General features: G+C 66.8%; 53 protein-coding genes and 9 pseudogenes. 22 read left to right on the forward strand and 40 right to left on the reverse strand.

The features are described 5' to 3' along the window. Positions 1-182: 182 nt before the first annotated feature. Positions 183-419 (forward strand): hypothetical protein, encoded by a 237-nt coding sequence (locus AB0C30_RS57365; RefSeq protein ID WP_357961408.1) that lies wholly within the window; start codon positions 183-185, stop codon positions 417-419. 96 nt (positions 420-515) lie between these two features. Here the strand turns inward: AB0C30_RS57365 and AB0C30_RS57370 are convergent, their stop codons facing one another. Then, a complete protein-coding gene (locus AB0C30_RS57370; protein WP_357961411.1) occupies positions 516-1472 on the reverse strand; it encodes a tyrosine-type recombinase/integrase in 957 nt (318 codons plus the stop codon). A 203-nt stretch (positions 1473-1675) separates the two neighbouring features. After that, positions 1676-2167, reverse strand: a complete 492-nt coding sequence (locus AB0C30_RS57375) for a MarR family transcriptional regulator (protein WP_357961413.1) — start codon at positions 2165-2167, stop codon at positions 1676-1678. 129 nt (positions 2168-2296) lie between these two features. On the opposite strand from AB0C30_RS57375, the gene AB0C30_RS57380 reads away from it, so the two are divergent. Then, a complete protein-coding gene (locus AB0C30_RS57380) occupies positions 2297-2869 on the forward strand; it encodes an NADPH-dependent F420 reductase (RefSeq protein ID WP_357961416.1) in 573 nt (190 codons plus the stop codon). Here the strand turns inward: AB0C30_RS57380 and AB0C30_RS57385 are convergent. After that, positions 2850-2984, reverse strand: a complete 135-nt coding sequence (locus AB0C30_RS57385; RefSeq protein WP_357961418.1) for a hypothetical protein — start codon at positions 2982-2984, stop codon at positions 2850-2852. The two genes, AB0C30_RS57380 and AB0C30_RS57385, sit on opposite strands and share 20 nt — an antisense overlap. 36 nt (positions 2985-3020) lie before the next feature. On the opposite strand from AB0C30_RS57385, the gene AB0C30_RS57390 reads away from it, so the two are divergent. Both AB0C30_RS57390 and AB0C30_RS57395 read left to right on the forward strand, forming a co-directional pair. Beyond that, the gene (locus AB0C30_RS57390) at positions 3021-3758 is read left to right on the forward strand and encodes an SDR family NAD(P)-dependent oxidoreductase (RefSeq protein WP_357961421.1); all 738 of its coding nucleotides are present in this window, start codon (positions 3021-3023) and stop codon (positions 3756-3758) included. Positions 3759-3788: 30 nt separating this feature from the next. Beyond that, positions 3789-5045, forward strand: coding sequence for an MFS transporter (locus tag AB0C30_RS57395; protein ID WP_357961424.1), 1257 nt, complete (start codon positions 3789-3791; stop codon positions 5043-5045). Positions 5046-5107: 62 nt separating this feature from the next. Here AB0C30_RS57395 and AB0C30_RS57400 read toward each other — a convergent pair whose 3' ends face one another. The 5 genes from AB0C30_RS57400 to AB0C30_RS57420 all read right to left on the reverse strand — a co-directional run bounded on the left by AB0C30_RS57400 (position 5108) and on the right by AB0C30_RS57420 (position 9185). Then, on the reverse strand, positions 5108-5503 hold the full coding sequence (locus AB0C30_RS57400; RefSeq protein WP_357961427.1) for a Tn3 family transposase: 396 nt from the start codon (positions 5501-5503) through the stop codon (positions 5108-5110). Further along, positions 5500-6750 carry an MFS transporter gene (locus AB0C30_RS57405; protein ID WP_357961429.1) on the reverse strand — a complete coding sequence of 417 codons (1251 nt, stop codon included), beginning with the start codon at positions 6748-6750 and terminating at the stop codon, positions 5500-5502. Before AB0C30_RS57405 ends, AB0C30_RS57400 begins: the two co-directional genes overlap by 4 nt. After that, on the reverse strand, positions 6633-6938 hold the full coding sequence (locus AB0C30_RS57410) for a hypothetical protein (protein WP_357961432.1): 306 nt from the start codon (positions 6936-6938) through the stop codon (positions 6633-6635). Before AB0C30_RS57410 ends, AB0C30_RS57405 begins: the two co-directional genes overlap by 118 nt. Before the next feature lie 116 nt (positions 6939-7054). Continuing rightward, entirely contained in the window at positions 7055-7735 is a 681-nt protein-coding gene (locus AB0C30_RS57415) for a TetR/AcrR family transcriptional regulator (protein WP_357961435.1), read from the reverse strand. Between the two features lie 205 nt (positions 7736-7940). Further along, positions 7941-9185, reverse strand: a complete 1245-nt coding sequence (locus tag AB0C30_RS57420; RefSeq protein ID WP_357961438.1) for an MFS transporter — start codon at positions 9183-9185, stop codon at positions 7941-7943. An 81-nt stretch (positions 9186-9266) separates the two neighbouring features. Between AB0C30_RS57420 and AB0C30_RS57425 the strand changes: the two genes are divergently transcribed. Then, a complete protein-coding gene (locus AB0C30_RS57425) occupies positions 9267-9812 on the forward strand; it encodes a CGNR zinc finger domain-containing protein (protein ID WP_357961441.1) in 546 nt (181 codons plus the stop codon). A gap of 145 nt (positions 9813-9957) precedes the next feature. Further along, positions 9958-10878, forward strand: coding sequence for a tyrosine-type recombinase/integrase (locus tag AB0C30_RS57430; protein ID WP_357961444.1), 921 nt, complete (start codon positions 9958-9960; stop codon positions 10876-10878). Between the two features lie 53 nt (positions 10879-10931). Here AB0C30_RS57430 and AB0C30_RS57435 read toward each other — a convergent pair. The 5 genes and pseudogenes from AB0C30_RS57435 to AB0C30_RS57455 all read right to left on the reverse strand — a co-directional run. Beyond that, positions 10932-11108 (reverse strand): annotated as a pseudogene (locus tag AB0C30_RS57435) (integrase core domain-containing protein); the annotation flags it as partial. 294 nt (positions 11109-11402) lie between these two features. Next, positions 11403-12266 (reverse strand): annotated as a pseudogene (locus AB0C30_RS57440) (IS1380 family transposase); the annotation flags it as partial. A gap of 123 nt (positions 12267-12389) precedes the next feature. Then, a complete protein-coding gene (locus AB0C30_RS57445; RefSeq protein ID WP_357961447.1) occupies positions 12390-14150 on the reverse strand; it encodes a reverse transcriptase domain-containing protein in 1761 nt (586 codons plus the stop codon). A 532-nt stretch (positions 14151-14682) separates the two neighbouring features. Further along, a pseudogene (locus AB0C30_RS57450) lies at positions 14683-15192 on the reverse strand (transposase); the annotation flags it as partial. 87 nt (positions 15193-15279) lie between these two features. After that, positions 15280-15459 carry a hypothetical protein gene (locus AB0C30_RS57455; RefSeq protein WP_357961450.1) on the reverse strand — a complete coding sequence of 60 codons (180 nt, stop codon included), beginning with the start codon at positions 15457-15459 and terminating at the stop codon, positions 15280-15282. Positions 15460-15652: 193 nt separating this feature from the next. Here AB0C30_RS57455 and AB0C30_RS57460 point away from each other — a divergent pair, with 193 nt between their 5' ends. Beyond that, on the forward strand, positions 15653-15967 hold the full coding sequence (locus AB0C30_RS57460; RefSeq protein WP_357961453.1) for a hypothetical protein: 315 nt from the start codon (positions 15653-15655) through the stop codon (positions 15965-15967). A 114-nt stretch (positions 15968-16081) separates the two neighbouring features. Here AB0C30_RS57460 and AB0C30_RS57465 read toward each other — a convergent pair whose 3' ends face one another. The 10 genes from AB0C30_RS57465 to AB0C30_RS57510 form a co-directional block, all read right to left on the reverse strand. Then, on the reverse strand, positions 16082-16249 hold the full coding sequence (locus AB0C30_RS57465; protein ID WP_357961456.1) for a hypothetical protein: 168 nt from the start codon (positions 16247-16249) through the stop codon (positions 16082-16084). A gap of 282 nt (positions 16250-16531) precedes the next feature. Continuing rightward, the gene (locus tag AB0C30_RS57470; protein ID WP_357961459.1) at positions 16532-17092 is read right to left on the reverse strand and encodes an ATP-binding protein; all 561 of its coding nucleotides are present in this window, start codon (positions 17090-17092) and stop codon (positions 16532-16534) included. Further along, positions 17089-17283 carry a DUF5999 family protein gene (locus AB0C30_RS57475; RefSeq protein ID WP_357961462.1) on the reverse strand — a complete coding sequence of 65 codons (195 nt, stop codon included), beginning with the start codon at positions 17281-17283 and terminating at the stop codon, positions 17089-17091. The genes AB0C30_RS57470 and AB0C30_RS57475 overlap by 4 nt, the downstream gene beginning before the upstream one ends. 102 nt (positions 17284-17385) lie before the next feature. Then, on the reverse strand, positions 17386-17601 hold the full coding sequence (locus tag AB0C30_RS57480; RefSeq protein WP_357961465.1) for a hypothetical protein: 216 nt from the start codon (positions 17599-17601) through the stop codon (positions 17386-17388). A gap of 346 nt (positions 17602-17947) precedes the next feature. After that, positions 17948-19096, reverse strand: coding sequence for an ABC transporter substrate-binding protein (locus AB0C30_RS57485; RefSeq protein WP_357961468.1), 1149 nt, complete (start codon positions 19094-19096; stop codon positions 17948-17950). A 26-nt stretch (positions 19097-19122) separates the two neighbouring features. After that, on the reverse strand, positions 19123-19974 hold the full coding sequence (locus AB0C30_RS57490; RefSeq protein ID WP_357961471.1) for an ABC transporter permease: 852 nt from the start codon (positions 19972-19974) through the stop codon (positions 19123-19125). Further along, positions 19949-20788, reverse strand: a complete 840-nt coding sequence (locus AB0C30_RS57495; protein ID WP_357961474.1) for an ABC transporter ATP-binding protein — start codon at positions 20786-20788, stop codon at positions 19949-19951. The genes AB0C30_RS57490 and AB0C30_RS57495 overlap by 26 nt, the downstream gene beginning before the upstream one ends. Beyond that, the gene (locus AB0C30_RS57500) at positions 20785-22449 is read right to left on the reverse strand and encodes a hydantoinase B/oxoprolinase family protein (protein ID WP_357961477.1); all 1665 of its coding nucleotides are present in this window, start codon (positions 22447-22449) and stop codon (positions 20785-20787) included. The genes AB0C30_RS57495 and AB0C30_RS57500 overlap by 4 nt, the downstream gene beginning before the upstream one ends. Then, positions 22446-24509, reverse strand: a complete 2064-nt coding sequence (locus AB0C30_RS57505) for a hydantoinase/oxoprolinase family protein (protein WP_357961479.1) — start codon at positions 24507-24509, stop codon at positions 22446-22448. Before AB0C30_RS57505 ends, AB0C30_RS57500 begins: the two co-directional genes overlap by 4 nt. Before the next feature lie 3 nt (positions 24510-24512). Continuing rightward, on the reverse strand, positions 24513-24830 hold the full coding sequence (locus tag AB0C30_RS57510) for a cupin domain-containing protein (RefSeq protein ID WP_357961481.1): 318 nt from the start codon (positions 24828-24830) through the stop codon (positions 24513-24515). A gap of 313 nt (positions 24831-25143) precedes the next feature. On the opposite strand from AB0C30_RS57510, the gene AB0C30_RS57515 reads away from it, so the two are divergent. Then, positions 25144-26259 carry an ROK family transcriptional regulator gene (locus AB0C30_RS57515; RefSeq protein ID WP_357961484.1) on the forward strand — a complete coding sequence of 372 codons (1116 nt, stop codon included), beginning with the start codon at positions 25144-25146 and terminating at the stop codon, positions 26257-26259. A gap of 508 nt (positions 26260-26767) precedes the next feature. Here AB0C30_RS57515 and AB0C30_RS57520 read toward each other — a convergent pair. Further along, complete coding sequence (locus AB0C30_RS57520) at positions 26768-27541, reverse strand: GntR family transcriptional regulator (protein WP_357961487.1); 774 nt, start codon at positions 27539-27541, stop codon at positions 26768-26770. 122 nt (positions 27542-27663) lie between these two features. On the opposite strand from AB0C30_RS57520, the gene deoC reads away from it, so the two are divergent. From deoC to AB0C30_RS57545, 5 genes and pseudogenes are all read left to right on the forward strand, one after another. Continuing rightward, a complete protein-coding gene (deoC, locus tag AB0C30_RS57525; protein ID WP_357961490.1) occupies positions 27664-28422 on the forward strand; it encodes a deoxyribose-phosphate aldolase in 759 nt (252 codons plus the stop codon). A gap of 564 nt (positions 28423-28986) precedes the next feature. Next, positions 28987-29181: pseudogene (locus AB0C30_RS57530) on the forward strand (hypothetical protein); the annotation flags it as partial. Between the two features lie 115 nt (positions 29182-29296). After that, positions 29297-29674: pseudogene (locus AB0C30_RS57535) on the forward strand (transposase); the annotation flags it as partial. Positions 29675-30162: 488 nt separating this feature from the next. Continuing rightward, on the forward strand, positions 30163-30360 hold the full coding sequence (locus AB0C30_RS57540) for a hypothetical protein (protein ID WP_357961553.1): 198 nt from the start codon (positions 30163-30165) through the stop codon (positions 30358-30360). 142 nt (positions 30361-30502) lie between these two features. After that, on the forward strand, positions 30503-30793 hold the full coding sequence (locus AB0C30_RS57545) for a hypothetical protein (RefSeq protein WP_357961493.1): 291 nt from the start codon (positions 30503-30505) through the stop codon (positions 30791-30793). Between the two features lie 347 nt (positions 30794-31140). On the opposite strand, the gene AB0C30_RS57550 is transcribed toward AB0C30_RS57545, so the two are convergent. The 6 genes from AB0C30_RS57550 to AB0C30_RS57575 all read right to left on the reverse strand — a co-directional run bounded on the left by AB0C30_RS57550 (position 31141) and on the right by AB0C30_RS57575 (position 36929). Then, a complete protein-coding gene (locus AB0C30_RS57550) occupies positions 31141-31593 on the reverse strand; it encodes an amidohydrolase family protein (protein ID WP_357961496.1) in 453 nt (150 codons plus the stop codon). Positions 31594-31661: 68 nt separating this feature from the next. Next, positions 31662-32591: an ROK family protein gene (locus AB0C30_RS57555; protein ID WP_357961499.1), complete on the reverse strand. Its 930-nt coding sequence runs from the start codon at positions 32589-32591 to the stop codon at positions 31662-31664. Positions 32592-32847: 256 nt separating this feature from the next. Then, the gene (locus tag AB0C30_RS57560) at positions 32848-33684 is read right to left on the reverse strand and encodes a carbohydrate ABC transporter permease (RefSeq protein ID WP_357961502.1); all 837 of its coding nucleotides are present in this window, start codon (positions 33682-33684) and stop codon (positions 32848-32850) included. Further along, positions 33681-34631 carry a sugar ABC transporter permease gene (locus AB0C30_RS57565; RefSeq protein WP_357961505.1) on the reverse strand — a complete coding sequence of 317 codons (951 nt, stop codon included), beginning with the start codon at positions 34629-34631 and terminating at the stop codon, positions 33681-33683. The genes AB0C30_RS57560 and AB0C30_RS57565 overlap by 4 nt, the downstream gene beginning before the upstream one ends. A 1-nt stretch (position 34632) precedes the next feature. Further along, positions 34633-35892 carry an extracellular solute-binding protein gene (locus AB0C30_RS57570; protein WP_357961508.1) on the reverse strand — a complete coding sequence of 420 codons (1260 nt, stop codon included), beginning with the start codon at positions 35890-35892 and terminating at the stop codon, positions 34633-34635. Continuing rightward, positions 35889-36929, reverse strand: a complete 1041-nt coding sequence (locus AB0C30_RS57575) for a nitrilase family protein (RefSeq protein WP_357961511.1) — start codon at positions 36927-36929, stop codon at positions 35889-35891. Before AB0C30_RS57575 ends, AB0C30_RS57570 begins: the two co-directional genes overlap by 4 nt. 97 nt (positions 36930-37026) lie before the next feature. Here AB0C30_RS57575 and AB0C30_RS57580 point away from each other — a divergent pair, with 97 nt between their 5' ends. Continuing rightward, positions 37027-37929, forward strand: a complete 903-nt coding sequence (locus tag AB0C30_RS57580) for a LysR substrate-binding domain-containing protein (RefSeq protein WP_357961514.1) — start codon at positions 37027-37029, stop codon at positions 37927-37929. 93 nt (positions 37930-38022) lie between these two features. Continuing rightward, positions 38023-38178, forward strand: a pseudogene (locus AB0C30_RS57585) (IS701 family transposase); the annotation flags it as partial. 633 nt (positions 38179-38811) lie between these two features. Here the strand turns inward: AB0C30_RS57585 and AB0C30_RS57590 are convergent. Then, positions 38812-39018 carry a hypothetical protein gene (locus tag AB0C30_RS57590; RefSeq protein WP_357961517.1) on the reverse strand — a complete coding sequence of 69 codons (207 nt, stop codon included), beginning with the start codon at positions 39016-39018 and terminating at the stop codon, positions 38812-38814. 406 nt (positions 39019-39424) lie between these two features. Here AB0C30_RS57590 and AB0C30_RS57595 point away from each other — a divergent pair, with 406 nt between their 5' ends. The 3 genes from AB0C30_RS57595 (at position 39425) to AB0C30_RS57605 (ending at position 41647) form a co-directional block, all read left to right on the forward strand. Further along, a complete protein-coding gene (locus AB0C30_RS57595) occupies positions 39425-40003 on the forward strand; it encodes an RNA polymerase sigma factor (protein ID WP_357961520.1) in 579 nt (192 codons plus the stop codon). Continuing rightward, positions 39996-41096, forward strand: a complete 1101-nt coding sequence (locus AB0C30_RS57600; RefSeq protein ID WP_357961522.1) for a CU044_5270 family protein — start codon at positions 39996-39998, stop codon at positions 41094-41096. The genes AB0C30_RS57595 and AB0C30_RS57600 overlap by 8 nt, the downstream gene beginning before the upstream one ends. A gap of 305 nt (positions 41097-41401) precedes the next feature. Beyond that, positions 41402-41647 (forward strand): hypothetical protein, encoded by a 246-nt coding sequence (locus AB0C30_RS57605; protein ID WP_357961525.1) that lies wholly within the window; start codon positions 41402-41404, stop codon positions 41645-41647. Positions 41648-41649: 2 nt separating this feature from the next. Here AB0C30_RS57605 and AB0C30_RS57610 read toward each other — a convergent pair whose 3' ends face one another. From AB0C30_RS57610 to AB0C30_RS57650, 9 genes and pseudogenes are all read right to left on the reverse strand, one after another. Next, positions 41650-42696, reverse strand: coding sequence for a LacI family DNA-binding transcriptional regulator (locus tag AB0C30_RS57610; protein WP_357961528.1), 1047 nt, complete (start codon positions 42694-42696; stop codon positions 41650-41652). Between the two features lie 253 nt (positions 42697-42949). After that, on the reverse strand, positions 42950-43960 hold the full coding sequence (locus AB0C30_RS57615; protein ID WP_357961531.1) for an acryloyl-CoA reductase: 1011 nt from the start codon (positions 43958-43960) through the stop codon (positions 42950-42952). Between the two features lie 76 nt (positions 43961-44036). After that, positions 44037-45032, reverse strand: coding sequence for an ABC transporter permease (locus tag AB0C30_RS57620; protein WP_357961534.1), 996 nt, complete (start codon positions 45030-45032; stop codon positions 44037-44039). After that, positions 45029-46519, reverse strand: coding sequence for a sugar ABC transporter ATP-binding protein (locus AB0C30_RS57625; protein WP_357961537.1), 1491 nt, complete (start codon positions 46517-46519; stop codon positions 45029-45031). Before AB0C30_RS57625 ends, AB0C30_RS57620 begins: the two co-directional genes overlap by 4 nt. A gap of 142 nt (positions 46520-46661) precedes the next feature. Beyond that, positions 46662-47729: a substrate-binding domain-containing protein gene (locus AB0C30_RS57630; protein ID WP_357961539.1), complete on the reverse strand. Its 1068-nt coding sequence runs from the start codon at positions 47727-47729 to the stop codon at positions 46662-46664. Positions 47730-47832: 103 nt separating this feature from the next. Beyond that, the gene (locus AB0C30_RS57635) at positions 47833-48825 is read right to left on the reverse strand and encodes an ABC transporter permease (RefSeq protein ID WP_357961542.1); all 993 of its coding nucleotides are present in this window, start codon (positions 48823-48825) and stop codon (positions 47833-47835) included. Continuing rightward, a complete protein-coding gene (locus tag AB0C30_RS57640; protein ID WP_357961545.1) occupies positions 48822-49742 on the reverse strand; it encodes an alpha/beta hydrolase in 921 nt (306 codons plus the stop codon). Before AB0C30_RS57640 ends, AB0C30_RS57635 begins: the two co-directional genes overlap by 4 nt. A gap of 358 nt (positions 49743-50100) precedes the next feature. Then, positions 50101-50282: pseudogene (locus AB0C30_RS57645) on the reverse strand (IS5/IS1182 family transposase); the annotation flags it as partial. Positions 50283-50379: 97 nt separating this feature from the next. Beyond that, a pseudogene (locus AB0C30_RS57650) lies at positions 50380-50766 on the reverse strand (hypothetical protein); the annotation flags it as partial. A gap of 217 nt (positions 50767-50983) precedes the next feature. Here AB0C30_RS57650 and AB0C30_RS57655 point away from each other — a divergent pair. The 4 genes and pseudogenes from AB0C30_RS57655 to AB0C30_RS57670 all read left to right on the forward strand — a co-directional run. Continuing rightward, positions 50984-51277: pseudogene (locus AB0C30_RS57655) on the forward strand (integrase core domain-containing protein); the annotation flags it as partial. A 257-nt stretch (positions 51278-51534) separates the two neighbouring features. After that, on the forward strand, positions 51535-51885 hold the full coding sequence (locus tag AB0C30_RS57660; protein WP_357961548.1) for a DoxX family protein: 351 nt from the start codon (positions 51535-51537) through the stop codon (positions 51883-51885). 1046 nt (positions 51886-52931) lie between these two features. Beyond that, positions 52932-53597 carry a HAMP domain-containing sensor histidine kinase gene (locus AB0C30_RS57665; RefSeq protein WP_357961551.1) on the forward strand — a complete coding sequence of 222 codons (666 nt, stop codon included), beginning with the start codon at positions 52932-52934 and terminating at the stop codon, positions 53595-53597. Between the two features lie 271 nt (positions 53598-53868). Then, a partial coding sequence (locus AB0C30_RS57670) for a DUF5999 family protein (protein ID WP_357961556.1) occupies positions 53869-54027 on the forward strand: 159 nt, incomplete at its 3' end.

Below are 54027 nucleotides of genomic sequence, written 5' to 3' on the forward strand. Positions count from 1 at the left end.
CCTCGGCACGGGGCGACCAGAAGCACCAGGTCACAGGTCAGAAGGGGTGCGCCCCGCTCAGCCTCAGGACGCGGGAACACAGAGGTTATTTCCTAGTCCTGGGAAATTTCCAACGGATTTGCCTGACCTGCGACGATGTATGCCCAAGTGACTGCAGTCTCGATTCACTTACCGTGTGGGCCATGAGCGACAAGCCGGAGTTTGGGTACGGCGCGAGCGGTCGGCCGCTGTGGACCGCGCGGGATCGGGACGCTGAGGTCATCCGGACGGTGCTGCGCAAGGCGGAACGGCGGGAATTCAGCGAACGCCATGACGGGTTTGTCGAGGGCGGGGACGACGGGGCGCCGTTCCTTGTCGCGTGCGCCGTCGAGGCCGAGGTTCCGCGCCGGAGCTTACGCGGTATCGGGTCGATCTGGTGAAGGCTGGGTATCGAGTCGAGCCTGACCCCGACGATGATCAGGTGCCGCTGGTGCGGGACGGCTCGTGATGCGGTGGTCTACCGGGTGATGTGGGGGTCAGCGGGTACGGCGACGCTGGACGGGGTCGGCTTCGGCGGTGATGCGGGCGGAGGTCTCTTCACCGAGTCGCACGTAGCGGCCGAGGCTGGCCAGATGCTGGTGGCGGCTTTTGGCCTGCAGTTCGGGCGCTGTTCGGCCGGCTTGGGCGAGGTGCTGCAGCGCCCAGTGGCGGAGCTGGTGCAAGGTCCACCCTTGCCGGTGCGGGTCGAGCTTTGCGGAGGCGGTCTTGAACAGGTACTCGGCGCGCGGGTAGGACAGTCGGCCTCGCCCGGTGACGGGGCAGATGTCGGCGGCTGCCGGCGTTCGGCGTCCAGAGGTGGGGGCGCGCCGGTCGGTCAGGAAGACCGGTCCGGTCGTGCGGCCGGTCAGCAGGCGGGGCAGCAGCCGGGCCGTGGGGGTGGCCCAGTGTACGTACTCGATCGCGCCGCTCTTGGAGACGACGCGGGCGCGGCGGAACTCCAGGTCGAGGTCTTCGACGTTGAGGGTGAGGATTTCGTCGGCGCGGCCGGCCGTGTCGTACAGCACCCTCCACAGGACTCTTTCCCGCAAGGCGGGCGCGGGGTCGGTGAAGAGCGTCTCCAACCGGGTGCGCGGGATGGCGCGGTCGCCTCGGTGTGCCGTCCTGCGGCGTTCCAGCCGCCGGGCCGGGTTGGTGGCCAGCAGTTCCTGGCGCTGGGCCCAGGCGGTGAACGAGGTCAGCGCGGATAGGTGCCGGTTCCAGGTCGCGGCGGCCGCGGCGTTCCAGTGGTCCATCACCGCGGCGTAGTGCTCGGGCTGCAGGACGGCGACCGGATGGTGCGGGCCGGTGGCCGCGGTCAGCCGGGTGAGGGTCTCGGCGTAGCCGGCGCGGGTGGTGGCCGCAGCGAGGGAGTCGAGGAAACGCTCGACCGCAGCCGTGACCGTCACGCTGGCGGTCGCAAGGTCGGGCTGGCTGGGGAACGCCACGATGGACACGGAGCCGCCTCCCGAAAGGCGATGTGACACATAATGTAGCCGAGTCGCCTGCGCGGCGGCGGGCGCCGAGCTGGGCGAAGGTGACCCGGCGGCAGCCAGTGTGACAGATAATTCACATTCTGTGTCACGCTGCCGAGCGGTCCTGGGTGGGACGGGTGTTCCTGGGTGGGACTGCGCGAGAGAGCCGCGGGTCGGCGTGCCGATCAGGGGGCCCTTTTGCGGGAGGCGGTCGGCAGTACACGGGGACGCAGCCGGGTGCGCACACCGTCCATGATGTCGGCGAGTTGGGCGATCTCCTCGTCGGTCAGGAGGTCGATCAGGCCGTCGCGGACCGCCTCCACATGTCCGGGCGCGGTCTTCTCGAGGAGTCGCTGGCCGTCTTCGGTGATGACGACCATGGCCCTGCGTTCGTCGTTGGTGTCGGTTTCGCGGCGTAGCAGGCCGGCCTTCTCCAGTTGGGCCACTTGGTAGCTCAGGCCGCTGCGCGAGGTGATCATCAGGTCGGCGAGCTCGGTGATGCACCGGCGTTGGGGGGCGCACTCGTTGGCCCAGTGCAGGATCTCGTACTGGATCATGGTGAGGCCGGCGTCGTCTCGAAGTTGGCGTTCGACATGGCGCTGGATCAGGCCGGAGGTTTCCAGGAAGCCGGTCCAGGCGCGCATCTGCGTCTCGTTCAACCACCGCGGTTCGCTCATGTGAGGAGCCTATCGGAGTTGCGTCGAATTCGACGCATCCGTACGATCGACTCCGTTGCGCCGATGCGTCGAATTCGACGCATTTCGTGTCGTGCATCGACGCGCCTCACATCTCGGAAAGGGCCACTCATGAAGATCAGCATCATCGGCAAGGGCAACGTCGGCTCCGCGTTGGAGCGCCGTCTTGCCACGGCCGGGCACACGGTCACCACGGCGAACTCTTCCACCGCTCCGGACCAGGTCGCGGCGCAGGTCGCCGAGGCCGACGTCACCGTGCTGGCCGTGCCGTTCCCCGCCATCGCCCAGCTCGACGCCAAGATCAAGACCGCCCTGGCGGACAAGGTCGTGATCGATGTCACCAACCCGCTGGCGGCCGACTTCATGTCGCTGACCATCGGGCACACCACCTCGGCGGGTGAGCAGGTCGCCGCCACACTGCCCGGCGCCCGGGTGGTCAAGGCCTTCAATACCGTGTTCGCCGCCACCCTGGACACCCCCGGCCTGTTCTTGCCGGTGGCCTCCGACGATGAGGCCGCCAGGAAGACCGTGCTGGAGTTGGGCACGCAGCTCGGCTTCGACGCCGTGGACGCCGGCCCGCTGGCCAACGCCCGCTACCTGGAGCCGGCCGTGGAACTGCTGATTCAGCTCGCGTACGGGCTGGGGATGGGCGCAGGCATCGGCTTCACTCTGGCACGGGCATGACGATCCCGACGTGGACGGCGGGATTCCGCCCGGCGGTCATCAGCCCGTACGAGCGGATCTCGTCCCATGCCTTCGGCGAGGAGGCCACCCGGCAGACCTTTGATCCGCCGACCATCCGTACAACCGCGGCGTGCACCGGAAAGGGCGGGAGATGACCGATCACGACCTGTCCGGCAGGGTGGCCTTGCTCACCGGGGCATCAGGCGGCATCGGCCAGGCACTAGGCCAGCGCCTCATCGCCTCCGGCGTAAAGACCGCCTTCGTCTACGGTTCACACTCCAACCCGGCCCACGCGTTGGTCGCCCAGGCCCAGAACGCGATGGTCGACGCGGTCGCGCTCGCCGGCGACCTCGCCGACCCGCACGTCCCGGCCAGACTGCTGAATGAGGCCGCCGACGCGCTCGGCGGCCCCGTGGACATCCTGATCCCCAACGCAGGCCATGCGCTCCAGCAGGACTACACCACGCTCGAACTCCAGGCGTGGGACCGTACGCTCGCGGTCAACCTGCGCGCCCCCTTCCTGCTGGCCCAGCACGCCCTGCCGGGCATGGCCGCACGCGGGTACGGGCGCGTGCTGTTCATGTCCTCGGTCGCCGCCTTCACCGGCGGCATCATCGGCGCGGACTACGCCGCCTCCAAGGCCGGACTGCACGGCCTGACCCACTTCCTGGCCGCCCGCGTCGCCTCCCGCGGCGTGACGGTCAACGCCCTGGCGCCCGCTCTGATCGCCGACACCCGCATGCTGCCTGGCAACGCCGATCCCCGCGCACTGCCCGTCGGCCGGTTCGGCCAACCCCAGGAGGTCGCCGACCTAGCGCTGGCCGTCCTGCGCAACGGATATCTCACCAACCAAGTGCTGAGCCTGGACGGCGGCGCCTACCCGCGCTGACCTCTCCCTCTTTGCTGACAGGAGCCCCTCATGCCTGTGGCCCTGCTCGCCCTTGCGATCAGCGCATTCGGCATCGGAACCACCGAATTCATCATCAACGGCCTGCTGCCCGAGCTGGCCGCCGACTTCGACGTCAGCATTCCGGCCGCCGGGCTGCTGGTCTCGGGATACGCAGCCGGCGTGGTCATCGGCGCGCCCCTGCTCACCATGGCGGGAGCGCGCCTGCCCCGCAAGACCATGCTGCTCGCCCTGATGATCCTCTTCCTGGCCGGGAACATCCTCTCAGCGCTGGCACCCTCCTACGGCGTGCTGATGGCCGGGCGGATCGCCGCGGCCTTCTCCCACGGCGCCTTCTTCGGCGTCGGCGCCGTCGTCGCGGCCGACCTGGTGAAACCGGCCAAGCGCGCCAGCGCGCTGTCGGTGATGTTCTCCGGCCTGAGTATGGCGAACGTCCTCGGCGTGCCCGCTGGCACCGCGATCGGGCAGGCGTTCGGCTGGCGCGCCACCTTCTGGGCCGTCGTCGCCGTCGCGGTGGTCGGCCTTGCGGGGGTGGCGGCGCTGGTCCCCTCCCGCCCTCGCCCCCAAGAGCAGAGCCTCCTGCGCGAGCTGAGTGTCTTCCGGCAGGGCGGCGTGTGGCTCGCGCTGACCATGACCGTGTTCGGATTCGCGCCCGTCTTCACGGTGATCACCTTCATCGCGCCGATGATGACCGACGTGGGCGGTTTCTCCCCGGGAACGGTGCCCGTGGTCATGGGGCTGCTCGGAGTCGGCCTGGTCGCGGGTAACCTTCTCGGCGGCCGCCTGGCCGACCGGGCCGTGCTACCCGCGGTCTACATCTCCGTCGGCACCCTCACCGCCCTATCGGCGATCGTCGCCGTGGCGGCGGACAACCAACCGGCCTTCATCGCCGCGATCGTCCTGTTCGGGGTGGCGGCCTTCGCGACAATCCCGCCATTGCAGACGTGGATGCTCGACAGCGCCTCACAAGCGCCCGCCCTGGCCTCGGCGGCCAACATCGGTGCATTCAACCTGGCCAACACCCTCGGCTCCCTGCTCGCCGGACTCACTATCGAGACCGGGCACGGATACGCGGCACCGGCCTGGATCGGCATGGCGCTGGGCCTGGCCGGCCTGGCCGTGACCGGGCTGGTAAGCCTGCGCATCCGCCACCAAGCCCTGCGGGCAGATGCTGACCAGAAACACCAGAAGACGGCACAGCCGTTCGCCTCCTCTGGGCCGGCGAATCCCGCGACATCAGACACCAGCACCACCATCAGTGAGGCATAACCGCACGTCGATGGTGACGGCCCGCCCCTCACGCGTGCCATCACCATTGTTGTCCCTGCGGTTCAGGGCGCCAGTCCCAGCTCCCGCAGCTGGGCGGTCCTCAACGGCCGCCAGCCGCCGCCGTCCAGCTTGGCCAGCTCGGCCTCCACGTCGACGGTGATTACGCCGAAGAAGTTGACGTTCTCGCTGTGTGCTGGGGAGATGTGGGCCAGCAGCTCGTCGGGAATGTCCCGGCCGGCCGCCCGCAGCTGCCGCACGGCCAGCGAGTAGTACTCCGTCGTCCACGCGATGACAGAGTTGGTCAAAACGGTCAAACACCATGCCTGGTCCGTCTGGTCAGCCAAGGCCGGCTTGGTGATGGCGCCCTGCTGGGCGTAGTGCAGGTCCCGGCGCAGCGCGTGCAGGCTCTCGGGGCCTCTCCCCGAAGCGTGGACATTGATGTGTATGGCCTGTGTCATCGCGGCGTGGTGGAGGGGCGAGGAACGAACCAGGCGATTAGGGCTGATGCGGCCAGCAATCCGGCTCCGGTCAGGAATGCCGCCGCGTAGCCGCTGGTGAGCGCTGGAGCCGAATGGGGGTCCGTGGCGGTGCTGGTGACGGAGAGGGCGAGGACGTTCAGGAGTGAGATGCCCACGGCTCCGCCGATCTGTTGGGTGGCGTTGGTCAGCGCGCTGGCGATGCCGCTGTCTTCGGGCAAGACATCCTGCAAGGTGATGCTGACGATCGTGGTGAGTGCGGCGCCCACCCCTGTGCCGACCACGAGTTGGGCGATCAGCAGGACGGCAAAGCCGCTGTGGGGGTCGATGGTGGCCAGGCCGGCCATTCCCAGCGCGCCCACAGCCAGGCCACCGATCAGGATGGTTCTGGGCGTGACACGCGCGGGCAACCTGCCGATGCCCAGGGCACCGATCAGGATGCCAACGGCCATGGGGACGAAGGCCAGGCCGGCCTGCAGCGCGGAGTAGTGCTTGACGCTTTGCAGGTAGTAGGTGAGGAACAGGTAAGCGGCGTACAGAGCGCCACCGGCCATAAAGTTGATCACGTGTCCGTTGCCCCGGACCCGGTGGGCCACCACGCGCAGAGGCATCATCGGCTGTGGCGAGCGGTGCTCGATCCAGACGAACAGCACCAGCAACGCCATACCTGCCAGCCCGAAGCCCAGGGACACAGGATGGGTCCAGCCCCGCGCTTCCGCCTGTGAGACGGCGTAGATCAGCGCACCGATGCCCAGCGTGGCGGTCAGCGCGCCGGGCAGGTCATAGCGAATCGGTCCACTGGATCGACTGTCACGCAACACTCGCACGGCAGCGACCAGCAAGATCGCCACGATGGGGACGTTGATCAGCAAGCACCAGCGCCAGGAGGCGTACTCGGTGAGCACGCCGCCGAAGATCATGCCCGCCACTCCTCCGGTGCCGACGGCCGCGCCGAAGACGCCGAAGGCCTTGGCGCGTTCGCTCGTGTCGGTGAAGGAGGTGGTGAGCATGGCAAGTCCGGCGGGGGCGAAAAACGCTCCGGTCAGGCCCTGCGCGGCTCTGCCGGCCAGCAGCAGCAACGGGTCTTGGGCCAGCCCGGCGAGCGCCGAGGCTAGCGCGAAGCCCACCAGCCCCGCGACGAAGGCCTTCTTGCGGCCATGCAGGTCGGCCACCCGGCCGCCGAGCAGCAGGAAGCCGCCGAGGTCAGCGAATAGGCGGTGACCACCCATTGCCTGTCGCCGTCGGACATGCCGAGCGCGGCTTGGGCTGAGGGCAGTGCGATGTTGACGATGTTGGCGTCGAGCACGATCAGCAACTGGGCCGTGACGATCACCCAGAGCATCTTCCAGCGTCGGGGGTCGCTGCCGCCCGAAGAGCCGGGCTCGGTGGTGTTCCTATCGATCTGCTTGCGCTTCATTTGCCTCTCCCGTCCGTCATAGGCCGACACTTTACAACAGTCTGTCGAAAAGTCGTCAGCCTGATTGAGGGCGGCACAGGCAGGTGCGGTTCCTACGGGGCGTACACGGACGCTGCTCAGCGGCGGCGCTGAGCAGCGCCGTCCAGGAAGAGATCCAGTTTGCGCTCGAACCAGGCCTCCGGAGGTCCTGAGACCGCCGCGGCGAGCACAGGGCGCAGCCGCTGGTCGTAGTCGTCCAGCCAGGGCTCGATCAGCTCGCGGCGCCGTCGCTGCCGGCCGAGCGATGTCTGCGTTCCTGGCTCACCCTCCGCTGCGCCGATGAACGCCTGCACCACCAGTTCGGCGACCATGTCCATGATCAACGCTGCGTCCTGGCTGCTGAATCCGAACCCCAGCAAGGCGACACCGGTCCGGTTGTAGCGACGCACCAAGGCGGCGGAGGTCAGCCTCAAGGAGATGATCTCTTCGGCCAGTCCGGGGTGGGATGTGTACAGACGCCAGTGCGCCCATGCCGTTTCGGCCAGGAAAGCACGCCAGTCTTGCCCGGGCTCCGGCCACTCGACCGTGTCCACAGCCTGGTCCACTGCGGCCGCGGCCAGCTCATCCCGGCTGCGAAAGTATCCGTACAGCGTCGAGTGCGAGGTGCCAAGCCTCTTGGCCACCGCGGTCATGGTGAACTCCGCCAGACCGATCTCCAACGCCGCGGCCACGATCGCATCGCGGTCCGCGAACGGCGGCCGCCCCATCCGGGAGGAAACCGAGCCGTCCGTAGTCCGCCGCCTGTCGCGCCCGCCCATCGACACCCTCCTGGCATCCATTACTTCGCAACTGATGCTACGGAATGCCGGCACCGTGGTCGGGAGTATCTCCGGCGTCACCAGATCGCTCGATCTTCTCATCCGGTCGTCTCAAGCGGTCACCCGCAGAACGGCCGCAGGGGCGCCACGGCCTTCTCCGCCTGATCGCGTCACATGAGAGCAAGTCTCTAGGTCACGACTTGGTCTAGGCTGCGTCCGGTCGTATCGGTTCGGGCTGCGCCGAAGACAGCCCCGATCCAGGCGGTGTGGGGCGGTAGGCGATGGCGGCCACGAAGGCGCTTGCCAGTGCGATGGCCGAGGCGGCGACGAATGCGGCGATCCCGCTGTCGTCGAGCCCGGTCAGCTGGCCCGCGATGGCGGTGCCCAGGCCATAGCCGGTCCACATGAAGGTGTTCAGCCAAGCGAAGACCTCCGTGCGGTAGCGGGCGGGGGCATGCTCGGCGAGCAGGGTGGGCTGAACCGCGTCGCGCGGCCCCGTCAGCAGCCCGATCACAGCGATCAGGACGGCCAGGGCGAGGAATTCCGGTGCGAAAGCTCCGGCGAGCATGCTGGCGCCATCGGCCAGGGACAAGACGATGAGCAGGCGCTTGCCGGAGATGGGCCAGGTGCGAGATCCATAGCCGAGCGCGCCGACGAGCGCGCCGGCCGACAGCAGCCCCATCAACACTCCCGCCGAGGACGGCGAGCCGAACTTCGTGGCCGCGGCCACCGTGGCGATGCGCAGGCAGCCGAAAGAGAAGGTGCCGAAGGCGGCCAGGATCAGCAGGACCAGGGTAGGGCGGTGGCTGAGGGGCCCGGCCAGCCGACTCAGCCGGGTACCGGCCTTCGCGGCCGGTGTCACCGACGCCGCCTGGCGTACCCCGCGTGACACGAGCATGAGGCTGGTCCCGATCAGCAGGCAGGCGCCGGCGGCGGCCACCACACGATCCGTCGGCATCGCCAGCATCAACACCGGCACCAGCAGGGGACCGAGAATGAACATCACCTCGTTGACCGCATTGTCGGCCGCGTAGGCGGCCGGCAGCGAGTCGGGCGGGACGATCCGCGGCCAGCTGCCTCTGATCACGGCGCCGACGGGTGGTGTGGTGGCGCCCAGCAGCACCGCCGCGCCTACCATGGCGGCGGATCCGGCCTGGTAGGCGGACAAGAGCAGGCCATAGGCCACGGCGTGAGCGGCGAGGTAGGCCGCCAGCACCGGGCGCGCGCCATGACGGTCGGCCAGCCGGCCGCCCAGCGGCGCGCACAGGGCCAAGGCCAGGGCGTGCCCAATAAGGACGAAGCCGGCCGCAGCATAGGAGTCGAGCTGGTCGACGGCCGCCAGCAGTAACGCGAGGCTGAGCACCGGAGTGCTCAACTTGACGATCATCCCCACGGCGAGCAGGAAGGGGACGCCTGGCTGGATCAGCAGGCGGCGATAGGACGTGACCACAAGCACTCCGTTACCATCAATTTCAGTTACGCCTATAACATCGGAAAGGTTGTTACTGGTCAAGTGGAAATAGCCTGTAACGTGACGCGGCAAGCGCCGCTGATAGCCGAGCTGGTCAATGCGGCGACCACGCACCGGCCAGGTGGCGCCAGGACGCGGTGCCTGGAGGGAGAGGAGTTGGTGACGGTCGTCGCCGCCGCAACAGGCGAACGCGCCGGGATGGCGCTGCGGGCCGACCCGGACGCCGGTCTACGCCTGGCCGAGCTGGCCCGCGAACTGCGCGAGGTGCTGCTGGCGGAGCAGGCAGCGGACCAGGCCGCGCGCATCAACGCCCTGATCCGCAGGTACGGCGCGCAACCGTACCTGGTCGAGGACGTCGGCCAGCCGTTCCATCTGCACTTCCATGGATCGGGCGGCACCTACGTGGAAGCGATGGGCGGCGAGTTCGCCACCGCTCTCGCGCTGATCGTGGACGGCTACGGCCCCGACCGGTTCGGGCAATGCGAGGCCCACCAGTGCGATGCCGTCTATATCGACCTCACCCGCAACGGGTCACGCCGCTACTGCAGCACCGCCTGCACCGCCCGGGCCAAGACCGCCGCCTACCGCAGCCGCCGACATGCCTGAGCCATGAACTCGCCCGGATTGTCGAGCTTCCGGAATGTAGCAATTCCGGAAGGAGACTCCAAGGGTGACTTCCGGAAACACAACTAAAGAGATCTCGCAGAGCCCCGGATCAACTTCCGGAAACACAAACCGAAGACGAGCGGTCGTGCTTCCCGGCCTGTATGCGGCGATCCTCGCCGAGTACGCCACCGCGCTGGAGCGCTCACCGCTGGCCGACTCCAGCAAGACCAAGTACCACTCCCGGCTGCGCGGCTACCTGGCCTGGCTCGCCGACCAGGCCGACGCCGACGCACTGGACGGCGACCCGCTCACCGACCCCATCGCCGCCACCGGCGCCGTGCGCGACTTCCGCCGCTACCTGAAGAACGGCCGCCGCGCCCCCAACACCATCGACACCTACCTGTCGGCCATCGACGACTTCTACGCCCGCCGCGGCCTCGGCAAACCCCGAGCACGGCGCGAACGCGACTCCCGCCGCACCGCACCCCACGCCCTGGACGCCCGCCGCGCCCGCCGCTACGTGCGCCACGTTCAGCTCACCGCCGGCCCGCGCGACAAGGCCCTCGCGCTGCTGCCCTACTTCGCGGGCTTGCGCATCTCCGAAGTGGTCGGCCTCGACCTGGCCGACGTCCGTCTCTCAGCCCGCAAAGGCGAGCTGCGTATCCGAGGCAAGGGCCGCGACGGCGGCAAGATCCGCCACATGCCTGTCCACCCCGACCTGCGCCAGGTCCTCACCGACTGGCTTCAGACCCGCGCCGGCTGGAAGGGCGCCAGCAGCACCGCGGTGTTCCTCAACCACCGCGGCGGCCGCCTGAGCGACCGCGCCGCCCGCGACATCATTACCGGCCTCGGCGAGGCCTGCGGCATCAACGACGACCCCACCGACCCCTTCGGCCCGCACGTCCTGCGCCACACCTTCGCCACCCAACTCATCCGCGACGGCAAAGACCCCATCCTGGTCGCCGAACTCCTCGGCCACGGCTCTCTGGACACCACTCGCCGATACGCCCTGCCCACCGAGGCCGACAAGACCGCTGCCCTGGACGCTCTCATCACCGATCACTGAGCAGGGCTCGGGCTTCACCTTCGTCACGCAGAGTTACTTTGCCCCTGGTGACGTCAACCCGAGCGCTGGGCCGTGATGGGCGGCAGTCCGTCGTTGGCGCTGTGCCGCCGGCTGGTGTTATAGAAGTCGGCGATCCAGGTGGCGATCTTCAGGCGGGCCTCGGCCCGGGTGCGGAACCGGTGGCGGTGCACGTACTCGACCTTGAGGGTGCTGTTGAACGCCTCGGCCGCTGCGTTGTCGAGCGCTTATCCGGCTAATCAGGTCGGTGTTCGGCGTTGGCCGGTTAACGCTTTCAGCTCACGCGATTGGTGAGTCGGCGTATTTGCTCTTCGTGCTGACGGACACGAGCGGCGACGGCCTCTAGCCTCGATCTTTCGTGATCAAGGATTGGTCGGCTGAGCGGTCCGGCTGAGGGTTGATTACGGGTAGTGGTCAGCGCGCCGGCCCAGCTGTCGCGCCGGGTGGGCGGGGTTCCACGGGCCCGCGGGTGTCCTTTCCTGGTCGTAGGGTCGGTTGATTGCTGGTCAGGTGGGCGCGGGCAGGGCTTGCAGGCGGGTCAGGGCGGTGAGGATGTCGCGGGCCCAGGGCCAGCGGGCGGCCAGGCGCAGGCGCACGCGTCGGCTGCCGCGCACGAGTCGTCCGGCCACGGCGAACAAGCGCAGGCGCAGGCGTTTGGGCTCGTAGCTGCGGGCGGCGGTGCCGGGCAGCGCGAGCATCTGCATCCAGGCCAGCAGTTCGCAGGCCAGGGCGACGAGTTCGCACCAGATCTGGTTGCGGGCGAAGTGGTGCAGTGGCAGGTTGGCCAGGCCGGTGTCCTTGGCGCAGCGGATGCGGTCTTCGGCGCGGGCCCGGCGGCGGTGGCGCAGTTCCAGGTCGGCGAGCTGACCGCGTTTGGCGTCGGTGACGAAGCAGGTGACGCGGCATCCGTCGATGTCGGTGAAGCGCAGCTGGGCGCCGGGATGCGGACGCTCCTTGCGGGCGATGACCCGCATGCCCTTCGGCCAGCCCGTCAGGTCCAGCAGGCCGGTCAGCTCGGCCACCCAGGCGCCGGGCCGGACCTGACGGTCGGCGTCGTAGGCGGGCGTCCACGCGCTCTTGGGCAGGCGCAGGATGGCCTGTTGCACCTCCTCGGTGAGGGTGAACCCGATCGAGTACGACAGTCGCCGACCCGGCTTGGTCAGCCAGGACAGGAACTCATGGGTTCCGCCGCCGGAGTCGGTGCGGATCAGCACCTGGCGTCGGCGGTGCTTGGGCAGCTGGGCCAGGGCCAGCCGGGTGGCTTCGATGTGGTCGGCGGCGGTATTGGAACCGGCGTTGCCCGGTCGCAGCAGAATGGCCAGCGGTTCACCGGAGCCGCCTGCGCCGTGGTCGGCGAAGACCGTCATCGGAGCACCGGTAGGCCACCGGCGAGGTGCCCGCGCGGAGCGCGGGTCCTTTTCCGGTGACCTCCGGCCCGAACCGCCCGTGCGGCTTTGACCGCAGACGGCTCTCCAGTGATCTTCGTGGTTCCGTCAGCCGCTGGCGTGGATGGCGGTGTGACAGTCACGGCAGACCACGAGGGTCTTTCGCCGTTTCTTGACCATCACCGTCACCCAGGCCGGGTGCGGCTGCCTGCGGTCGGTCAGGTCCGCGAGGCTGCGAACGTGGTGGACGACAATGTCGTCCGTTTCGCCGCAGATCTCGCAGCGTCCGGCCAGGAGCCTGGAGATCAGTTCCTTGCGCCGGACAACGGTCCTGGTCATGGACTTGTCGATGACCAGTGCGGTTCTCTGCCGCCGCAGCGGAATCCCGCCGAACCGCGCGACCAGCGGCTTCCTGCCGGGACGCTCCGTGATGACCTGCAAGCACGTGCGGGGTCCGACCGGGGTGTCGACTTTGGCCTTGTATCTCCGGGCCATGGTCGCGACGGTCGAGCGGTGCTTGCCGGCGAGCGTTTTGAGCAGCGAGGTTTCCATCACCCAGCGGAGCCGGGCGAGGCGGAATACGTCGCTGGCGAGCAGGTAGTACTGGACGATGCCTCGGTACTCGGCTCCGTAGGTCCTGATGATGTCCCGGTCCGGGGCGGCGAACAGGTTGGAGCGGTGCACGGGTTTGCCGCGGTCGAGGTAGCGAGTGCAGTAGGCGTTGATCACCGGGATCGGCACCCGCAGCCGGATCACGCCGTTGACGGACCTCCGCCGGTTCGTGATCTTCGTGGTGCTGTGCTGAACGGTGATCTCGTAGCCGAGGAACCGTGCCGCTTGGGTGCGGGCATGGGTGATCAGGGTCTTGTCCGGCGACAATTCGAGCTTGAGGTCTTCATGCAGGAACTGGGCCAGGCGTGCCTTGATCTGCTCGGCTTCGGCCTTGGGTCCGGCGAACCCGAACAGGATGTCGTCGGCATAACGGATGTAGCGGAGCCTGCGATAACTCGGATCTCGGGGATCTGAGCTGGGCAAGGACCGCAGCCGTTTGCGTAGGGCGCGGAACTCGGCGAGGTCGCCGCGTTCGCGGGCTCTGCGCATCGCGTAGTACGTCCTGTGATACTCCCGGTTCGGTTTCCGGGAGCCTCCTCGGGTGTATTCCGGGATGAGGACGGTCTCGACGAAGACGTCCAACCGGTCCAGATAGATGTTGGACAAGATCGGGGACGCGACCCCGCCCTGCGGACAACCGCTGAGCGTCGCGTTGAAGATCCAGTCTTCCAGGTATCCGGCTTGCAGCATGTGTCTGATCAGCCGAAGAAACCGGCCGTCGTGGATGTTCGCCGCCAGCCTCGTCATCATGACGTCGTGGTCGAGGCTGCCGAAGCAGTCGGCGATATCCCCTTCGATGAACCAGGTTGTGCCCTGCCACGTGTCCGCGACCTTGCGGAGCGCGGTGTGACAGCCGCGACCTGGCCGAAACCCGTGAGAGGCGTCGCGGAAGGTCGGCTCGTAGTAGGCCTCCAGCAGCAGGCGCACCACTTCGGCCACCAGCTTGTCTGTCCAGGAAGGAAGGCCGAGCGGGCGGCGTGTGCCGTTCTTCTTCGGGATGTGGATCCTTCGTGCGGGACTCCACCGGAAGCGCTCGTGGCGCAGCGCGTCGATGACGCGTCCGATCTTGCCCAGCGACATGCCGTCCACGGTTTCCCGGCTCGTCCCGGGCGTCATCGCTCCGTGATTGGAGTAGAGCCGCCCGTAGGCCAGCAAATACAACTGCGGGTTGAACAGTTGCCGATACAACTCCTCACACGACAGGCCGTGCCTGCCGCGTTCACGCAGGACACCCAGCACCGTTTCGGCGCTCTGCATTTCGCATACCTCCCAGACCGGGATGTCCGATCACCTGTGCCCCTTGGCCCTGTGGACGGCTTTCCCGTCCTCCCCGGCAGGCCGTGACCCCTGCGACTACTACGGGCACTCCGTCGCCGTAGGACTCGCATCCCGTAGGCGATCCCATGTTCGTCTCCGACGTACGTAACAGCGTGAGGTAGGCGCCCCACTCATCTCCTTCAACACCCTGACTGGGCGTCGCTCCGCCGACTGAAAGGTGCGGCGGCCCTTCCATCAAGCCACCGCAGTCGACGGCACCGGCCTCAGACGCCTTGCCGGTGGAGTCTCCGTTGCCTCCGCTGGAGATTGGGGTTCAGGCAATCCAGCTTTCGCCATGTCACGCGGGCCTCCTGGCGCGCCATCCGCAGCGTCTCGGCATGGCCGCCAGTTTCCTGACATGCTCTGGTCCCGTCACCGTTTCCGGATCGGGTAAGTCATTAGGCCCAGGAACCTCCTTTCAAGTCCCTCCCAGCTATGCCGGGGATACGCCAGAGCGCCTCATGGCGCACTGGAAGCCGAAGGTGTGTTTCCAGGTCGGTGCGGCGTGTTGTTTGTCGGAGTGGGCGATGACGATGGTGGCGTCGATGTCGATGGGGATCAGCTCGCCGTCGCTACCCGGCGCTGCGGTTCCTGCCAGGTCCCAGGCGCGTTGGCGAGCAGCGGCGCGAGCGGCGCGCAGGGCCTTGAGCGCCTTGACCTCGTCGCGGGCGAGCCGGTCGATCAGGCGGGAGACGGTCGGGTCGGAGGCGACCGGGCCGAACAGGTCGGGCTGGGCGCGCAACAGGGCGATGTCGGCCAGGCAGTCACCGCCGAGGGCAAGACTGACCGCCAAGTCGGCCACGATCTTGCCGGGGTCGTGCACCGCCCGTTCCGGCCGCCAGCGCTCCAGCTGGGCCGACAACGCCCGGTCCAGGCCTGTGAGGTGCAGGGTCTTGAGCAGCAGCAGGCTCCCGGCATGGGATAGCAGCCCGGTGCCGTCGGCGGAGGCGGTGATGGTGCGGTGGGAGGCGATAGTCTTCACGTGGAAAGTGCTTCTCGATCTGGCGGGGACAGGACTCTAGACAAGCCCCATCCTCCCAGCTCAGAAGCACTTTTCTTATGCAGTCGATCAACCTGCGCGAAATTCACCGCGAAAGCCTGAGGTTAGAAAGTGAGTCCGCGTCGCGAACCAAGTACTCGCGTCGATCTCGACTCCCGTGTCCGTCAGGCGCTCGACCGCGCAGAAGCCGCCATCGCAGACGATGCCACGACTCAGCAGCAAATAGATCAGCTGCTCCAGGCCGTTCACGAGCCAAACGATCCACTCGAAGCCAGCGCGCCCGACGACTGATCGCCAGTCGCCGGGCGCGCGACACCACGAAGAATGCCTCAACCAACCTGCCTCGCGCTGCGGACGGCGAGAGTCGGGTCACAGCGCATCCGACTGAACACATCAGAACCGCGTCCATAACGTCAGCAACTCCAGCGCAGGCAAGAACTCCATGGCGTTGCTCGCCCACGTCGCCAAGCTGATCAAGGACCAGGGCTACACCGGCCGCGTCGTCGTGCTCCACAACGACCTCGGCAAAACCCCATCCGGGGAGCCGATCGAGTGGCCAGGCGTGGCAGCGCTCGCTCGCGAGCACGCCGAGAAGGACGGGTTTGAGTTCTACTTACGTCCGCACCCGCGACTTGGGCGGGCTGTGGTGTCAGCTCGTCCACGAATGCCGCAACTGGCCATCCAGCTCGGCGCGCTGGTGCACCTCGGTTATCCGAACTTCTCTACAGGGTGTCTCTTCTGTCCCCCAAGGGTGTAAGCGCAGGTCTAAGCCTGCATGGGAGATAGGTCGAGCTTGAGTGTCTCCCAAGAGTGTCCCTCGGGGCGAAGTGTCGCGGTGCTCCTATGTTCGTCCGCTCACTGACCTGCGCCATCAGTTCCAATCCCAGCAGGAGCGAGCACGCACGGTCGAGCACGAACGCGACCAGGCCCTCGGTACGTCGCGGCGCACGCCCAGGAGATCGAACGGCTCCGCCAGGAACTGGCCGCCGAACACCAGCGACGCGAGCAGGCGGTTACCGCCGCGGCCGTGACCGAGCAAGCGACGATCGCGTCACCGCTTTGAGCGCTACGTCCAGGACCCGGACGCCTGAGCAAGGACATCCTCGGTCTCCCGAGTATTCGCGGCCGGGCAGAGGCGTGCCGGTAAAGCGCTACCCCGCCCACCGTGCGAGCGCCGCGACCGTGGATCCGGTCACTGCGGCGGCCGGGCACGTGAGCACCCTTTGCAGGCTCGCGCTCGAACACCGCCACGCTCGCACCCATCGGGTCGCTGTGCCGCTGCGCCAGCAGGATAGGGGCCCGCCCATTCCCCCACGCCAGGCTACGCCCGGGGGTTCGAGACGGAGACGCCGCGGTGCTGGTCGGCGCCGAAACGTCGGGTGAGCTCGTCGGCCGCGCGCGGGCTCTCTGGCAGCTCGAACCAGACGGCCTTGCCGGCAGCGGTGGGTGTGGCGCCCCAGCAGCAGGCGAACTGGTCGATCAAACTCAGCCAATGGCCTTGTTCGTCGTCCTGGCCGGTGTGGCCTGTGTGAGGGAGGGCTGGATCGGCGTGCTCGACCTCGCAGCGTAGCGTGCCGTCCATTGTCCACAGCGTGAGCCGGATCGGTCCTCTCCCGTGGCGGTATGCCCTGGCGACCAGTGCGCTGACGAGCAGGTCAGCGCTCTTGCTGTGGCGGTTGACATGCCAGTCGGTCAGCTGGGCGCGGGTCAATCGTCTCGCCCTGCGCACACAGGACCGGCCGGGCGGCAGCGGCCAGGTGGCCATGTCGACGCCAGGCACATCAAGCGGTGTATCGATGTGGCAGACAAGGGCTTTTAGCCTGGTGTAGGCTTGCATGAGCCCGGTTGCCGATGTGGCAATGATCGGTTTCCTCGGGTTCATGCCGCACCTGCGCAGAGGGTGCGGTGGGCAGGGATGCTCCGTCCATCGGGCAGCAGTTCGCCGGTGTCGTCGAAGACGATGACACCGTTGCAGAGCAGACCCCAGTTCTGCTCGGGGTGGTAAGCCACCAGACGCGCCGCGTCATGATCGGTTGCGTATGCGGATGGACAGGGTGGTTGGTGCTGGCACATGGTCTCGGTCCTTTGAATCCTCGCGTGAACGATCTGATCTCCCTGTTGTCAGGGCGATGTCGAGCTGGTCGATGGTGGTCGTGACAGCGGTCAGGGTTGTCGTCATCTGGTGGTGTCTCCTGAGTCGAGTTGTGGGAAGTGCCATGTTGTCTTTGTGTCGAGATTGTCGTTCAGCCCCCCAGATCGGCATGCGCGGCCGTCCTTGATGTGTCCGAGGCCCGGGCGGGCGAGCAGGTCGGCCGGGCGTGATGTCGTGGCGGCCACCGCGTCCAGCAGCGGCAGACCCAGCTGGACGGCGTTCGCTAGCGCGTGGTTCATGCGCAGCGCCTCTCTCTGTCGGCCAGTGTCGGCGGGCGGCAGCTCTCGGTGTGGACGGATCGACCACCGAGCTGGCATCGGCCGGGTGTCATGCCCGCGGCCGCTGCGGCGTCGGTGACGAGAACCAGATGCTCCGCGAAGGCCATCGCTGCGGCTTGGGAGCTCGCGGGCCATGCACGCGATCCGGTCGGTGCCGTCGGCCAGCCGCATGGATCTTGGTGCAGCCGATGTCTATGCCAAGCGCGTACCGCTACCTGCCCGGCATTCTGGCGCGGAGCGTCGGCTGTCGAGACGGGCGTCCGGAGGGGAAGGCCTCGGACGCCCATACCGAACGCCTGGTGCTGGATCACAGGCTGGAGTTGACGAAGTCGACGAGCTCCTTCTTGCCGAGCAGCTCGGTGAACAGGTCCTCCGCGATGATCCAGTCGGCCGGGAAGCCTGCGGGAACGTGGCCGGCCTTCTCGTTGGCCGCGGCCTGATAGTCGAAGCACTTGCGCCAGTAGGTGTCGGAGGTGGAGTCGTACACCGTCTTCTTGGCCTCATCGAGTGTGGGGAAGTAGACGAAGGCGGGGATCTGGTTCTTGGCGTCCTGAAGGGTGAGCCCGCCCCCGGTTTGCCGATTGAGATAGTCCACCATCGGGCCTAGCGCGTCGTCGGGGCGCTCGCGGATGTATCGTGCCGTTCGGTACCAGACGGCGATGAGCTTCAACACGATCTCGTGCCGCTGATCGAGCATCTTCGTCGTTGTGGCGAAGTTGGAGTACCAGAGCCCTGCCTCGCCGATCTGCTGGTTCTGCACCAGCGGCAGGTACTTGCCCTTGTTGGCGCCGGTGAGTAGCCGGACCGTCTCAGGCAGGCCGCCGAGGAAGACGTCGCCCTCGCCACGGATGAAGGCGATGGCGGCGCTCGCGGATTGGTCGAAGGAGAGGATCGTGACATCCTTCTCGGTGAGCCCCGCGGTTGTGAGCGTGCCGTCGATCGTGGCCTGGAAGCTCGATGGGATCGTGACGATCTTCTTGCCGCGAAGCTGTGCGATCGCCGCCCTACTCGCCTCTTTCGGGGACGCGCCCTCGGCTGGTGGCGCATATGGGCGGAAACCATCCTCGTTGCGGACGATGAACGCGAAACCTCGGAACTGGGAGGTCGTGCCGATAATCCTCATATCCGGCGTCTTGGGCTGCAGCGGCACCAGCGAACCGAGCGCGCCGCTGGCGACGTCGCAGGTGCCCCGGGCGAGGGCTGCCGTCTCACCCGGCTCCAGCGAGAATTGCTGCAGTTCAAGCTGCAGGTCGATGGTCTTGTCGATGCCCAGGTGCTTGGTCGCCTGCCAGGCGACGTAGTCGAGGAACGGCAAGACGCCCAGCGTGACCGCGCCGCTGTCGCGGGTGCCCGGTGAGCTTGATGTACGCGGCGAGCCGCAGCCGGACAGGGCGCTCAGCAGGGCGGCTGCGGTGGCGGTGGTGCCGGTGGCGGATAGGAAACGTCTTCGTGTCATTTGCATGGTCGTGCGTCTTTCTCGGATCAGGCGGGGCCGCGTCCGGACCAGCGGACGAGCCTGCCGCCGGCGAGGCGGATGATTGCGTCGAGGATCAGAGCGAGCAGGGTGAAGACGGCGATCGCGACGAGGATGCCTTCGGTGCGCAGGTACAACTGGTTGGTGATCATCATGTGCCCGAGGCCGTCCTGGGCACCGATGAGCTCGGCCGCCACCTCCAAACCGAACGCCGCCGAGCCCGCGGCGCGTACGCCCCCAAGGATCTGCGGGGTGATAGCCGGCACGACCACGGTGCGGTAGACACGGGCGCGGCTCGCGCCCAGGGTGCTGGCCGCGTTCATGAAGATCGCAGGCACGTTGCGGATGGCCTCCGAGGTGCTCACGACGACGATCACGAAGCAGCCGAACGCGACGAGCAGGACCTGCGGCGGGCGCCCGATGCCCAGCCACAGCATGAACAGCGGGATGAGTGCGAAGACGGGTACGGGCCGTAGGGCGTCGACCAGGCCCTCGATGGAATACCGTATGATCTTGCTGTAGGCCATTGCCAGCCCGAGGAGTATCGCCGCCGCGCAGCCAGCCGCAAATCCGGTGAGCAAGGTGCCCATCGAGTAGGCGATGGCGCCCGGCAGCAGCGGCGCCATATCGGTGAAGGCGTTCCACACCAGGCCGGGGCTGGGCAGGAACAAGGGGTCGATCGTGGCCAGGCGGCTGATCGCGGCCCAGGCGGCGGCGACCACGAGCAGTGGGATCGTCCGCCGCGCCAGCGTGCGAACCGTGCGCCGCAGCCGACCCTTTCCTCCGTCCAGCGGGGATTGCGCCGCTCGCACGGGTGCGGCCGCACGGGTGGGATCAGTGCTCGTGGTGTGATGGGCCATGGGAGCTCCGGTCCGGGTCTGGCGCTTGCAACATGAGCCGGGACAGTTCTCGTCGGCGATCCTGCAGGTCGCGGGAGGTCCGCAACTCGTCGGTGCGGGGCCGGGGCAGGTCGTTGTCGTAGATGAGGGGCGGGTGGGACGGGCGGAGCAGCACGATCCTGTCGGCCAGGAACACCGCCTCCTCAAGGTCGTGTGTGACGAACACGATGGTCTTCCGCTCGGTGTCCCAGATTCGGAGAACCTCCTCCTGGAGGCTTGCCCGAGTGACCGTGTCCAGCCCTCCGAACGGCTCGTCCATGAGCACCACGTCCGCTCGGCCCGCGAACGCGCGGGCGATGTCGACACGTTTGCGCATCCCGCCCGACAGCTGCCTCGGGTACATCAAGCGCCAGTCACGCAGGCCCACCAGGGCGAGCATCTTCTCGACCCGGTCACATCGCTGCTTTTTGGGCAGGCCTTGGGCCTTCAGTCCGTACTCGACGTTTTGGTGGACGCGCAGCCACGGGAAGACCGCGTCATCCTGGAACACCATGGCCCGGTCGGCCCCGGCACCCCGTACGGGGTGCCCGTCCAGGAGGACTTCGCCCGAGGTCTGCCGCACCAGTCCAGCCGCGATATGCAGCAGGGTCGACTTGCCGCCCCCGGAGGAACCGACCACGCACAGGAACTCTCTCGCCCGCACGTCGAAGTTGACGTCCTTGAGCGCCGTGACCGGGCCGCCGTCGGCCTGATAGATCATGGCCACATCGCGGAAGGCCAGTTTTACCTCGGGTCGCGTCGTGGTCGCGTCGAGGACACCGTCTCGCGTGCTCATGTGTCGTACCCGTAGTGGATCTTCGCGGCCTCGGCGCTCACGCGGTCCTCGCGCAGGTCGCGCTCAACGAGTTCGACTGGCCGCTCTCGCGCATCGCCGTACCCGCCGCCCCCGCCGACCGCGACCGTGACGACGTCGCCCCGGTTCAGTACGGTCGAGCCTTTGCTCGGGAATTCCTCGTGCTCGCCGCTGGCGCGGTTCACGCCGATGGCGGCGGTCGTGCCCGGCTCACCGCCGAGCAGTCCCTCCGGCCGGGTCGTGAAGCGGTCGGAGTAGGCAGTCATGTAGATGTTGTCGCGAAGGATCTCATAGCCCCGGCTCGCCCCCATCCCGCCGCGTGTGCGGCCCGGCCCGCCGGAGTCGCGCAGCAGACCGTAGTGCGTGACACGGAAGAAGTCCTGCGAGTTCTCCAACGCCTCCACCGGCGTGTTCGTGCAGTTTCCCAGAGGGTCATCAACCTGGTCGGCGCCGTCGTGGCGGTGGCTGGCGCCGTACCCGCCGCCGTACAGATCGGAGAATCCGCTGTGCCCCTGCGAGGTGGTGTGGTGCAGGTCGATGGAGGTACGGGTGTCGTAACCGGTGGCGGCCACCCGTTCCGGCGCCGCCTTCGCCAGCGCCTTGATCACCGCGGAGAACACTCGGATGACCGGCAGGGCACGGGCTTCGACCGGAGCGGGTGATGCCGGATTGAGGATGGAACCGAGCGGCGGGTGCTCGATCGTGACCGGGCGGTAGCAGCCAGCGTTGAGGGGCAGGTCCAGGTCGTTCAGCGCGGACTTGATCGCGCTCATCGCGGCGGACACGGTCGAAGCCAGCGGGCAGTTGATGGCGCCCCTGACCTGGGCCCCGGTGCCGGCGAAGGCGACGTGGATCTGGTCCCCCGCGATGCGGATCTGCACGCGCACGGGGATGGCGTCTGGTCCGAGGCCGTCATCGTCCACCCAGTCCTCGGCTTCGAACACACCGTCCGGAAGCTCGTGGATCTGGGCCCGGGTCCGTCTCTCGGCGTAATCCAGGTAGTCATCGAAGGCGCGCAGCAGCGTGTCGGTACCGTACTTAGAGGCGAGGCTGCGCAGCCGGTCGGCGCCTATGGCGTTGGCGGTGAGCTGGGCGTCCAGGTCGCCGAGCACATAGCGAGGCATGCGTACGTTCGACTCGATGATCTTCGGGAGGATGCCGTCGTTCCAGTCCCGGCTCAGCGAGAACCGCATCGGCGCGAAACGCATGCGCTCCTCGTACATGTCCCGGGCACGGAGGTTGAAGCCGAGCGAGTGGCCGAGGTCGATGTAGTGGCCGACGCTCGCCGTGTAGCCGATCAGCCTGCCTTCGTGGAAGACCGGACGGAACAGGAAGATGTCGGAGAGGTGCTGCCCGCCCGAATACGGGTCGTTGTTGATCCAGACCTCGTCGTCGTCGGCCGGTGCGCCGAGTGCCGCCTGGCACGCGGCGAACGCCGGCGGCATCGAGTTCAGGTGCAGCGGGATGTTCTCGGCCTGCGCGATGACCCGGCCCTGGGGGTCGAGGAACGCGGTCGAGGCGTCCGCCGCTTCCCGGATGACGGGAGAGTAGGCCGAGCGCAGCAGATTGGTGCTCATCTCGCGGGCGATCGCTACAAAGTTCTTCGTCAGCACCGCGAAGGTAACTGGATCGAGGAGTGTCATGGGTTCCTCCTGGACAACCGCAGGTTCGAGTGTTCGTCCACGCGCGCTGTCCAGCCGCGTGGGACGTAGCAGGCTGAGGTGCTCTCCTCGACGACGGCGGGGCCGACCAGCTCGTCCCCGGCTGACAGCCGCGCCCGGCCGGTGAAGACCGCCGTCAGGTTCCCGTCCGAGCCCTTGATGTCGGCGCTCTGCGCGCCGCCGCCGGTGGCCTGCGACGGATACGTCATCGACGCCAGGTCGGCGAAGTCGCGCTGGCATTCGCCCCGCACCCGGTAGGACACGAACTCGATCGGCTCGGATCGGCGGGAGCGGGAGTAGCGCTCCTCGTGCGCCTGGTGGAATCCCGAAACCAGGTCGGGGATGTGGGCCGGGGCTCCGGCGAGGACTGACAGTTCGTACGCCTGGCCGATGTAGCGGCCTTCGAGGATCCGGGTCAGCTGGATGGCCTCCTCCGGTGCGCCCATATCCCGCAGTTCGGCGCGGACCTGGGCGTCGAGGCTCTGGTAGAGCTCCTCCAGGTCCTGGGGGGCCCATTCGGCGGCCGGGCGGATGCGGGTGGCGGTCCGGGTGGCCTGCAGTGGCGCGACCAGTAGCCCGAATGCGGACAGCATCCCCGCGTTCGGTGGGACCAGCACCTCGGGGCAGCCCAGTTCCTCGGCCACCCGGGCGGCGTGGAGCGGACCGGCGCCGCCGTACGCCACCAGGGTGTAGTCACGCGGGTCGAGTCCTCGTTCCATGGTGACGATGCGGATCGCGTTGATGGTGTTCTCGTCGGCGAGCCGCACCACGGCCTCGGCCGCCTCTGGCACTGTGGCGCCGAGGTCGTCGGCGAGGGCGGCGATGGCCCGCTCGGCGGCCGCGCCGTCCAGCGTCCACTCGCCGCCGATGAAGCTCTCCGGCCGGATCACGCCACGTACCACGTGCGCGTCCGTCACGGTGGGGCGTGTGCCGCCCCTGCCGTAGCAGGCCGGTCCGGGGTCGGCCCCCGCGCTTTCCGGGCCGACCTGCAGGAGCCCGCCCGCGTCGATCGACGCGATCGAGCCGCCACCCGCGCCGACCGAGCTTATGTCGGCCGTCGGCGAGCGGACGGGGAGTCCGTCGAGGGTTGACTGCGACGCGTAGCGGAGCCGCCCGTCATCGATGACGGCGATGTCAGTGGACGTGCCGCCCATGTCGAAGGTGATGACCGAGCGGACTCCAGCCCGCAGCGCGATCTCCGCGGCGCCGCCCGCGCCGGCCACCGGTCCTGATTCGAGCATCTCGACTGGGCGGACGTGGCTGTGGCCGATGTGCTGCAGGCCGCCGGAGGACTTCATCACCATGAACCTTCCGGCGAAGCCGCGCGCGCCTAGGTCCTCGTGCAACTGCGACAGGTAGGTGGAGATGCGCGGTCCCAGGTACGCGCTCATGGCCGTGGTGGAGGCGCGTTCGTACTCACGGAACTCAGGGGCGACGTCCGATGAGATGTCGACCCAGAGCCCGGGGAGTGCCCGGTTCAGGTATTCCTGCACGCGGGTCTCGTGCTCGGCGTTGGCGTAGCTGTGCAATAGCGTCACGGCGACCGCACGCACCCCGCTCGTCTCCAGCCGTCGAGCGAGGGCGTCGAGCGAGTCGGGCGCCAGCGGGGTCAATACTTCGCCGGCGGCGGTGATCCGTTCGGTGACCTCGTGCGCGTGGTCTCGCGTGACGAGCGGCGCCGGCTTGACGTACTGCAGGTCGTAGATATTGGTTCGGGCGCCTCGCTGGAGCTCCAAGATGTCCCGGAATCCCTCAGTGGTCACGAACGCGGTGGGCGCGCCCTTGCGTTCGATGACCGCGTTGGTGGCGACCGTTGAGCCGTGCAGGAACTCCTGTGTCTGCTCCAGGCTGGTGGACATCCGCTCCAGCGCGTGCTGTACGGACAACTCGGGCGAGCCGGGGGTGGAGGGGACCTTGGCGCACAGCAGGGCGCCCTGCTCGGTCTCGAACACACAGTCGGTGAATGTGCCGCCGATCTCGACTGCGATTCTGCGGAACGCCCCCGCCTGGTCCTCCCGGGTGATCTGGTTTGGTGAGGTCATCGTCTAGTCTCCCGTCAGGCGGTCGGCGCGGCCGAGGACGGGGGCGGTCGACCAGGTCATCTCCGCCTGCGCCGGGCCGGGGTTGTACACGGTGTGGGGAACGGAGTCCTCGATGAGGGCGGCATCGCCCTCGCGGAGGTTGACGAAGTCGCCCTTGTCGCCGATCTGGATGAGGATCTGGCCCTTGACCACGTAGACGACCTCGTCCGCTCCAACGTGGCCCGGGTCGAAGGCGGACTTGCCGCCGGGAGGCATGGTCGAGTACGCGAAGACCAGCCGGTCTGAATGGAAGTACTTCAGGGCGAACTCATCGCCCTCCATGAACGCCTCTGCTTCATGCCGGTGAACGATCTGGGCCCCAGTTACTGCGTGCAACGTCGCCGTCCTCTCTCGGTGAGCTACGCGAAAGCTTCAGAGTTTGTTAGTATGTTTCCTAACAAACAACCCCCCTAGGCGTCAACGGTCACCACATGCCTTGAGAAACCGTTTAACATCGTGATCACACGGAACCGGCGGGGCGGGTCGACGCTGGGCGGACCGGTTGGCTTTTGAGAGGATTGACGACATGACCCCGGAGACGGGACCGGCTGGGCGAGCGGACATGCGCTCACTCCGCGGACTGAGTGAGCAACTTGTGCTGGAGGCCATCGCGGCGGCGGGGTCGACCACCCGGCCAGCCATCGCGAAGGCCACCGGCTTGTCGAAGCCGACGGTGTCGCAGGCCGTGCGCCGCCTGCTGGAAACGGGGCTCATCGCCGAGAACGGCGACGTGCGGGGCAACACCGGCCGGGTGCCGATCGCCTACGCTATCCAACCCTCGGTCGGCTTCGTCGTCGCCATCGACGTCGGGGGGTCGAGCGTACGGGTCTCCTGCGCCGACCTGTACGGCGAGAGCCACGCCGAGGTCCGGGCTGAGACACGCACCGGCGAGGAAGCCCTGCCCGTCCAGCTTGTCGAACTGGTCCACGAGGTGCTGGCCAAGGCGGGTCTCGCTGAGTCCTCCCTCCTGGCGATCGGCGTGGCCGCCCCCGGCGTCGTCGACCCTGTCACTCAACTGGTCAGTCTCGCGCCGAACATCTTCGTGCGAGACGGATTTGATCTGACCCGGTCGCTGCGAGAGGTGTTCACGACGCGGGTCTACGTTGAGAACAACGTGAACATGGCCGCGGTCGGCGAGAAGTGGCGTGGTCTCGGCCGCGCCGTCGACACCTTCGCTTTCGTGGGCATCGGTGCCGGCATTGGCATGGGACTCATCCACAACGATCAGTTGTGGCGTGGCAGCAACGGCGCGGCGGGGGAGATCTCCTTCCTGCCGCTCGCTGAAGACCCGCTGGACACCCGCCACCGCGTACGCGGTGGTCTGGAGGACCAGACCGGGGCGGCCACCCTGCTTGCTATGGCCCGGCAGAATCGCGGCTGGCAGGAGCATCCCCCGCGCGGCGTCGCTGAGATCTTCCTGCGCGCCGAGGACGGCGACCCTGCCGCGCAGGCACTGGTCAAGGCAGCGGGAAACTGGATCGGGCTCGCTATCGCCAGCATCTGCGCCGTCGTCGACCCGGGTCTCGTCGTGCTTGGCGGTGGTATCGGGGCCAACCTCCGCGTACGGGAGATGGTGCAGGGCGTCGTCGAATCCCTCATCCCTTACCCGCCGCGTATCGAGACCACCGAACTGGGCGAAGCAGTCTCCCTGTACGGCGCGACCTCGGTAGCGCTGTCCATGGCCAGGGAGTTCCTCGCGGCCAAGACATGAAGGCCCGACGACATCCGGCGCCCAGACCCGCAGCAGGCCGAGCGAAGCATCCGGAACTCCCGGGGAGAAGCCAACTGCTCAGGCACCCCAGAACACCCTGGCCACTGCGCTGAAGGAGTGGGGCATGCTGTGCGGCACCTGCACGCGGCGAAGTATTTATCGGGATCCGGGCCTACAACAGGAAGACGCCGCCTGCTGAACGAGCGCGATGCCGCACGCGCAGCGCCCCGACCTGCACGATGCCCCACCAGAGCGCCGTCACCAAGCCAATAGGCGTGGTGTTTGGCCGTCTTGACCAACGTGGTGACACACTGTGGATGGCGGAGTGGTAAACGCTCGCGGTGCGGCAGTTGCGGGCCGGAAGGTGCCCGACGAACCGCGAGAGGGCCTGGAGGCCTGTCGGGAAATCTTCGTTTCCCGACACCGTATGGCGCCGCTTGCGTTGTTCCGCTGCGTCGTTCCAAAACCTTGCCCGACACGACTGGGTGCTTGGAGGCCGGGTGAGGCGTCAGGCTGGGTGACTCGCCGCGTCGCCGCCGCTGTCGGCCCGGTGCGAGGGGTGGCCGGGAGCGGAGACGGAGAAGTCGACCTTGAGCGCGTAGCGGTGCGCGACATAGGAGCTGATCGTGTATTCGAGAGGGTTCCCATGCTGGTCGATGATGGAGCGCGTCTCGACGAGCATCGGCGTGGTGGGGTCAACGTCGAGTTCGGGTGCATCGTCATCGGCTGTGCGCGCCGTGAGGACGGAGGAGCCGAGAGTCGGGTGCAGTCCTGTGCGGCGGAGGGTCTGGTGCAGTGATCCGGTCTCCAGGTCTGCGGTGAGCAACGCGTCGAGGGTGGCGGGGAACGTGGCGTGTTCGATGGCCACGGGCAGGTCGTCGAAGAGCCGGACGCGGCTGATGGCGACCACGGACGCAGATTGCCTGGCGAGGGCCGGGTAGAGGGCGGCCGTCTCCTGGGGGGAGGCAGGGCGCACGGCGGCCTCCAGGACCCGGGAACGTGGTGTCTTGCCAAGGGCGAGGGCCTGGTCGTGGAAGCTCAGCAGGGTGCCGACCGGCCGGGCGGCGGCGGTCTGGCGCACGAAGCTGCCCCGCCCGGGCACCCGCTCCAGCAGGCCGTCGCGTTCCAGTCGGACCAGAGCGGCGCGCGCCGTCATCCGGGAGACGCCGAACTCCTGAGCCAGCCGCGATTCGGAGGGGAACGGATCGCCGACGGCGGCTCCTTCGAGGCGCCGGCGCAGCTGCTTCTCGATGCGCTCGTACAGCGGTTGCGACGCGGCCATGGCGGGTGTGGTCCTCCTCAGTCGGATGGTGTCGGCTCCCAGTGTGACGTCAGTCGACACCACCTTCGGATCTGTATAGGCTGTATATACAGATTATCTGAGGCGACCCTAAGGAGAGCATCATGTCCGTGGCCTCGATCGACGTCCCGCGCTGGGCGGGCCCCCTGCCCTCACACGAGGTGGTGGCGAAGATGATCGACCACTCGCTGCTGCGACCCGAACTGACTCCGGCCGAGGTCGAGGACGGCCTGGAGACTGCCCTGGAGTACCGCACAGCGTCGGTGTGCGTGCGGCCCACCGACGTGGCGGCGGCGGCCGCCACGCTGCGCGGCAGCCAGGTTCGCGTTGGCACGGTCGTCGGCTTCCCGCACGGCAGCAGCACCACGCAGGCGAAGGTCTTCGAGACCACCGAACTGATCTCTCTGGGGGCGGAAGAGATCGACATGGTGATCAACATCAGTCGCCTGGGCGGCGGCGACGTCGCGTTCGTCCAGAACGAGATCGCCGCCGTCGTCCAGGCCGCTGAGGGACTCCCCGTAAAAGTGATCTTCGAGAACGCCTACCTGACCGACCAGGACAAGACCGCCGGGTACAAGGCCGCTGAGACAGCTGGCGCGGCCTTCGTCAAGACCAGCACCGGGTTCGCCCCCGGCGGCGCGACGGCCGCCGACATCGCCCTGATGCGCCGCACCGTGTCCTCCCACGTGCAGGTCAAGGCGGCCGGAGGCGTTCGCACCCTGGACGCTCTCCTGCACCTGCATCGGCTCGGCGCCACCCGCTTCGGAGCCACGGCCACCGCGGCGATCCTCGACGACCTCGAAAGCCGCCGCAACGGCAACCCGCCCACCGCGAGTGCCGCCGAACTGACGGCGGGCTATTGAGTGGGAAGCACCGTGGAGGGCGTAGCGCCTCCACGACCGGGGTGGTTAGGCGGCTGCGAGGCCGAGGCGGGTGTCCATGTCCAGGCGGTGCCGCCCGTCTCATCGCCAACGGCTGTTCCCGCGTAAGTAACGACCCAATACCTGGCGGCTGGGGACACCTTCGGGAGCGGAGCCCCTGGTCGAGGCGGATGCCGCAGGCGAGGGAGTGCAGGGCGGGGAAGTCGCCGTTCTCGATGTTGGTGAGCCAGCCTTCAAGGTGCTGGGTTCCGGTTCTGTTCGTCATCATTTGGGCGAAGTCGGTGACGTGTCCGGCGAGCAAGGTCAGGCGGGCGCTGCGTGCCTTGAGCTGGGCGAGCTTGGTGGCTTCTTCGGTCGTGAGGTGGTCGGGGTCGCTGGTGATCCAGCGGGTTGCTTCACGGACGGTCGGTGGCGGCGCGGGCAGACGAGCCGTACAACGCCAACGCGCTCCTCGCCGACGCGGCCGACTGCGACAACCGCCACGTACAGACCGCGCTCGACCGCGCCAAGCAGGCCCTCGACAAGCTCCACACCATCTACACACAGGTGGACGAGCAGCGAGCCGTCGCAGCTCAGCGCGAAGCCGCTAAGCAGGCTGCCGCCGACCGCGTCGCCGAACTGGAGCAGCAACTCGCCGACGCCCGCGAAAGGGCCAAGGCGCTCGGCGCGACCACTAAGCGCACCATGTCCGGCGACCGCGAGCGCGACCACGCCATCCGCGAGTGGGCCAAGACCCAGGGTCTGCCCATCAGCGGCCGAGGCCGGATCCCCGGCACCATCCGCGACCAGTACAACGCTGCCAACCCCGCAGCCAGTGCGCACCGCTGCGGGCCGCAACCCCGAACCCAGCGCCTGCATGATCGACGCCCAGAGCGTCAAGACCACCGCCAACGTGCCGGCCACCAGCCAGGACTACGACGCCGGCAAGAAGATCGCCGGCCGCAAGCGCAGCATCGTCACCGACACCCTCGGCCTGCTCCTGGCGGTGCTCGTCACCGCCGCCAGCATCTCCGACACTGCCGCCGGCCTGCCTCTGCTCACCACGGTCGCCGCCACCCACCCCACCCTCACCAAAGCCTGGGCCGACAGCGCCTACCGCACCACCGTCATCGACGGCGCCGCCACCCTCGGCATCAACGTCGAAGTCGTCACCCGCGACCCCGCCACCAAGGGCTTCACCCCGCTGCCGCGCCGCTGGGTGGGCGAACGCACACTCGGCTGGCTGATGCTCCACCGCCGCCTGGCCCGCGACTACGAAGCACGCCCCGACCACTCCAAAGTCATGATCCACATCGCCATGATCGATCTCATGACGCAGGAGATGTCCTTCCCCGTCAACTCTGCGTGCTGGACGCGGCGATCGCCGCGGCTGAGGATCCTGCCAGCGGAGAAGGCCCGACCGATGACAGCTGACGCTGCAGGGTATGAGCCGGCCACCCGAGGGGTGATCCTGGCTTGCCCGCTCTCACCAGCGCTCTGCGTCGCCTGCTCCGTTCCTTCGATGCCTGCGCCGACAGCTGACCGAGCAACCCCAGCCCCCACACATTCTGCTGCGACCGCCAGAGCGCAATCTGCCGGCCACACCGGGGAGAGCCGACTGGCCCTCCTGGAGGACTTCTCCCACCCCCATTTCGCCCGTTGGGACAACCGGCCCGTCGGCACCTGGGGGACCTGGCGGTCTTCTCCACCAAGCAGAAGGCGACCACCACCGGGGAATGGGGCATGCTGGTGGCCCGCGACCCGCGCCTGCGCGAGTTGGCCGTCCTTTTCGCCCACTACAACAAACGGGCCCGCGCTGAGATCGACGCCAGCGACGAGTACTTCCCGTTCGCCTTCACCAGCATGGGACTCAAAGAGCGGATGACCACGCTCGGCGCAGCGATCGGCGCTCAACCAACTGGCCCGGGCCGTCCACGTTGAGTCCCACCGCCGGCACAACCTCGACGCCTTCACCAAGGCCCTGGACGGCAACCCCATCATCTCCCCGATCGTCGTACCGCCCGAGCGAGGCGCCCACGGCCTCTACGTCCTCGGACTGCTATTCCACCCCGACCAGGCGAGCGTGACCCGCGATGAGTTCGTCTGTCTGTGCGTCGCAGAAGGCGCGCTGGAGGTCGACACGCCCGGCTCCACCCGCGACATCTCCGACGAGCTGCTGTTCGCCCGCCAAGACCCGTCCGCGCCCCTGCCGGGCCACCGCGGTCGGCGCCGTCGACCTGCCCGGCGTCGCCGCCTTCCAGGAAGCCTTCATCAAGCTCCCGCACGGGGGACCCCGACGATGAGGAACTGTGAGGAACTGCTGGACGGCTACCTCGCCGCGCTGGCCAAAGTCAGCGCGCACGTGGCCCGATGACCGCCACTCCCGACGTTAGCCCCGGCACTGACGCGGGAGCCGCCTGCCGGTACAGGGCGAGGTCGACGCCGACTTCACCCCCGCGCACATCCTCGCCGCGCTCCCCCGCACCGGCCATCCCCCAACGCCGCAACCGATCGGGGGTGGCCGAAGCGGCCCTAGCCGACCGCTGGTGGCATCCCGGACACACCGCCCCAGCCACGCCGCCCGCTACCATGCCCATGCCCGTGCCTGGCGCGCAGCCCGCACCGGCGACCATCGAGACTGCGGCGGCACCTGTCCGCGCGTGCGACGCGAAACTGCTGTACCGCAACCTGTCATCCACGCGCATACCCTGCACGCCTTGATCATCGAGCCACGCCCGGAATGGGAACTTGCGGGAGGGCCCTTCGCCAGATGACCGGGGCCTTCTCAGCCAGGCCGACGGACGGAACGACCGGGCAGGGCGCCGGTGGGCCGACCCTCTTAATGACCCAGGTGCCCATGACGAAGGGAATGCCGGAAGGCTGCGGCCGGGGGTTGTCGTATGTCGCGACGTCGCCGACCGTCTCGGGGTCGAAGAGCGCCAGGTCGGCCTGGTGTCCGGGCTTGATCAGACCTCGGGTGGTGAGTCCGATGCGGCGGGCGGGTCGTGACGTCATCTTTGCGACGCATTTCTCCAGGGTCAGCAGGTTGAGTTCGCGGACGAAGCGGCCGAGGAGGCGGGGAAAGGTGCCCCAGGCGCGAGGGTGCGGCCGGGTTCCCGCGAGCAGCCCGTCACTCCCGACCGTATGGGCCGGATGGCGCATGATGGCACGCACGTTTTCTTCGTGCCCCACATGCTGGAGGCAGGTAGTTCCGAGCCGGCTGCGGCCCTGGCTGGTGGGGATCAGGGGTTCCAGGTTGCCAGTGCGGCACCGATCATGCCCCCGTCGTCGCCCAGCACCGCCGTCCGGACGTCTCCCTTGTGCCAGCGCAGCGTGCGGGCCGCCGCGAGGTACGCATCCCGAATCGGACCCGGCCTCGCCATGATGCCGCCGCCGAGCAGGAGGACATGCGGGGCGACGACGGCGCAGAGGCTGTCGAGGCCGACGGCGAACAGGTCGGCACAGCGGCGGATGACGCCCATGGCGATGCCGTCGCCTTCGGCGGCGGCCTGGGCCAGGCATGCGGTGCTCGGACGGCCATCCCCAGCGATAGCGGCGGTCCGTCCGCCGGGGTTGGCCCGTGCCTCCTCCAGCGCGGCGACGTTCAGCGCGAGACCGCCGGCCAACTGCTCCCAGCATCCGTATCGTCCGCAACGGCAGGCAGGCCCTCTGGGGTCGACGACGACGTGGCCGACCTCGCCGGCGTCGCCGGTGCCGCTGTGCAGGTGGCCGTTGATGAAGACGCCGCCGCCGATGCCCGTGCCGACAGTGACCATGAGGATGGTGGCCGCATCGCCGTTGGCGACCAGACGTGCCTCGGCCAGTGTGGCGGCGCGGGCGTCGTTGAGCACGGTCGTGGCCCGGCCGGTCGCCGTCTGGATCTCGCGGCGGTAGTCCACGGCTTCGAGGCCGAGGTTCGCCGACCAGGTCAGGACGCCGTTGGATACGGTTCCCGCGACGGCGAGTCCGACGGCGTGGATGTGGCGGCCGGGATGGCGGTCGAGCAGTTGGAGTGCGACCTCGGTGGTGGCGTGCCTCCGGGCGCCGGCATCGGTGGGCAGGACGCGCCGTACGGTGCTTGCCACGGTGCCGTCGGCTGCCACGATCGCGGCGCGGATGTGGGTGGCTCCGAGGTCGATGCCGATCGCGGCGGGATCTGCCGAAGTGTTCATGTCAGGTTATCCGAACTCTCGTTGGGGCCATGTGCTTAAAAGATTCAAGGCCCCAGGCCTTCTAAGGGGAAAATTGCATCGTCATCCAGGGTCCTTGGCTGAAGGCCGGCCGGCGAATTTACTTGAAGGGTTGTGCCTGTGCCGGGATGTCGCACGGGTTGAGATCCTCGCGCTGCGGCTTGCCTGCGAACATCGCCCGATTCTTCGACCCGATCCAGGCACTCTGAAAAGTCGGTGTGTCATGGCTCGGCCGTGGCTATTTGACGCTCCCGGCCGTCAGACCGCCGACGAGATGGCGTTCGATCGAAGCGAAGAGGATGACGACGGGGACGATCGCGATAAGTGAGACAGCGAACAAGTACTGCCACTGCTCGTGATACTGGGTGACGAACCCGGGGATCGCTCTGGTGAGGGTCATCCGGTCGTCCGAGGACGTCACGGTGATGGCCACGATGTATTCGTTCCAGGTCCCGATGAACGTGTAGACGGCCGCTGTCACCACGCCGGGCATGGCCAGCGGAAGCATCACGCGGGTGAAGGCCGTGAGGCGGCCGGCGCCGTCGAGGTAGGCTGCCTGCTCCATTTCTTTCGGGATGCTGGAGAAGTAGGCGTTCAGAATCCATACGCAGAACGGCAGGTTGAACGCGGCGTTCACGACGATCAGCGCCTGGCTCGTGTCCGTCCAGTCCAGTGCGACGAGCTCACGGTAGATGCCGACCAGCAATGCGGTCGGTGCGAACATCTGCGTGACAAGCACGACGAACAGGAACGCGCCACGTCCGCGGTATTGGTTGCGTGCCGTGTAGTAGGCCGCCGGCAAGCCCACGGCCAACGCCAGGACGGTGGCTGCGCCTGAGACCTGGAGTGAGAACCTCAGGGCCGCCCAGATCTTGGGATCGTTCACCTTCCAAACATTCACGAAGTTCGCCCACTCCCATGTTCTGGGGAGGTAGGAGGGTGGCGACTGCATCAGTTCGGGTGCCGGTTTGAGGGCGGTCAGGAACATCTGCAGGTACGGCGCGACGAAGGCGATGGCGATCAGCCATCCGACGGCCGTGATGAGTACGGTACGCGGCCGTATCGGCGATCTCATGCCTGCGCCCTCCCCTGCCGACGCGCACCCCATGAGTAGAGCAGCGCGAGGGTGAGAATCAGTGCAAAGTTGACCACGGCCAGGGCGGCGGACTCGCCGACGTCCTGGTCCAGAAAAGCGATCTTGTACATGTAGGTCGTCGTGGTGTCGGTGGCGTGTCCCGGCCCGCCCTGGGTCATCGCCCAGATGATCGGAAAGGAATTGAAGACATTGATGATGTTGATGACCGATGCGACGAACAACACCGGCCGCAGAAGGGGGAAGGTGATCTGGAAATATGTGCGAAGTTGCCCCGCGCCGTCGACGCGTGCCGCCTCATACACCTCGCCAGGGATGGTCTGCAGGCCGGCGAGGATGACGAAGGAGGTGAACGGCAGTGAGACGAAGACCGAAACCGCCATCATGCAGGCGAACGCCACCTCCGGGTGGGCGAGCCAGTTCACGGGCGTGTCGATCACTCCTATGTCCATGAGGAGCTTGTTCACCACGCCGTAGAAGTCGTCGAGCATCCATTTCCAGAGCAGGGCGGTCATGAGGACTGAGGCCGCCCATGGCACGATCACCGCCCACCGCACCAACCGGCGTCCAGGGAAGCGGGCATTCAGGACCTGTGCCAATGCCAGAGAGACCACTATGGTGACGGCCACGACGCCGACCACCCACAGCGCCGTGCGCCACAGCACCAGCACGAGGTCGTCTTCGCCGAACAGCTCGGCGTAGTTGCGAAAACCGGTGAACCCGGTGGACAGACCTGAGGAACTGACTTTCGTCAGGGATGTCCGCACCATCTCGACGGCAGGCCACAGGACGACGCCGAGAATCAGGGCCACGGCCGGGCCGACCCACGCCAGCGGCGTCAGTACCCGGCCTGCGGTGCGCCACAAATTGGATCGTGGTACCACGCCGCTCGATGCTGTTCCAAGCGGCGTGGTTCGCGCGTCGTGCATGTCAGTCGTTCTTCGCGGCGACGTCCTGGAGCTTGTCCAGGACGGTTTTGGGGTCGGCGTCGGCCACGGCGGTTCCTATCTGCTGTTTGGCGGCGCCCGCGACCGCGCTCCAGGCCGGATCGTCGGTCGGTGCGAACCGCGGGTTCGCCAACGACTCGACGAAGGGCTTGTAGTACGGGTCGGAACTCAACGCGTCGCCGGCCGACCTGGTGACCGGCAGAAAGCCTTCGGTCTTGAGGAACCCGGCGACATTGTCCTTCTGGTAGAAGAAATTGAGAAACCTCGAAACGGCGTCCTTGTTCTTACCGTCGCCGTTCTTGAAGGCCACCAGGAAGTCCTGGACGCTGAGCGTCTGGGAGGTCGCGCCGGCTGCGCCGGGCAGGGGCGCCACACCGTACGGCAGGTTCTTGTCCACCGTGTCGATGAAGCCCTTGCGCTGAAAGACGGCGCCGTTCAGCATGCCGATCTTGCCCTGCGAGAACTGGTTGAACACGTCCTTGCGGTTGGTGGTCTCCGGGTTCGGCTGGGTCAGTTCGGCTTTTGTCAGCTCCCGCAGGAACCGGAGCGTGTCGACGTTGGCCTGCTGGTTGATCGCCCACTTGCCGGAGGAGTCCACCCAGCCACCGCCATTGTTCATCGACCAGATGAAGAACTCGGCCTGTGCCTCTTCGACACCGAGCGGCAACCCGAGCGGGCTCACCCCGTGCACCGCGGACTTGATCTTCTGAGCGGCGAGCTTCACATCATCCCAGGTCTTCGGCGGTTCGGCGATCCCGGCCTTGCGGAAGATGTCCCGGTTGTAGAAGAACAGCCGTGCGCTGGCGAGGAAGGGTAGTCCGTATTGCTGTCCACGGTACTTGGCCCCGTCGGCGAACTTGGGCAGGAAGTCATTCATGACCTGCGGCGAGACAACATCGGACGCCTTGTAGATCAGGCCGTCGCGCGCGAAGTCGGAATAAGCGTTGTAGTTGAGGATGTCGGGCTGCTGACGGGTTTGGATGTAGGTTTTCACCTTGGCATCCATCTGTTCCCAATCAATGATCTCAAGCCTGACCTTGTACCCGGGGTTCTTCGCTTCGAATTGCTCGATCAGGCTCTCCCAGTATGGCTGGGTGTCGTCGTCGTACTTGGCGGCGACGAACCTGATCTCCTTGCCGGTGTCTTCTCCGCCGGCTGACGAGCTGCCCTTGCCGCATCCGGCGAGTCCCGCGAGGATCGCCAGACCCGCCGCAACAGCCGTGATCGGATGTGTTTTCATCATGGGTGACTTTCTTGCTGCATGTCGTGAGGACGTGAGACGTCGATCCGCGCGGGCTCGTCGGAGAAACGCGCGGCGCGCGGGTCGCGTTCGTCGCCGAAACGCTCGGTGAGAATGCCGTACAGCTCGGGCCTGCGCCCCATCATCCAGCGCCGCCCGGTGGACATCGGCAGGAGATTCAGGTCGAGATCGGCGACCACCATGGTGTCCTCAGGGGAGGTCGTCTCGACCAGGATCCGGCCATAGGGGTCGAGAATCATGGCGTTCCCGGTACGCACCTCGTCGTCGTCTCGCCCGACGCCGTTGCTGAAGACGACGCCGAGCCCGTTGTCGTGGGCACGCGCCGGCAACCAGCGCAGCAGCCATTCACGTCCGCTGGGCCCGCGGAACTGCTCTTCGATCGTTTCCCGATCCCGATATCTGGCCTGCCAATGCGCCAACGGGATCGGCTTCATCGAATGCGGGCTGCGTGATGCCGTTCCACCGGTCTGATGCGGAGCCAAAAGTACGGAGGCGCCCATGAGAGCGGTGGCGCGCACGTTTTCCACGAGATTGTTGTCCCAGCAGATGAGAACCCCGAGGCGAACACCCCAGGGAGTGTCGAAGACGGTGTACTCCGCGCCGCTGGATATGGCCTCGTGCTCGAACGCGTGCAGCTTGCGATGGCGGTGCACGCGTCCGTCCGGAAGGCATACCGCGTACGAGTTGAACAGGCGGCCGTTCTCGTCCACCTCCAGGAATCCCACCCCGACGGCCAGGCCGTTCTCCATCGCGAGGCGACGTACCGCGGTCGTCGATGGCCCGGAAATCGGCTCCGCGAGCTCATGCAGTTTCTCGGCCGAATGATTGCGGAGATGCCAGTAGCCGAGCAGGCACATCTCCGGAAAGGCGATGACCTGTACGGAGTCCGCGGCGGCCTCGCGCACGAAGTGCGCTATTCTCGCCAAATTATATTCTTTGGCGTCCGGCCTTGCCTCGAACTGCACCGAAGCGCACCGCAGGACACTCTCCTGCTTTTTATCGCCGGTCGACGGTGACAATGGTTTCTCCCTGAACTGGAATCGATGGGCTCCATCACACCCGATACGAGGGGGGCCGGTCCAATGAAACTTTCGACGGGTTCCATAGACTGCAGGAATGGAAATCCGTCTGCTGCGTGCGTTCATTGAGACGGCCAGGGTGGGTGCGTTCGGCCGGGCGGCGCAGGCGCTCGCTGTCACGCAGCCTGCTCTGACCAAACAGATCCAGGCTCTGGAGGCCGAGGTAGGCGGCCCGCTGTTCGACCGGGGACGGCACGGGGCCACCCTGACTCCCCTCGGCCAGCTGTTTCTCCCCGATGCCCAGGACCTCGTGCGCCGCGCGGACCTCCTGGCCCGCCGGGCCCGCCAGACGGCACTCGGCGAATCGGGCTTGTTGAGCGTCGGCTTCGGAATGTCCACCATCGACCTGGCCCCGCGCGCCGTGGCGGCGTTCCGCCGCCGCTACCCGCACGTCGAAATCACCCTCGACGACATGTCCACCGCCACCCAGCTGGACCTCATACGGGCGGGCAGGCTGCATGTCGGTTTTGTCAGGCTGCCTGTGGACGACCTGGGGGCCATCGCCCTGCGCACGGACACGCTCGCCGTCGCCGTGTCCTGCGACGAAGGACCCGCGCCTCCAGGCGATGAGAGCGTCGTGTCATGGCTGGACGACCACCCGCTCATCCGGCTCGCGGCGGCGAAGGGCCCAGGACTGGCGGCCCAGCTCGACGGCTTCCTCAAGGCCTACGACCTGAGGCCGCACATCCTTCAGGAAGCTCACGATCTTCAGACAGTCGTGGCCCTGGTGGCCTCGGGCGTCGGCATCGCCATCGTGCCGGCCAGCGCCGCCAAGATCGCGTCCCCCGCCGTCACCATAGTGCCCATCGCATTGCCTCCCGCGAGATGGCAGGTGGGCGCCGTGTGGGATCGCGCCCACATGAGGCCGGTCACGGCCAACTTCCTCGCCGTCGTACACGAACTCGTGTCACCAGCTTCCCGAGGTGGCGCAGAGGCCTGACTCATTTAGTACTACAGTCATGTTTTGTGATCTATAGTCGGGTTCGTGTCGGGTGTGGTGACGTCTGAGGATCTCCAGTCGTGGGCGGCCGGGCTGGATGAAGTGTTCGCGCGGGTCGCCAGTCGTTTCGGTCGGGTAGAGCCGCGTCGGCAGGCACGGGCGTATCTGGTCGGGCTGCTGGCGCCGGTGGAGCGTAAGAACGGCTGGCAATTGGCCGAGGCCGCAGGCGATGCCCAGCCTCATCGGATGCAGGCCGATCACCGGGCGCACCTCGGAGTGCCACATCTCGATTGTCAGTCCGTCCTGACGCTGGCTGCGGTCCTCCCCCGGAATCACCGCGCGTGAACCCATGCCCGGATTCGCGTCGATCATGTGGTGGCCGGGGCCCAAAACCGCTGATTGTCGGCATATCGGCCGGACTGCCGAGTTGCCGGGTGATCGCAGGAGGCGGGAGCGCGGACGCCCCGACGTCTGCTCCGTGGTCGGGCGCCCGCCCTTGTCACGGGTTCGGCTCCCCCCCTGAATCCGAACCCGCCCCGCCGCTTTCATATCCGCATTCGTCCGATTACTAACAGCGAGAAACCGCTGATGGCGCACCATGACCGTGGTCGCGCGGCGGAGGGACGCGGGCGTTCGGCGGTTCCGTCGGTGGCCCAACGCCCGCGCATTCACGGGCTCGGAATCCCCTCTGAAACCGAACCCGCCCCAACACCTGCATACCAAGAGTCGCCTGATCCACTACAGGCGAATCGCCGACGCCGGCGCAGCGGACGTCGACTGTCGGCCTGCGGGCGGTCTCCAACCGCCCGACCAGCGACAAGCGACAGGGGGACGACGGCGGCGCCGGTCAGAAGAATGCGCAGGTTAAAAGGGGTTCAGCTCCTACAGTGTTTGAATGGGCCATTGAATGTGCTGGATCCGGCCTTGCCGCCCCACATGAGACACGTGCCGGCGACCGAAGCGCGCATCGGCCCCGGCGTAGCTCCCGAAGTTGCCGGTGTCGGCGGCTGGGGCCTTGCCCACGACCTCCAGGTAGGCGGTGGTGGTGGCGGTGGCCTTGCCGAGCGAGTCGTTCTTGATCCTGGCCATGCAGTTGTCGCTGTTGTCCCTGGGATCTTTCGAAGCGCTCGCTGCGGATCAAGATTGCGAGACCGGCATACAAAGAACGCACAAATCGAGATAAAAGCCAGCCGCGTTGCACCCATCGCTCAACGGGAGCCCAGCTTGCGGCGCCGACCCGCTGCGTGACATCTAGGTCTGCCCCTACGACGCCTGGCACCAGCACGTCACTTTGGCCATGCTGGCCCACGCCTATCTCGTGGTCACCGCGCTCGCTCCCCAAAGCCCAAGCGGCCTGGTCAGCATGCCCGTGTGCCCTTACTTGTGCCGCCTGAACCGGTGGACTTCCCGAAACACCGTGAACCCGCCAAGCGCCTTCGGGCTATCACCTTTAGAGCCCGACATCCAGAGAGGCGGATACAAACGATGGGATGCCATGATCGCACCCAGTGAGATATACAACGACGAGATCGACGATGCGGCCATCGTCGCCCGCTCGCTGGACGATCCCCTGCAGTTCGCCGGAATCTTCCAGCGGCACGCCCCGCAGCTCCACCGGTACGCGGCCCGTCGCCTGGGCGAGAGCCTGGCCGACGACATCGTGGCCGACACGTTCCACATCGCCTTCCGTGACCGTCACCGCTACGACCTCAACCGCGGTGACGCCCGGCCCTGGCTCTGGCGGATCGCCGCCAACCTCATCCTGCGGCACCATCGCTCCGAGACACGTTTCTACCGCGCGCTCGCCCGGACCGGGGTCGATCCTGTGCTGGAGGGCCATGCCGACCAGGTAGCCGGCAAGGTCACCGCGGAGGCGGCGAGCCCGCTGCTGGCCAAGGCGCTGGCCCGGCTGTCGAAAGGTGATCGCGACGCCCTGCTGCTGATTGCGTGGGGCGAACTCAGCTACATGGAGGTCGCCGAAGTGCTGGGCATTCCCGTGGGCACGGTGCGCTCACGGCTCAACCGGGCCCGCAACCGGGTCCGTACTTCCCTGGGAGGACAGACGGATGACTGAACTGCGTGAGCTGAGCCAGATGCGTGCCCAGATTCGCGAGAGAAACGCGGACGAGCTCGCCCGGAGGATCGGCTGGCGGCCCGGTGCCGAGCCGGTCGCCAGGCGGCACTCCGCGGCCCGAGGGCGCAGCCTGCGGTCCTCGCTGCTCCGGCCCGTCCCCCTGGTCGCCGTCGCGCTGGCGGGGGCCGCCGCAGCGACCGTGATCGTGGTTCCGGGAGTTTCGGGGCTCTCCGACGAGTCGCCGCGGCCCGGTGGGAACTCGCCGGTCGAAGGCTCGCGGACGCCGGCGCATGCCAAGGTCACGCTGGACTCGCGCAGTGTGCTGCTCGCCGCGGCGGCGCGGGCGGCGAAGGCTCCCGAGGGGACATACTGGCATGTCAAAGACGTTTGGGGCATCACATACCAGACGTCCGACGGCTATCTGGTCGAGCAGCGTGACGAGTTCGACCACTGGAGCTCAGCCGACGTCCTGCTCGTCGGCAGCAAGGATCTGGGCGCCAAGCCCCTGCGCGACGAAGACCAGGCGGCCTGGAAGCGCGCCGGCAAGCCTGCGACGTGGCAGGTCAAGTCCAACGACGTCACCCGGGAGCTCAGCACGAAGGAGGGCGCCCTGCAGTATGACAAGCCCAGTAAGCCGCGCTACAAAGTCGGCGACCGCGTGATGACGCCGAAGGAACTGGCGGACCTCCCCACGGACCCGGAGCAGCTCGACGCCCTCCTGGCCCGCGCCAAGCGGCCGAACGCCTCACACATAGGGGCCTTTCTGCTCGCCGAGGCACCCGTACCGCCTCAGGTACGGGCGGCGGCCTACCGGTTGCTGGCCGATACCCCCGGCATTCGGCTCACTGAGAACGTCACCGACCCGCTCGGCCGCACAGGAACGGGCATCGGCCAGCTCGGAGAGTCGGAAGAGCTGGGGGAGTTCGAGCAGCGCCTGGTGATCGACCAGAAGACCGGCATGCTGCTGGCGAACGAGACCATCGCCGTCAACCCGCCAGCGAACCGCCCCTGGGCGAAGGCCGGGACGGTTCTCCAGTACCAGGCCTATACCACCACAGAGTGGACCGATGACAAGCCAGACGCCCTCGACTGACCGGCGGGTCGGCGTCGAGCCAAGACTCGGTAGCCTCACCCCTGCTGATTCAACGGTTGTCGGCTGAGCTTGCTGAAGATCAAGAAAGGTGCACCTAGCCTGCCAGGATCTGAGTGGCTAACTCATGATCTCGACGGGTATGGGTGCACCTTCTGGTGTCGCGGCTATCGGATGGAACGGCCACTCGCCGTGTGCGTGGCGGCGGTCGTGCTTTGGTCACGATGGGGGCGGCTGAGCGCTGCAGGTCGCAAGCGCAGGCGGCATCTGCTTTACGCGGTCGTGATCCTTATCCCCTCGGCTGGGCTGTGCTCAACGGCCTGGGCCCTGTCCTGACGCAGTTCGAATGGTGCCGACATGGTAGGTCCGGCTGGGCGGCCTTGCGCAAGCGAGAGCAGGAGATCGCCTTTCAGCTCGCCAAGCAGGTCAGCGAGATGTATCTTGCCGACAAGGATGATCGTAAGCCCTGGCTTTTCCCGCAGACGCTCGCCATCACTAAGCTGAGGAAGGGCCACTGCCGCCCGTACGCGACGCCGATCCGATGGGAACCGTGACTTCAACGGTTACCTTGGGGAGGGGTGGCCACAGATCCTCGTAGAATGAGTGTCGGTTCGAGTTGAACCGCATCTGCTACTGGCAGGCTCTGCGCGAGTCCGGTTGCCGCATATGCGGCCGCCCGGCCCACCTCGAACATGGGTTGTCGGATGGTGGTCAACGGTGGCGTGGTCGCATATGCGATCTCGGTGTCGTCAAAGCCGATGACTGACAGGTCCCGCGGTACGGCGATGCCGCGCCTGTCTGCCTCTTGGAGGGCGCCCGCCGCAACGTAGTCGTTGGCGGTCATCAGGGCGGTAGGGAAGGTGATCTTCGAGTCGGCGCAGCGGTCGAGCAGCGTCGCCAGACCCTGTATCCCGTCTGCGACGGTGAAGTCGCCCCGTTGTACATAGGCGGACCGCACGTGGATACCCAGCTCGGCTGAGGCACGATAGAACGCTTGCAGACGCCGGTCAGCATCGAGATGGCCTTTGGGCCCTGCGAGGTATGCGATCGCGCGGTGTCCCTGCTCGACCAGATGGGCCAGTGCCGCCTCGATGCCGGTGTCGTTGTTGATCGAAACGCTGGCGTCGCTGGCAGCGACGTCGTCGTTGACCATCACGACGGGAACTCCGGTTCGCCGGAGCTCGTAGAGGTAGCTGCCGTCGTTGGCCCACTGCGGCACGATGACGAACGCAGCGTACGATCCGCGAGCCGACTCTTCCAACAGCTGCCTGCCCACCCGGTCAAGGGGCTGGTCGGTGACGTGCAGCGTCATCCGGTGTTCGTTCTCCTGAGCGCCGGCCAATACGCCACGGATAAGCGGATAGAAGAACGACGCTTCGGTATAAACGATCGTTCCTGGTCGGTTGATGATCCATAGCGCGATCGAAGTGGCCTGTCCCGTTCGTAGCGCGCGGGCGTCGCCACGCGGCACGTAACGCAGCTTGGCCGCCGCTTCCTGGACGAGCTGGCGGGTCTCGGCCTTGACCGCATTGCCGTTCAACGCTTGCGAAGCCGTCGAGACCGACACGCCTGCAAGAGCCGCGACGTCACTCAAGGTGACCATCTGCCGTCCACTGCCGGACCGACGTCTGTCTGAGTGCCCTTGTGCCACGGTGCACTTGATCCCTTCACCTAGCCTGGGGCATACGGTGCCTCTGGCTACCCAAATCGTATCGCATTGGGCCTAGATGGGATCTCAGATCTGCCGAATGGAGGCTTATCCTTGCCCAAACCAGTAGCAAAAACGTTTCGGATGCGGGATTTGAATGATGAGAGGCGCACGCCGAGACCTGCCTCCTCTTGAGGCCCCCTCGCTGTTAGTGGGCACCCACCAGGTCGACGAGGAATCTGCCGAGGGCTCCACCTTCCAGGAGCGTGTCGGCGGCCTGTCCGACGTGGGTGAGAGGAATCTCGTGAGCGATGCACTCATCCAGTCCGACGGGGCGCAGGTCGGTTGCCAGTCGTGACCAGATCTGGCGACGTAGGTCGAGACCCGCTTGGACGGAGTCGATGCCGATCAGGCTCACGCCGCGCAGGATGAAGGGCATGACGGTGCTGTGCAGCGAGGTTCCAGCGGTGAGGCCGCTGAGAGCCACCGCTCCGCCGTAGAGTAGGGACCGCAGAGCGTAGCCGGTTCCGGGACCGCCGATGGGGTCGACGCACGCCGCCCAGCGTGTTTTGCCCAGTGGCCGATCTGCTGCTTGCACCAAGATTTCGCGATCGATTATCTCGCTGGCTCCGAGAGCTGCGAGATATTTGGCTTGGTCTGCCTTACCGGTGACCGCTGAGACGTGATATCCGGCTGCGGCGAGCGCACCGATCGCTATGGATCCGACGCCTCCGGTGGCTCCCAGCACCAGGACAGGGCCGGAGTTCGGCGTCAGGCCGTGGCGCTCGAGCGCGTGTATCGACAGTCCGGCGGTTAGTCCGGCGGTGCCGAGGATCATCGCTTGCCGCGTCGAAAGACCATCTGGTAGCGGCAGGACCCAATCGGCGGGTACGCGTGCGTATCGCGCCCACCCGCCGTGTTGGGATACGCCTAGTCCGAAGCCGGTCACGAGTACTTCGTCGCCGATGCTGAACTTGTCGTCGTCGGAGGCGACCACAGTGCCGGCTAGGTCGATGCCCGGTACGAGCCTTCGAAGGTTGGTGATGTTGCTGTTCGCCACCGTCGCCAGGGCGTCCTTATAGTTGACTGCCGACCAGGTGACCCTGATCGTCACGGCGCCGTCGGGCAGTTCTCCGGGGGACATGCTGATCAGTGTCTGGCGGGTGCCGTCTGCGCCGTGCTCAACGAGCCAAGCTGGAAACGGTTCCTCGGGAATCACGAGGCTTCCCGGTCATATGAGGGTGGATTCTGCGACATGTTGTCCTTGTCAGGTAGGGGGTATTCGGTGGTGATCGCTAGGTTCGTCGGGTCGAGGCGCGGCGTCGGGCGACGTCTGCCCCGATGGCGATCACGAGGATGATGCCGATCGCGAGAGATTGCCAGTTCGCTCCGAATCCGACCACGACGACGCCGACCGTGATGATGGTCAGGAAAAGGACGCCGAGCATCGCGCCGAGTGGTGATCCGCTACCGCCGAAAATGCTCGTGCCGCCGATGACGGCCGCCGCGATCGCCGATAGTTCGGCGCCGTTGCCGGTGGTGGGCTGGGCGACGCCCTGGCTGGCCATCTGCAGCAGACCCGCGAGCGCTGCGATTCCTGAGCATATGAGGAAGGCCGCTGCTTTGACGCGGCCGGTGCGGATTCCGGTGATCGCGGCTACCGCGGGGTCACCGCCGCTGGCCATCAGCCGGCGTCCATTGGTCGTGAATCGTACGCCGAGGTCGATCAGCACTCCTAGCCCGAGGAAGATGAAGAACATCCATGACAGGTTCAGCGGGGTGGCCAGGCCGAACTGAGTGAGTGCTGCGGGCAGTGGGTATACGGGGTTTCCGTGGGTGATGAACGTTGCCAGTCCTGAGGCGATGAACTGCATGCCGATGGTGGTGATGAATGACGGAAGTCTGAGCAGGACCACGCAGGCGGCGTTGATCGCGCCGACGAGGAGGCCGGTACCGACAGCGGCCAGGACGCCGATCGGGATGTTCCCTCCAGTGGCGATCATGGATTTCGCGCCGACGACCGATGCCAGGCCGGCGACCGCGCCGACGGACAGGTCGAACTCACCGGCCAGGAGCAGGATGGATTCGCCGAGCGCGATGATCCCGATGAAGGCCGCGCCGACGGCGAGGTTTGCCAGGCTGGCGTAGCGGAAGAAGGAACTCTCCAGTCCGCCGATGACCAGAATCGACACGAGGATCGCGAGGGCCAACTCGATCTCTGGGGTCCGGACGTGGTTCAGCCGTGTCCGGGTGTCGAGCAGAGCGGTGCGTAGTGACGCTGCGGCGATCATTGGGGTGTCTCCGGGGTGGTGCGTGCGTTGAGAGTGCCCGACATGGCCGCGAGGGTGAGATCTTCCGGGGTCGTCGTGCGGGCATCGAGTTCGCTCACCACGCTGCCCTTGGACAGCACGATGACGCGGTCGCAGAGTCCCAGCAGTTCCGGAACCTCGGAGGAGACCACGACGATGGCCACGCCGTCGGAGGCCGCCTGTCGTATCAGCCGGTAGATCTCGGCGCGAGCGCCGACGTCGACGCCTTTGCTCGGCTCGTCCAGCAGCAGCACAGATGGTCGGGCCGCGAGCGCGCGAGCGATCAGTACTTTTTGCTGATTGCCGCCGCTGAGGGAGGTGATGGGTGCGGTGCCCTGGTCAGTCTTGACCGTGAACTGGTCGATCAGGCGTGCTGCGGTGTCGTGGCGTGCAGCCGGACGAAGGAGCAGGCGGCTGCTCAGTGTGCGCAGGATGGCCAGCGTGAGGTTGTCCTCGACGCTACCGTTGAGGAACAGCCCGTCGCTCTTGCGGTCTTCGGGGACGAAGGCGATGCCGTGGGAGATCGACGCCTTCGGGTTCTGTGGGGTGAACGCGCGGCCGTGCACGTCGATGTGCCCGGACCGGGCGGGCAGCAGTCCGTAGATGGCCTCGAGCAGTTCAGATCGTCCAGAGCCCAGCGGGCCACCGATACCGATGATCTCGCCTGCGGCGGCACTGAAGGACACGGAGTTCACCGCCAGCCGGTCTGGTCGGCGCGGATCGGGCACAGTGAGGTCACGCACGGCCAGCCCGGCTGCGGTTGGGACATGTGTCGGTCGGCTGGGGAACGGCTCGTCGAGCCGTCGTCCGGCGATCGCGGTGACTATTCGGCCTCGATCGAAGCTGCTTCGCGGTAGCTCGTCGACGAGTCGGCCATCGCGCAGCACCGCGATGTCGTCGGCGAGATCGAACACCTCATTGAGTCGGTGGCTGATCAGGATGGAACTGACCCCTTGGCCGGACAGGGACCGGACCACGTCGAACAGGCGCCCGGCTTCGGTGTCCGTGAGCGCTGTTGTCGGTTCGTCCAGGATCAGCACCCGCGGTCTCGCGTAGACAGTGCGGGCGATCATGACGAGTTGCTTTTCGCTGGTGGTCAGCGACGCGACCGGTAGGCGGGCATCGAGGGGAAGCTGGATGCCGTCGAGGAATACCTGTGCTCGGCGTTGCAACTGGGCGACGGTGAGAAGGCGACGGGCACCGTACTGGCCGAGGTGGATGTTCTCACCGACGCTGAGGGTGTCGATAACGCTGGTCTCTTGCGGGACAATGCCGATTCCGGCTTGCGTGGCATCCCGTGGTGATCGCAGACGCACTTCCTGTCCGGCGATCACCACGCTGCCCTGGTAGCTGCCATACGGGTACTGGCCGTTCAGGATCTTCATCAGCGTTGATTTGCCTGCGCCGTTCTGCCCGACCAGGCCGAGGACACGTCCGCTGTCGAGGCTGAGTGAGACGTCGTGGAGCACGACGACCTCCCCGAACGATTTGCTGACGTGACGCGCTTCCAGTACGGGCGCGGTCGGCTGTGCCGGCTCCGGCTGGAAGCCGGCGGCGGGTGGGGCGCTCGGAATATGGGGCGGTATGAGCGGGTGCGAAGTCATCATTGGCCTAATGGATGTTGACCTTGGACAGCAACTCGTAGTACGGCGCCAGCCGTGTCTGCTCCACGATCGGAGCCGACAAGGGATTGTCGTAGGCGATCGGATCACGGCAGATGGCCTTCGCCAGCGCGAAAGCCGCCAGATAGTGCTCCTGGTACAGCGGCTGGGCGACGATACCGAATATCGAGCCGCTCTTGACCAGCTCGAGGTTCGCCTTCGCGTAATCCATCGAGATGACCACCAACTGGCGGCCGGTGTCCTTCTGCGTAGTCGCCCAGTTGACCGGTCCGTTGCCGCTGGTGTCGAATGCCGCGACCAGGTCCTGGTGGGCTTGGACGAGGGACGTCTCGGTCGCGATCGCCTTGCTCGAGTCGCCACCTTCGGCTACCGGGGCAAGCACATGCTGCTGGGGATATTCGGCCTTCATCGTCTCGGTGAACGCCTTCGCCGCGGCGTTCTCATTCGGGATGAAACTGGTCTGCATGATGGCGATGCTGCCGGTCTTTCCGGCCTTCTTCAGGCGCGCGCCGATAGCCTCCGCGGCCGCCTTGCCGTAGGAGGTCGGATCCGGGTAGAACTGCCCCAGCAGACCCGGCGCCTCGCCTTTGGCGATCGGCGAATGCGTCTGGATTACCGGGATCCCCATCGCCTTGGCCCGGGCGATCATCGGGTAGAACGTCGGGCTGGACGCCAACACGACAATCCCGTCGACGCCCTGTGCCATGCTCTGGGTGGCCAACGTGACGGTCCCCGGCTCGTCGAATCCCTGAGACGCCACCCACTGCTCGGAGGCGAAGCCCGCTTTTTTGGCCCCGTCGATCGCCCCCTGCGCCATGATTTGCAGGACCGGATTCTCGCGAAGCACAGAGACGAAGATCATTTTCTTGCCTCGCATAGAACATGATGCTCCGGTGCTCGTGGGCAAGTTGAAGTAGTCGACGTTGGAGGCGGAAGGGCCAACGGTCGAGCCACCCGTGGTCGTCGCCGGCTCCGCGCCGCAGGCGCTCAGCGCGAGCACCGCGATGGCCGCGGCCGCCAGGACACGTCGCTGACGTTTCCCAGAGATACCGATCATGTCCTGTTCCTGACTTCCTTGTAGTGGATGCGGTTGCCGTGATCTGTGACTTCTACTTGTTCGGACGAGCCAAGGCCGGCCGGGAGACGGCATCCTGGTCACCTCAGGCACGTCTGGCTCGCCGTCGCAACGTGTCGACTGCCACCGCGACGATCAGCAGCGCGCCGCTGGCGACCGGCTGCAGAGTCGAGTCCAGGCCCACCAGCACGAGTCCGATCGTGACCACCTGGATGAACACGGCTCCGAGAAAAGCTCCGAGCATGGTGCCGGCACCGCCGAACAGGGAGATCCCTCCCACTACGGCTGCGGTGATCACGGTCAGTTCCAGGCCCTGCCCCTGGGTGGGGTCGGCGACGCCGACCCGGCCGGCCAGCAGGATCCCGGCCAGCCCAGCCAAGCCTCCCGAGGCGATGAATGCGCAGGTCACGTAGCGCCTCACGGGTACACCTGCACGTACTGCGGCCCGCTCGTTACCCCCGATCGCGTAAGCGCTCTTGCCGAACACCGTCAGGTTCATGACTCCGTGAGCCACGGCGACGACGGCGAGCAGCAGATAGACGGCGAACGGCAGCCCAAGCAACCGCGATTGGCCCAGCCCGACAAGGCCCTCGGGAAGTCCGCTGATCTGAAGTCCCCCGCTGATAACCAGCGAAAGACCGCCTGTCGCGTACAGCGTCCCCAGCGTCACGATCAACGCGGGCAGCCGCGCCCATACCACCAGCAGTGCGTTCACCGCTCCCACGGCCATACCAACACCGAGCGCACCGAGCACGGCAAGCTGCCACGGCAGGTGGTAGTGGGTGACCAGCTGGCAGCCCACGATGGCCGACAGCGACACCACCGATCCGACGGAGAGGTCGATCTGCTTGAGGATGAGCAGGAGCGTCTCCCCCACCACCACCAGCCCAGCCACCGCCGCCGCACGCAACACGGCCTGGAGAATCGACGCCGACCAGAAAGACGAATTGAGTACTGTGAACATGACCACGATTACTGTGAGCAGAGCACCGAGGCCCACCTCGACAGGCACCTGCGGGAGCCGGCGTACGCGCACGGTCCGAGCCTGCTCCTCGGCTGTGGCGTGCACGGTGCTCATGCCCGCAGCCACGTACTGGTTGCCCTCGCCTGCTCGGCGTAGGCACGGCGGGACACCTCTGCCTCGGGGACCTCAAGTTCGAAGGCATGGAACGTTCCCGGCACGTAGTGTAGTTCCGTCGGAACATCGGCGTCTATCAATCGACGCGCGAACTCGATTGCCTCATCCCGCATCGGGTCGTTGTCGGCGGCGAATATATAGGCTGGTGGCAGGTGCTTCAACGAGGCCGCGCGTGCCGGCGCGGCATACGGCGAGACGTCATCGGAATGGTCGCCGAGATACATCTGCCACATGGTGACCGAGTTTCGTGAGTCCCACCCTGGCGTATGCGTGAAGCGCGCCATCGACGCGGTCACCATGCGATCGTCGGTGACGGGGTAGATCAACAATTGGAACTTCAATGTCGGCCCGCCGCGATCGCGGGCGGCCAGGGCGACCGCAGCCGACAGCGCGGCACCGGCACTGCTTCCACCGATCCCGATCCGTGACGGGTCGATATCCAAGCTCTGGGCATGCGCCGCCACCCAGCACAGCGCCGCGTACACGTCGTCAAAGCCGGCGGGGAACGGATGCTCTGGGGCGAGGCGGTAGTCGACGGAGACGACGACCACTTGTGCCTCTTCAGCGAGAATCAGGCACCGGTAGTGCTCCGATTCGAGGTCGCCCATCACAAACGCGCCGCCATGCACGAACAGCAGCCCCGGCAGGGGCCTGACCGCCTCGTGCGGCGTGTACACACGCAGCACCAGGTCGGATCCCGGGCCCGCGATCAGGATCTCCGTGGTCTTCACTCGACGACCGAAATCCCTGCCGGCGACCGAATCGCTGAAGTCAGCCGACACTCGCCGGGCGTCGTCGAGATCGGCAAGGTCGCGCCGAACCCATGACCGGGCGGCCACCGCGAGTTCAGGGTCCATGGTTATCCTCCGTCATGTTCATGGTCGGGCGCCCAGAAGGCGCCTTCCCGCCACCGCGCGTCACTGCGCCTGCGCAGCCGCCTTCAGTCACCGCGTGATACCGCGGCGTCATGCGTGCGCTACTTGGTGAACCGTAATCACCTCAGTCGGCGCGACCGAATAGTCTAAAACGTTTTGTAATATTTCTGTTACATGAACGTCATTGGCTGCACAGGTCCCTGTGCCGGACGAGCGAGCTCAACGCATAGGCTCAGGCAGTGCTCGTATGTCGGCACTTGGCCACCAAGGCGACGCTTGACCGACCAAGACGAGGCATTGCTCCGACAGGGAGAGAAACGATTCAGCTAGAAACCCCCCGGAGGATCCTGTCCGGTGCGGTGCGGCGGGCGATCTGCCACCGTCCGTCGATGCCATCGGAGCGTCGGCGGGTTTAACGTCTTGACCGGCGACCAGTGCCAGCAGACCGACCGCAGCAGCGGCGCGCTCGTCCAGGTTCTGGTCCCTCAACTGGTCTCGCAGGGTGAGCGCGTCGGTGACCAGCCCACCGAACCAGGCCGGTCTTGCCCTCGGGTGTGACGAGGATCTCGGTGACCACGGCGAGGTCGCTTTTACCGCGGACCAGGGTGGTGGCGAGGGTGTGGCGCAAGGCATGCGCGGTGGTGAGATCGTCGAGGCCGGCAGTTTGGGCGATCGTAGCGATGATGCCGCCGACGGCCCGGGCGGTCAGCCGTCCCTCTTTAGCGTTGAAGAACAGCGCCCGGTTGTCGATGGCATGGGGCCAGTTGGGGCGTTCGTCGAGCCAGAGCTGCATCTCGTGGCGGAGGTTGGGGTGGATGTCGACCTCGCGAAACTTACCGGCCTGTGCGCCACCTGTCCCCTCCACGACCGCTGTACCACCGCTAAAGGCCCTCCACTCGGGTCGGTGCGACCAAGTGAAAAGTAACTGTGCGTAGTTTTTGGGTGAACGGTGACGGTCGGGGATCGGCTGTCTCGGCCCTCCGCTTCCGAACGTGTCCCCAGACATCCGCCAAGTGTCGGAGGGCGGGTGCGTCGGAACTGTGAAAGTCGCGTTTGCGCCCGGGGCCGATCCGCGAGCTGCGCGACCCCGACGCGTCCGATGACGGCGAGGATGATGGCGCGGGATCAGTCCTGGGCGTGCCCGGCGGACTGGTCGTTGCTGGCCCGGGCTGTGGGGGTGAGACCGTGTTCGGCGGCCCAGGTCCGACGCACTCCGACCACGGGCCCAGTACACCTCGGCCGAGTTCGCCAAGCTGTGCGCCAAGCTCGGCGTGCGCCAGTCCATGGGCGCCGTCGGCACCAGCGCCGACAACAGCGCTGCGGAGGCGTTCAATGCCACCCTCAAACGCGAGACCCTGCAGGGCACCAAGGGCTGGCCCTCGCCGCGCGAGGCCCGCCTGGCGGTCTTCAAGTGAATCACCCGATACAGCACCCGAAGGCGCCACTCCACCCTCGACTACCTCAGCCCGATCGACTACGAGCAGCAGACCATCGATAGAGTGCTGCTCGCCGCATGACAGCCGATGTCCACACTTCGGGGTGAACGCCCCCTCCTTCTTGAAACAGAGGGCTCCCCGATGACCGAGATGCGGGACGGGATGGTGCCGCTTGAGGCTTTGCAACATTGGGGTGACTCCCCCACCGTTTCCCCTTTTCTTCCCATCCCATCAGGGACGCAACGGGCACGACTGACATACTCACCCTGATCTGGATGCCGCAATAGCACAGGCCATGCGGCAGCAGGTTGCTGTATGGATCTTTGGAGTAGCCACCGATGAGCACCACCGTTGTCCTCTTGTCGATCCTTCTCGGCCTCCTGTTCATGGGGACCGGCGGGATCAAAGTTCTGAGTCTGCCGCAATCGCTGGCAATTCGCGATCATCTAGGATTCCAGCCGAGGTTGTGGCGATTGATCGGCGTGTGCGAGGCAGCGGGGGGAGTGGGGCTGCTCGCCGGGCTCATGGTGCCGTTGCTCGGCGCGGCCGCGTCGATCGGACTGGTCATGCTGATGGTGGGTGCAATCGTCAGCCGGATCCGGGTGTCTGACTCGGCGCCGATGATAGCCATCGACGTCCTGGTGCTGGCGTTGGCGGTGGTTCTCGTGGTCGTACGCGCGTCGGCGTGACAGGCAGGAACAGCTCAGGTTCCGCGCCTGTTCCTCATTAGCGCCCGCCATGAACCGTTCCTAAGGACTGAGCATGAGTTGCGCATGCTCAGCCGAACGCTCCGAACGGTGGTGAGCGTTCTGGTCGCCCGCGTTCGCCGCCTGGTCAACCTCGCCCTCACCCACCTCAACAACACCTGGACCCTCACCGCCACCACCCCAATAGCCCGCGAACAGGCGACCGCATACCGACCGCCCTGCCAAGACCTTCAGGGAACTCCTAAGTCCATGCACGCGCGAGGCACGGTCTCACGCGTCACTTCGGAGGCGTGGTCACTCGACGGTCCGCGCCGTCGTAGGCGAGGGCTCGGGGATCCTCGGGAAGGACACCACGGGCGTCCCGGATACCCAGGAGGCTGGATCTCCGAGGGTCTCTAGCTGAATCGTTTATCTCCATGTCGGAGCGACGAATCTGTCTCCTGAGTCAAGCGTTACCTTGCCTGCACCAGTGCCGACAATCGTGATCTGCCTGCGGCTATGTGTTTCGCTTGCTCATGCGGCACAGGGGATCTGTACCACCAGCGGTACTTAGGTAACGAATGTATTACAAAACGTTTTAGGACATTCATTCGCACCGACCGATGTGCTTACGCTCACAGGTAGCGCACCCATGACGCTGCGGTATCACGCGGTGACTGAAGGCGGGTGCGCAGGCGCAGTGACGCGCGGTGGCGGGAAGGCGCCTTCTGGGCGCCCGACCATGAACATGACGGAGGGTGACCATGGACCCTGAACTCGCGGTGGTCGCCCGGTCATGGGTTCGGCGCGACCTTGCCGATCTCGACGACGCCCGGCGAGTGTCGGCTGACTTCAGCGATTCGGTCGCCGGCAGGCCAGGTCAGGTGTCCGGGCAACGGGGGGAACTCGCCCCGGGAGACAGGTATTTCCACTGGTCTCGGAGACGAATCCGCCGTAGCTGCTGAAAGCCGTGCTCTGAGGAGGATCCTATGGCTACAGCTTGCGATAACTGCGAGACAGTCAACCTCGTGAGTTACATGGTGGAGTGCGTGCAGGCCCAGCAGCGGCAATTCGTCACCGATGCCTCGCACGAACTGCGCACCCCTCTGGCAGGGCTTCGGCTGCGCCTGGAAGAGGCGCGGATGTATCCCGGCCAGATTGATCTGTGCGAGCTCATCCACCACACCCTGCGGGAGGTGGACCGAATCCAGGACATCGTCAGCGACCTGCTCACACTCGCCAGGCTGGACGCCGGCGTCGGCGACGCGCCTGTGTTCATCGACATGGCCGGCTTCATCGTGGACGAGGTCGGCAAGCGAACCGATGGCCTGCCCATTCACCTGAACCTGGAGCAGGGCCTGATCGTGGGTGGCACGATAGGCGGCCTTGCCCGCCTGCTCGGCAATCTGCTGGACAACGCGCAGCGACACGGAAGAACGGCAGTATGGGTGACGGTCAGCGGTGAGAAGGGCGAGGTCGTCGTCACCGTTGACGACGACGGGCCGGGCATACCCGCTGAGGAGCGTGACAGGGTCTTCGACCACTTCTCTCGCACCGATAGCGCTCGCGGCCGCGAGCTCGGCGGAGCCGGGCTCGGACTGGCGATCGCCCAGGGCATCGCACGCGCTCACCACGGCACCCTGACCGCCCGCGCATCTGATAGGGGAGGCGCTCAACTCATGCTGCGGCTTCCATGCCTCAACTCAGCAGGATGACACAGACAAATCGGCGTGGAGATGATCCGCATGCTCAAAGTCGCCAAAGACACGGCGATCAAGGCCCGCACCCAGGCCATCAACCAGCTCAGGGCCGTCCTGGTGCGAGCCGACCCCGCACGGCTTCCTCAACACCATCGTCGCCATCTCACCCGGCCACCACTTCCAACCTCACCGCTCAGGAGGCACCGCCAGATGACGATCATCCTGACCGCAGCGTGCTCTAGCGGCAGGATCAGATATTCCAGCAAGGATCCAAGGAAACAAGACCATGTGCCAGCATCAACCACCCTGTCCATCCGCAGACGCCATCGATCATGACGCGGCGCGTCTGATGGCCTACCACCCAGAGCAGGGTTGGGGTCTGCTCTGCAACGGTGTCATCGTCTTCGACGACACCGGCGAACTGCTGCCCGACGGACGGAGCATC

The sequence above is a fragment of the Nonomuraea sp. NPDC048901 genome, assembly GCF_040649695.1.
Classification (GTDB): Bacteria; Actinomycetota; Actinomycetes; order Streptosporangiales; family Streptosporangiaceae; genus Nonomuraea.

Coding starts and splice junctions, on each gene's coding strand:
- AB0C30_RS57365 (WP_357961408.1), top strand. CDS start 183: ATGAGCGACAAGCCGGAGTTTGGGTACGGCGCGAGCGGTCGGCCGCTG.
- AB0C30_RS57375 (WP_357961413.1), bottom strand. CDS start 2,167: ATGAGCGAACCGCGGTGGTTGAACGAGACGCAGATGCGCGCCTGGACC.
- AB0C30_RS57380 (WP_357961416.1), top strand. CDS start 2,297: ATGAAGATCAGCATCATCGGCAAGGGCAACGTCGGCTCCGCGTTGGAG.
- AB0C30_RS57385 (WP_357961418.1), bottom strand. CDS start 2,984: ATGGTCGGCGGATCAAAGGTCTGCCGGGTGGCCTCCTCGCCGAAGGCA.
- AB0C30_RS57390 (WP_357961421.1), top strand. CDS start 3,021: ATGACCGATCACGACCTGTCCGGCAGGGTGGCCTTGCTCACCGGGGCA.
- AB0C30_RS57395 (WP_357961424.1), top strand. CDS start 3,789: ATGCCTGTGGCCCTGCTCGCCCTTGCGATCAGCGCATTCGGCATCGGA.
- AB0C30_RS57400 (WP_357961427.1), bottom strand. CDS start 5,503: ATGACACAGGCCATACACATCAATGTCCACGCTTCGGGGAGAGGCCCC.
- AB0C30_RS57405 (WP_357961429.1), bottom strand. CDS start 6,750: ATGGGTGGTCACCGCCTATTCGCTGACCTCGGCGGCTTCCTGCTGCTC.
- AB0C30_RS57410 (WP_357961432.1), bottom strand. CDS start 6,938: ATGAAGCGCAAGCAGATCGATAGGAACACCACCGAGCCCGGCTCTTCG.
- AB0C30_RS57415 (WP_357961435.1), bottom strand. CDS start 7,735: ATGGGCGGGCGCGACAGGCGGCGGACTACGGACGGCTCGGTTTCCTCC.
- AB0C30_RS57445 (WP_357961447.1), bottom strand. CDS start 14,150: ATGCAGAGCGCCGAAACGGTGCTGGGTGTCCTGCGTGAACGCGGCAGG.
- AB0C30_RS57460 (WP_357961453.1), top strand. CDS start 15,653: ATGGCGTTGCTCGCCCACGTCGCCAAGCTGATCAAGGACCAGGGCTAC.
- AB0C30_RS57470 (WP_357961459.1), bottom strand. CDS start 17,092: ATGAACCCGAGGAAACCGATCATTGCCACATCGGCAACCGGGCTCATG.
- AB0C30_RS57475 (WP_357961462.1), bottom strand. CDS start 17,283: ATGTGCCAGCACCAACCACCCTGTCCATCCGCATACGCAACCGATCAT.
- AB0C30_RS57480 (WP_357961465.1), bottom strand. CDS start 17,601: ATGAACCACGCGCTAGCGAACGCCGTCCAGCTGGGTCTGCCGCTGCTG.
- AB0C30_RS57485 (WP_357961468.1), bottom strand. CDS start 19,096: ATGACACGAAGACGTTTCCTATCCGCCACCGGCACCACCGCCACCGCA.
- AB0C30_RS57490 (WP_357961471.1), bottom strand. CDS start 19,974: ATGGCCCATCACACCACGAGCACTGATCCCACCCGTGCGGCCGCACCC.
- AB0C30_RS57495 (WP_357961474.1), bottom strand. CDS start 20,788: ATGAGCACGCGAGACGGTGTCCTCGACGCGACCACGACGCGACCCGAG.
- AB0C30_RS57500 (WP_357961477.1), bottom strand. CDS start 22,449: ATGACACTCCTCGATCCAGTTACCTTCGCGGTGCTGACGAAGAACTTT.
- AB0C30_RS57505 (WP_357961479.1), bottom strand. CDS start 24,509: ATGACCTCACCAAACCAGATCACCCGGGAGGACCAGGCGGGGGCGTTC.
- AB0C30_RS57510 (WP_357961481.1), bottom strand. CDS start 24,830: ATGGAGGGCGATGAGTTCGCCCTGAAGTACTTCCATTCAGACCGGCTG.
- AB0C30_RS57520 (WP_357961487.1), bottom strand. CDS start 27,541: ATGGCCGCGTCGCAACCGCTGTACGAGCGCATCGAGAAGCAGCTGCGC.
- deoC (WP_357961490.1), top strand. CDS start 27,664: ATGTCCGTGGCCTCGATCGACGTCCCGCGCTGGGCGGGCCCCCTGCCC.
- AB0C30_RS57540 (WP_357961553.1), top strand. CDS start 30,163: ATGCTGGTGGCCCGCGACCCGCGCCTGCGCGAGTTGGCCGTCCTTTTC.
- AB0C30_RS57555 (WP_357961499.1), bottom strand. CDS start 32,591: ATGAACACTTCGGCAGATCCCGCCGCGATCGGCATCGACCTCGGAGCC.
- AB0C30_RS57560 (WP_357961502.1), bottom strand. CDS start 33,684: ATGAGATCGCCGATACGGCCGCGTACCGTACTCATCACGGCCGTCGGA.
- AB0C30_RS57565 (WP_357961505.1), bottom strand. CDS start 34,631: ATGCACGACGCGCGAACCACGCCGCTTGGAACAGCATCGAGCGGCGTG.
- AB0C30_RS57570 (WP_357961508.1), bottom strand. CDS start 35,892: ATGATGAAAACACATCCGATCACGGCTGTTGCGGCGGGTCTGGCGATC.
- AB0C30_RS57580 (WP_357961514.1), top strand. CDS start 37,027: ATGGAAATCCGTCTGCTGCGTGCGTTCATTGAGACGGCCAGGGTGGGT.
- AB0C30_RS57590 (WP_357961517.1), bottom strand. CDS start 39,018: ATGGCCAGGATCAAGAACGACTCGCTCGGCAAGGCCACCGCCACCACC.
- AB0C30_RS57595 (WP_357961520.1), top strand. CDS start 39,425: ATGATCGCACCCAGTGAGATATACAACGACGAGATCGACGATGCGGCC.
- AB0C30_RS57600 (WP_357961522.1), top strand. CDS start 39,996: ATGACTGAACTGCGTGAGCTGAGCCAGATGCGTGCCCAGATTCGCGAG.
- AB0C30_RS57610 (WP_357961528.1), bottom strand. CDS start 42,696: ATGGTCACCTTGAGTGACGTCGCGGCTCTTGCAGGCGTGTCGGTCTCG.
- AB0C30_RS57620 (WP_357961534.1), bottom strand. CDS start 45,032: ATGATCGCCGCAGCGTCACTACGCACCGCTCTGCTCGACACCCGGACA.
- AB0C30_RS57630 (WP_357961539.1), bottom strand. CDS start 47,729: ATGATCGGTATCTCTGGGAAACGTCAGCGACGTGTCCTGGCGGCCGCG.
- AB0C30_RS57635 (WP_357961542.1), bottom strand. CDS start 48,825: ATGAGCACCGTGCACGCCACAGCCGAGGAGCAGGCTCGGACCGTGCGC.
- AB0C30_RS57640 (WP_357961545.1), bottom strand. CDS start 49,742: ATGGACCCTGAACTCGCGGTGGCCGCCCGGTCATGGGTTCGGCGCGAC.
- AB0C30_RS57660 (WP_357961548.1), top strand. CDS start 51,535: ATGAGCACCACCGTTGTCCTCTTGTCGATCCTTCTCGGCCTCCTGTTC.